General features: G+C 63.5%; 35 protein-coding genes (1 of these 35 running past the window's edge). 15 read left to right on the forward strand and 20 right to left on the reverse strand.

The genetic code is table 11. From position 1 onward, the window contains the following. Positions 1-1,464: chaperonin GroEL (gene groL / locus VGC56_RS11970; RefSeq protein ID WP_464125138.1), on the forward strand; the 1,464-nt coding region annotated here is incomplete at its 5' end. A 6-nt stretch (positions 1,465-1,470) separates the two neighbouring features. Here the strand turns inward: groL and VGC56_RS11975 are convergent. The 8 genes from VGC56_RS11975 to VGC56_RS12010 all read right to left on the reverse strand — a co-directional run bounded on the left by VGC56_RS11975 (position 1,471) and on the right by VGC56_RS12010 (position 11,513). Continuing rightward, entirely contained in the window at positions 1,471-2,706 is a 1,236-nt protein-coding gene (locus VGC56_RS11975) for a methyltransferase (RefSeq protein WP_464125139.1), read from the reverse strand. After that, positions 2,690-3,760, reverse strand: a complete 1,071-nt coding sequence (locus tag VGC56_RS11980) for an ABC transporter ATP-binding protein (protein WP_464125140.1) — start codon at positions 3,758-3,760, stop codon at positions 2,690-2,692. Before VGC56_RS11980 ends, VGC56_RS11975 begins: the two co-directional genes overlap by 17 nt. Then, the gene (locus tag VGC56_RS11985; protein WP_464125141.1) at positions 3,757-4,581 is read right to left on the reverse strand and encodes a carbohydrate ABC transporter permease; all 825 of its coding nucleotides are present in this window, start codon (positions 4,579-4,581) and stop codon (positions 3,757-3,759) included. The genes VGC56_RS11980 and VGC56_RS11985 overlap by 4 nt, the downstream gene beginning before the upstream one ends. After that, positions 4,581-5,504: a carbohydrate ABC transporter permease gene (locus VGC56_RS11990; RefSeq protein ID WP_464125142.1), complete on the reverse strand. Its 924-nt coding sequence runs from the start codon at positions 5,502-5,504 to the stop codon at positions 4,581-4,583. Before VGC56_RS11990 ends, VGC56_RS11985 begins: the two co-directional genes overlap by 1 nt. Positions 5,505-5,507: 3 nt before the next feature. Next, complete coding sequence (locus tag VGC56_RS11995; protein WP_464125143.1) at positions 5,508-6,854, reverse strand: ABC transporter substrate-binding protein; 1,347 nt, start codon at positions 6,852-6,854, stop codon at positions 5,508-5,510. Between the two features lie 38 nt (positions 6,855-6,892). Further along, positions 6,893-9,151, reverse strand: a complete 2,259-nt coding sequence (locus tag VGC56_RS12000) for a type 2 periplasmic-binding domain-containing protein (RefSeq protein ID WP_464125144.1) — start codon at positions 9,149-9,151, stop codon at positions 6,893-6,895. Positions 9,152-9,275: 124 nt separating this feature from the next. Next, positions 9,276-9,881, reverse strand: coding sequence for a hypothetical protein (locus VGC56_RS12005; protein ID WP_464125145.1), 606 nt, complete (start codon positions 9,879-9,881; stop codon positions 9,276-9,278). 78 nt (positions 9,882-9,959) lie between these two features. Further along, positions 9,960-11,513, reverse strand: a complete 1,554-nt coding sequence (locus VGC56_RS12010) for a hypothetical protein (RefSeq protein WP_464125146.1) — start codon at positions 11,511-11,513, stop codon at positions 9,960-9,962. A 743-nt stretch (positions 11,514-12,256) separates the two neighbouring features. Here VGC56_RS12010 and VGC56_RS12015 point away from each other — a divergent pair. The 9 genes from VGC56_RS12015 (at position 12,257) to VGC56_RS12055 (ending at position 31,328) form a co-directional block, all read left to right on the forward strand. Continuing rightward, on the forward strand, positions 12,257-16,291 hold the full coding sequence (locus VGC56_RS12015) for a hypothetical protein (protein WP_464125147.1): 4,035 nt from the start codon (positions 12,257-12,259) through the stop codon (positions 16,289-16,291). Continuing rightward, positions 16,288-19,095, forward strand: coding sequence for a hypothetical protein (locus VGC56_RS12020; protein WP_464125148.1), 2,808 nt, complete (start codon positions 16,288-16,290; stop codon positions 19,093-19,095). Before VGC56_RS12015 ends, VGC56_RS12020 begins: the two co-directional genes overlap by 4 nt. A 24-nt stretch (positions 19,096-19,119) precedes the next feature. Further along, complete coding sequence (locus VGC56_RS12025; protein WP_464125149.1) at positions 19,120-24,876, forward strand: LamG domain-containing protein; 5,757 nt, start codon at positions 19,120-19,122, stop codon at positions 24,874-24,876. Positions 24,877-25,279: 403 nt separating this feature from the next. Next, complete coding sequence (locus tag VGC56_RS12030) at positions 25,280-25,441, forward strand: hypothetical protein (RefSeq protein WP_464125150.1); 162 nt, start codon at positions 25,280-25,282, stop codon at positions 25,439-25,441. 56 nt (positions 25,442-25,497) lie between these two features. After that, positions 25,498-26,628 carry an MvdC/MvdD family ATP grasp protein gene (locus VGC56_RS12035; RefSeq protein WP_464125151.1) on the forward strand — a complete coding sequence of 377 codons (1,131 nt, stop codon included), beginning with the start codon at positions 25,498-25,500 and terminating at the stop codon, positions 26,626-26,628. 267 nt (positions 26,629-26,895) lie between these two features. Next, positions 26,896-28,134 (forward strand): hypothetical protein, encoded by a 1,239-nt coding sequence (locus VGC56_RS12040; RefSeq protein ID WP_464125152.1) that lies wholly within the window; start codon positions 26,896-26,898, stop codon positions 28,132-28,134. After that, on the forward strand, positions 28,131-30,260 hold the full coding sequence (locus VGC56_RS12045; protein WP_464125153.1) for a peptidase domain-containing ABC transporter: 2,130 nt from the start codon (positions 28,131-28,133) through the stop codon (positions 30,258-30,260). The genes VGC56_RS12040 and VGC56_RS12045 overlap by 4 nt, the downstream gene beginning before the upstream one ends. A 133-nt stretch (positions 30,261-30,393) precedes the next feature. Next, positions 30,394-30,912, forward strand: coding sequence for a hypothetical protein (locus VGC56_RS12050; protein WP_464125154.1), 519 nt, complete (start codon positions 30,394-30,396; stop codon positions 30,910-30,912). A gap of 233 nt (positions 30,913-31,145) precedes the next feature. Then, complete coding sequence (locus VGC56_RS12055; RefSeq protein WP_464125156.1) at positions 31,146-31,328, forward strand: hypothetical protein; 183 nt, start codon at positions 31,146-31,148, stop codon at positions 31,326-31,328. A gap of 24 nt (positions 31,329-31,352) precedes the next feature. Here VGC56_RS12055 and VGC56_RS12060 read toward each other — a convergent pair whose 3' ends face one another. After that, positions 31,353-31,682, reverse strand: a complete 330-nt coding sequence (locus tag VGC56_RS12060) for a MarR family transcriptional regulator (RefSeq protein WP_464125157.1) — start codon at positions 31,680-31,682, stop codon at positions 31,353-31,355. 734 nt (positions 31,683-32,416) lie between these two features. On the opposite strand from VGC56_RS12060, the gene VGC56_RS12065 reads away from it, so the two are divergent. The 5 genes from VGC56_RS12065 to VGC56_RS12085 all read left to right on the forward strand — a co-directional run bounded on the left by VGC56_RS12065 (position 32,417) and on the right by VGC56_RS12085 (position 41,643). Next, positions 32,417-32,692, forward strand: a complete 276-nt coding sequence (locus tag VGC56_RS12065; RefSeq protein WP_464125159.1) for a hypothetical protein — start codon at positions 32,417-32,419, stop codon at positions 32,690-32,692. A gap of 647 nt (positions 32,693-33,339) precedes the next feature. Further along, complete coding sequence (locus VGC56_RS12070; RefSeq protein WP_464125160.1) at positions 33,340-35,412, forward strand: hypothetical protein; 2,073 nt, start codon at positions 33,340-33,342, stop codon at positions 35,410-35,412. Positions 35,413-35,698: 286 nt separating this feature from the next. Further along, positions 35,699-36,613, forward strand: a complete 915-nt coding sequence (locus tag VGC56_RS12075) for a hypothetical protein (RefSeq protein ID WP_464125161.1) — start codon at positions 35,699-35,701, stop codon at positions 36,611-36,613. A gap of 671 nt (positions 36,614-37,284) precedes the next feature. Further along, positions 37,285-40,947: a galactose oxidase-like domain-containing protein gene (locus VGC56_RS12080; RefSeq protein ID WP_464125163.1), complete on the forward strand. Its 3,663-nt coding sequence runs from the start codon at positions 37,285-37,287 to the stop codon at positions 40,945-40,947. A gap of 276 nt (positions 40,948-41,223) precedes the next feature. Beyond that, entirely contained in the window at positions 41,224-41,643 is a 420-nt protein-coding gene (locus VGC56_RS12085) for a hypothetical protein (RefSeq protein WP_464125165.1), read from the forward strand. A 178-nt stretch (positions 41,644-41,821) separates the two neighbouring features. On the opposite strand, the gene VGC56_RS12090 is transcribed toward VGC56_RS12085, so the two are convergent. From VGC56_RS12090 to VGC56_RS12140, 11 genes are all read right to left on the reverse strand, one after another. Further along, the gene (locus tag VGC56_RS12090; protein WP_464125166.1) at positions 41,822-42,937 is read right to left on the reverse strand and encodes a glycosyl hydrolase family 18 protein; all 1,116 of its coding nucleotides are present in this window, start codon (positions 42,935-42,937) and stop codon (positions 41,822-41,824) included. 12 nt (positions 42,938-42,949) lie between these two features. Next, on the reverse strand, positions 42,950-44,338 hold the full coding sequence (gene qhpG / locus VGC56_RS12095; RefSeq protein WP_464125168.1) for a flavin-dependent monooxygenase QhpG: 1,389 nt from the start codon (positions 44,336-44,338) through the stop codon (positions 42,950-42,952). Continuing rightward, positions 44,338-45,666 (reverse strand): radical SAM protein, encoded by a 1,329-nt coding sequence (locus tag VGC56_RS12100; RefSeq protein WP_464125169.1) that lies wholly within the window; start codon positions 45,664-45,666, stop codon positions 44,338-44,340. The genes qhpG and VGC56_RS12100 overlap by 1 nt, the downstream gene beginning before the upstream one ends. Before the next feature lie 6 nt (positions 45,667-45,672). Further along, a complete protein-coding gene (locus tag VGC56_RS12105; protein ID WP_464125171.1) occupies positions 45,673-46,524 on the reverse strand; it encodes a hypothetical protein in 852 nt (283 codons plus the stop codon). Continuing rightward, on the reverse strand, positions 46,521-47,906 hold the full coding sequence (locus tag VGC56_RS12110) for a hypothetical protein (RefSeq protein ID WP_464125173.1): 1,386 nt from the start codon (positions 47,904-47,906) through the stop codon (positions 46,521-46,523). Before VGC56_RS12110 ends, VGC56_RS12105 begins: the two co-directional genes overlap by 4 nt. Further along, entirely contained in the window at positions 47,903-49,330 is a 1,428-nt protein-coding gene (locus VGC56_RS12115) for a ferritin-like domain-containing protein (protein ID WP_464125174.1), read from the reverse strand. Before VGC56_RS12115 ends, VGC56_RS12110 begins: the two co-directional genes overlap by 4 nt. Before the next feature lie 504 nt (positions 49,331-49,834). Then, positions 49,835-51,019, reverse strand: coding sequence for an FAD-dependent oxidoreductase (locus tag VGC56_RS12120; protein WP_464125176.1), 1,185 nt, complete (start codon positions 51,017-51,019; stop codon positions 49,835-49,837). A 121-nt stretch (positions 51,020-51,140) separates the two neighbouring features. After that, positions 51,141-53,006, reverse strand: a complete 1,866-nt coding sequence (locus VGC56_RS12125) for a flavin monoamine oxidase family protein (protein ID WP_464125178.1) — start codon at positions 53,004-53,006, stop codon at positions 51,141-51,143. 93 nt (positions 53,007-53,099) lie between these two features. Continuing rightward, positions 53,100-54,383: a heme-binding protein gene (locus tag VGC56_RS12130; protein ID WP_464125180.1), complete on the reverse strand. Its 1,284-nt coding sequence runs from the start codon at positions 54,381-54,383 to the stop codon at positions 53,100-53,102. 669 nt (positions 54,384-55,052) lie between these two features. After that, positions 55,053-57,173: a peptidase domain-containing ABC transporter gene (locus tag VGC56_RS12135; protein ID WP_464125182.1), complete on the reverse strand. Its 2,121-nt coding sequence runs from the start codon at positions 57,171-57,173 to the stop codon at positions 55,053-55,055. 5 nt (positions 57,174-57,178) lie between these two features. After that, on the reverse strand, positions 57,179-57,671 hold the final stretch of the coding sequence (locus VGC56_RS12140; RefSeq protein WP_464125184.1) for a secretion protein HlyD. 740 nt of this gene lie beyond the right edge of the window; 493 of the gene's 1,233 nt are visible here — the last part of the coding sequence; the start codon falls outside the window, past its right edge; its stop codon occupies positions 57,179-57,181.

Consider the following 57,671-nt stretch of genomic DNA (forward strand, 5'->3'; position numbering starts at 1 on the left):
CACGACAAGTTCGAGAATATGGGCGCGCAGATGCTGCGCTCGGTCGCGTCGCGGACGCACGACCATGCCGGCGACGGCACCACCACCGCCACCGTGCTTGCCCAGGCCATCGTGCGCGAAGGCGCGAAGTCGGTCGCGGCCGGCATGAACCCGATGGACCTGAAGCGCGGCATCGACCTGGCGGTGGAAGCCGTCGTCGCCGACCTCAAGAAGCGCTCCAAGCCGGTCAAGAACAACGCGGAAGTCGCCCAGGTCGGTACCATCTCGGCCAATGGCGATACCGTCGTCGGCGAGAAGATCGCCGAGGCGATGGAGAAGGTCGGCAAGGAAGGCGTGATCACCGTCGAGGAGGCCAAGGGCCTCGAGTTCGAGCTCGACGTCGTCGAGGGCATGCAGTTCGACCGCGGGTTCCTCAGCCCCTATTTCATCACCAATGCCGAGAAGATGCAGGTCGAGCTCGCCGACCCCTACATCCTCCTCCACGAGAGGAAGCTTTCGAACCTGCAGTCGATGCTTCCCATTCTCGAAGCCGTGGCCCAATCGGGCCGGCCGTTGCTGATCATCGCCGAGGACATCGAGGGCGAGGCTCTCGCCACGCTCGTCGTCAACAAGCTTCGCGGCGGTTTGAAGGTCGCGGCCGTCAAGGCGCCGGGCTTCGGCGATCGCCGCAAGGCGATGCTCGAGGACATCGCGATCCTGACGAATGGCGAGATGATCAGCGAGGATCTCGGCATCAAGCTCGAGAACGTCACGATCGGCATGCTCGGCCAGGCCAAGCGCGTCACGGTCGATAAGAACAACACCACCATCGTCGACGGTGCCGGCGCGCGTGAGAAGATCGAAGCGCGGGTGGGCGCGATCCGCCATCAGATCGAGAGCACCACGAGCGACTATGACAAGGAGAAGCTCCAGGAGCGCCTCGCCAAGCTCGCCGGCGGCGTTGCCGTGATCAAGGTCGGCGGCTCGTCCGAGGTCGAGGTGAAGGAGCGCAAGGACCGCGTCGAGGACGCCCTCCACGCCACCCGCGCCGCCGTGGAGGAAGGCATCCTGCCGGGCGGCGGCACCGCCCTCCTCTATGCCACGAAGACGCTCAAGGGCCTCAGCGGCCAGAACGACGACCAGACCCGCGGCATCGACATCGTCCGCCGCGCGCTGCAGTCGCCGATCCGCCAGATCGCCGAGAATGCTGGCCATGACGGTGCCGTCGTCGTCGGCAAGCTGCTCGAGGCCTACGACGAGACCCAGGGCTTCAACGCCCAGACCGAGGTCTACGAGAACCTCGTGACCGCCGGCGTCATCGATCCGACCAAGGTCGTGCGCACGGCGCTCCAGGACGCGGCCTCGGTCGCCGGTCTCCTCATCACCACCGAAGCGGCGGTGAGCGAGACGCCGGGAGACATGCCGGGCCGGGCCGGCATGTCTTCCGACGGCATGCGCGCCGCCGGCGGGAGAGCGGCTGCCTGAGCGCCTTCAGAGGACGCCCGCCGGCGTCGACGGGGTCCCGCCTCCCCCGTCTCTATCTCCGCCTTCGGCCCAGCGCGCCGAACGAGGGATGCCAGAGCTGCAACTGGCCCTGCGGGCTATTGCCCGGCGGCTGCTCAGAGCTTCCGTCCCGCCTCGCGTCATTATGCAGAGGACAGGTTCCAGCCAGCGGACACCCATGGCCGAGTATTCGTCGATGAAGCTCGCTGCTAGGTCATCCCGTCCGGGATTCAGATGCGCACAGGCTCCAGCGCTGATTTGGGCCTGATCACAGACGTCAACACGACCGAGCGAGATCAGCTCCAGCTCGATTCCTCGAGACGACAACGACCGCCGACAGAGCAGCAGTGGATCGGGCCGTCCCGGCGCTCGGAGCATGTCAAACCGAATGATCGCTCGACCCGCAGCCGCGAGATGCGAGGCAGACATTGCGAGTACTGCTCGCACCGCGTCGAGCCCGTCAGGCCCGCTTCCGACCCTGATCTGCGGATCGGGATAGCGTATCCCGGCTGGGACGATACGCCACGGCGGATTGGCGAGGATTACGTCGAAGAGGCCTTCCTTCGCAGTCATTCTCTCCCAGCTTTCATGGACGAGGCGCGCATGCCTGCCGTTGACGGCGAGGTTGACCCGGCTCAGCCAGATCGCGCGCGGATCGGTATCAACCGCCACCGTCTCGTCGCACATCCCGGCTAGGAGGTTCGCGAGAATGCCGGTCCCGCAGCCGAGATCCAGCCCCCGCGGCCTTCGGCCTAAGGGAGCGACTGCCGCCGCGAAGTCGTACGAGACGGTGCTGAGATAGGTTCGCTGGCTGATCAATCGGCCGCAGGCTGTTCGCAAGGGCCAGTCGGCGAGGAGAAATTGTCCTGGCGTGGCGAGCAGGCAGAGCGTGCTGCGCAGCGCGCCGTCCCGGCTCGTCAGGACGCCGTTCAACAACAGCCATTCGAGTGCGGCGTCGCTCAGAGCACGCTCCGCTTCCGAATGCCCGACCGCTTCACCGCGTACGAACAGCTCGGCAATCCCGCGAAGCGCGCCGCCCGCCTCTCCGGCGACACCTTGCGCCTTCTCGAACGAAGTCCAAGGATCGGTCGCGAAGGCTGGCCCGGCTGAAGCCTCAAACCAGTGGGCAAAGCCCGACCGTCGCAATGCCGCGAGAACGGCTGCGGCGCCGCCTGCAGTGCCGAGTCGGTTTCCGAGGGGAGCTACGTCAGCCAATTCGCCCACCACTAACGGTGTCGAACGCCATCAACCGCTCCTGCTGGATATGTATCCCCACGATGCTCCCCCCCGCTAGGTTTGGCGATCCCCGGACCCTGGCGGTCACGAAATGATCCCCGTTCAGGCAGACGATCGAATCCGGACCTATCGCCTCGACCCAGTCGACCTTCAGCGGGATGGCGCCGGATCGGCTCGGCTCGACGATTATGACGGCTTCCGGGCGGAAAGCCAGCGAAACACTGCTGGGCGCGCGATGCGCCGGCAGGAGCTCAGGTCGAGCTAGCGCCGCGTATTTCCCAAAAGAATTTAGGGCGTTATCGCCATTGGCCGCCGCGACGACGTTGCATCGCGGGATGCCGAAGAAGGTCGCAGCGAAGATCGTCCGTGGATCGCCGTACAATTCAGAAGGACTCCCCGCCTGCTCGATCCGCCCGTCCCGCATCAGAAGCACGCGATCTCCCAGCGCTAGCGCCTCCTCCTGATCATGGGTGACGAACAGCGACGTCACTCCGCGCTCTCGCTGCCATCTGTGGAACGATCTTCTAAGCTCGTGCCGGAGCTGCGCATCGAGGTTCGAGAAGCACTCGTCGGCCAGCAGCAGCGCCGCATCGTCACGCACGAGCGCGCGGGCGATAGCGACCCGCTGTTGCTGGCCTGCGCTGAGCTGGTGGGGACGGCGGTTCTCGAGTTCTATGAGTCCGACAAGACGGCACGTTTCGAGCACGCGCGTCTGAAGCCGATGCGCTGGTATCGCTCGTATCCGCAACGGATAGGCGATGTTCTCGAAGACGCTCAGGTGCGGATAGAGGCCTAGCCGGTCCATTACGAAAGCGAGCTTCCGCTCCCGGGTCGGTAGCCGGTCGACCGAGTAACCTCCAATCTCGACGTGCCCCCCATCCGGGGCGATTAGGCCGGCGATCACGTTCAGTAGGGAGGTTTTCCCGCAGCCAGAGGGGCCGACGAGACAAGCCAGCTCGCCATCGGCGACACGAAGCGAGCAGTCACGCAAGACCTGCGTCGGTCCGTAGCTGAGCGAAACGTCGCGCACGAGGAGGCTCACGCGAGCCTCGTCCCGTCATGAATAATGCCGCTCGTAAAGCCTCGTGCGAGGAAGCGGCGGACCATGAAGACGAGGCAGATCGGCGGCAGGCTTGCAATTAGAGCGACCGCGCAGAAATTACCCCATTGCGAGGTGGCTTGGGCGATGAAGCCGGGCAGCGCTGGTGTGATCGGCCGAGTCAGGGAACTGGAGAGCAACGACGACAGGAGATATTCATTCCAGGAAAAGAGAAATACGAACGCGGAAGCCGCCTGTAGCGCGGGCGCGTGCGCGGGTATGACGATGTCGAGCAGGGCGCCAAGCCAAGAGCGGCCGTCGATCTGCGCGGCAAGCTCGATCTCCCGCGGCGACTCGGCGACGGCGCTTTGCAGAAACCACACGACAAACGAGACATTGAATGCAGTCTGCGCGAGTATCACGGATAGATAGGATCCTCTGATATCGAGAAAAGTGAAGAGCGCAAACATAGGCAGGGAGAGGGCGATCGGCGGCGCCATCCGAGTCGAGAGGACGAGCAGGAAGAGCGTCCGGCTCCACGGCGTCACGAAGCGCGCAAAGAAGTAGGCCGACGGCGCGCCGATGATCAGGCTGAGCACCACCGTTCCGCCGCTGATGATCAGGCCGTTGATCAGCAGCTGAAGGATGCTTTGGCCGTTATACTCCCAGGCGAAGTTCTGGAACGTCAAGGCGAGGTGCAGCGTCGGCGGGCTCGCCGTTATGTCACCGCGGTCGCGGAAAGCCTGAAAGGTCATCCAGAGATAGGGGCCGACACCAGCGAATATCAGCCAGGCGGCGACCAAGCGCGCGAGGCGACCGCTCATCACCGGGCCGCCGCGCCTGACCGAAGCACCGAGAACAGCAGAGTGCACAGACCGTAGATTGCGATATACAGGATGACAGTGATCGCGGATCCGTAGGCAAGGTCGCCATGATCGAACGCCACGATCCAGGTGAACGGGCTTACGAGTTCGGTCGCAGACGCCGGACCGCCCCGCGTAAGCACGAAGATCTTATCGTATTCCTTGAACGAGTCCATGATACGTAAGAGGATGACGATCACGAACGTCGGCCGAAGCAGAGGCAGCGTTACCGTTCGAACCACCTGCAAGGTCGACGCGCCGTCCGCCTGAGCGGCCAAGTGCGGCTCGCGCGGCAGCTTGGCAAGCGCGGCGAGGAGGGCGATAACGAAGAAGGGCGTCCACTGCCAGATGTCGACCAGCACGACTGCCATGAACGCATAGTTGGGCGATCCGAGCACAGAGGCGTTGTCGCGCGTGAACATCGCCGAAAGATAGAAGCCGAGCGGCCCGTAGTCACCGTGAAGCAGCAGGCGCCAGATCATGCCGACCGTGATCGGAGCGATGATCAGCGGGAGAGCGATCAGCACCAAGGTGACGCTCGTGAGCCGCCGCCCGTGCCAGATCGCGAGCGCGAAGAGCAGGCCGAGCAGGAACTCCGGCGCTACCGTGACGAAGATGAAGAGGGCCTGCAACCGCAGGCTTGCGTGGAAGCGCTGATCGGACCAGGCCGCGGCATAGTTCGCCAGGCCGACGTACGAGCCGTCATGGCCCGGCAGGTTGAAGCTGAAGTCACTGAGGCTGAGCCACAGCATGATCGCGAACGGAATCACCGAGGCGGCCAGCATGAGCGCGACCAGCGGCGCCAGCGCCGCCAGCCCAAAGCGCCAGCCCGGGCCTGCGGCCCCCGGCACCGCGATGGTCTCTCTCGCAAGCAAGCGCCGCATCCCTCAAGCCTTGGGGGGGTAGCGGAGCTTGGCCTTGCCGCGGAGCACCTGGCCGATCTGGATCGCTATCGCGTCGAGCCCGTGCTCGGGCGAGGTCCGCCTCGTGACGATCTGCGAAAGGCCTCGTTGCATGATCTCGGTGATCTGCGAGGATTCCGGAATCGTTGGTTTCGGCACGCCGATCGGAATGCTTTGCAGGAATGTCGGTACATAAGGAATCCTCCTTACCCGCGGGTCCTGATACGTGGACTGAAGCGCCGAGGCGCCGCCGTGCAGAGTCTGCTGAATTTGAACGTTGCGACTCATCGCCCACTCGATGAACCTGTAGGCTTCCTTGGGATGAGGCGACTTCGTGGGAATGAGATAGGTCCAGCCCTCCAGCTGGCTGAACGGTGTGCCCGTCGCCGACGGGATCAGTGCGTAGCCCATCTTGCCAGCGACTTTCGACACGGACGGGTCCTCGAGCAGCGGCGTCTGGTCGTGCCAGAGAATGCCCATGAACACGCGCCCCTGCTGAAGGGACGCAAGAGCGTCGTCCCAGTTATAGTTAAGCGTCTCCCGCGGACTGTATTGAATCAGGCTGAGATACTGTTTGGTCGCCTGCACATTTTGGGGAGAGTTAACGACGATGTCTCCGTAGTCGCTGCCCTTCTTGGCGTCGAGAATGTTTCCTCCAAACGAGTATGCGAAATTCAGCCACTCGTACCACAGCGCGACGTGCTGCTGTCCCTGGATATAGGTACCATTCATTCCCCGCTCCGGGTGGTTGAAGAACTTTGCCAGGTCCATGTATTCCTGCCATGACCTCGGGGGAGCGAGCTCTCTTCCGAACTGCTGCCTGAAGGCAGCCTTCTCGGCCGGGTTCTCCATCATATCTTTGCGATAGCTGACGTACATCGTCAGGCTGGTGAACGGGTAACCGTAGAGCCGTCCCTTGTACCAGCCGATTTCGCGCCACCACCGGGGAAAGAGCTGGCTGGCCGGATCGAACGACGCATTGTGTAGAGAGGGGTCCGTGAGGAACCTGTCCAGCGGCTGGACCTGGCCCTTCTCGACCCTCTTGCCGAGGAGGCGGTGCGGCTCGAGAATGATATCGTAGGTGACCTGACCAGAACTCAGTTCCTGGTCTACCTCCGCGACGACCGCTTCATGGTCCTTTTGGACGATCTCGACCTTGAAGCCGGTCGATCTCTCGAATTCACCCTTGATCTTGTTCAGAGCGTCGAGCGGCGCATAGGCCTCGCCGATCAGGCGGATCGTCGTGGGCTGTCGCGAGTGCCAGACGGAATAAGCACCTATGCCAACGACGACGAGGACCAGCAAAACGAGAACAGTCCGATAGTTTCTCATGTCTGCCTCCCACTCGCGCGTTGGCGCGATGATCAAACTCAGCTCACGATAGATCTTACCTGCGTCTTTACGTTCCGCAGAGCATCGTTAATCGCGGCGTCGAGCTCCCCCCCCTCCCTCGGGTCAGCGATCAGAGAGGAGAGCATCTCGAAGACCAGGTTGTCGATGCGCTCGCGCGGCGAAGCCACCCAGCGGCCGCCCCAGATTGCATTCTTCATCGTCGTCAGGAAGACTTCGAACGAGGCCTCGCTCCGCAGCCGGGCCTCGGCGGACGGATCATCCGGGATGTATTGGCCCGACCTCAACCGCTCCGCCGGTAATCGCTCGAGTTCCTGGGCCACTGCCCAGCTGGACGGGCTCGGAAACCCGCGCCTGAGTAGGGTGCGCTGCCGGTCAGGCTCGAGAAACCATCTAGCGAATACCATCGCTTGTGCTGCGATCGTCTCCTCGCCCGGTTTCGCGGGGAAGGTCATGACCCATCCGTCGACGAGACAGCTGCGTTGCTGGCGCATATCCCTCGGGCCGCGCGCCAGCCTGATCGCGAGAGAGTTGCTCTCCAATGCCTTCGCATCGCCGTTGAGGCGGGTGGGAGAGACATCGCGCAGCACATCGCCCTCCCGCTCGAAGCGGAAACTGTCGGTCCACCCCATGTAAAGCGCGCACTCGGCGTTGCCGAAGCGTACGATCTGCTCGTCCATTGTCTTGCTGTGCCCACTCGCCTTGGCGAGCTCGATGAATTGCCGCGTCGCAAGCTTGGTCTCGTGGCGCTCGAAGCCCACGCCGTCCAAGTGCCCGTCCGAGAGAAGGAGATCGTATCCGCCAAGGCTGGTCACAAAATTCAGCCAGTCATAATAAAGGCCCGGGCCTTGCCCGACGATGCTGAAGATCCTTTCGACGTCGGCGCCGGCACGCCGATTGGCGTCGAGAAGCTCCATCAGGGCCGGCCAACTCCCTGGCATGAAAACCGAGCCGGACTCCTTCTGCCCCCGCTCGCGCCAGTAATTGGCGCAGTAACCCGCAAGGGGCGTCAGGTTGGCGCACATGACGCTGGCATTGACCGAGAAGGGAAGCGCCAACACCCGGCCGTCGACCGAGCAGCGCTTACGCCAGTTCTTGTAGTAGCTTTCAAGAAATTCCCAATCCAGCGCGGACGCCCCCTCCTCCCTTTCGAGAGGCACGCGGTGAAGCAGCTTCCCGCCGGCAAGCGCGCTCACCTCCTTCAGCCGGCTGTGCGGCACCATCAGCACGTCCGGCAGCTCAGAAAGATCGGGTCCCTCGCCAAGGAGGCGGGTCCAAGGGGCGTCAGCAGCTTCGGCTTGATAGCCGGTGATCTTGAAGCAGGTGGCGTCGGATGAGCCTTGGACGAGTTCGTCCAGCAGGTCGAAATGTACGTTCTCGACGGCAATGCGGACTGGTTCGGTCACGGACTGCGCCGGCACGACCGCGCCATCGAAACTCTGCGACTCCCGGATCACCAGCTTTGAGATGTCCGAGGCGAGTTTTCGGTAGCCTTGGGTAAGCAGTGAGTGGGGAAACTGGCCGGGGAAATAGGCTTCGCCGAAAGACGCTGCATCTGAATAATAAAGGAAATGTTCGACCCGCGCCGGCAACTGGTAGAGCGATTGCGATCCCTTCGCCTGTCGTTCTCCCAGCAGACCAGCGACATAGGTGAGCCGTTGCTCGAGCGCTCCAGGCCCAACCGTCGGCACCGGGCTTGCAACCAGGAATACCGGCACCTGCACGGGCTGCGCCCCGGACTCCGGCCCCAAGGCCTTATCGAGGATGGACAAGCTGCCGATGATGTTCTGATCGTTCAGACCGAAAAAGAGCACGAGTAGATGCGGAATGGAATAGGTGTAGACCGGAGAAAAGGGTCCGGCACCAGTCCGACCATCGATGAACAGAAAGTCGAGCTGATAGCGATCGATGAAGGCGTTCGCGATATCCCAGGTGATAGCTGTCGCTCCCAGGGAGGTCACGTTCGATCCAGCGAAGATGCTCGTGAATCTCTCGACCGTCTTCATGTATCCGATCGATTTCTGGACTGAGCCTTGCGCCGTCGGCATCAGAACCAAGTTGCCCGCTCCGGTCCCAGGCAGGGCGAAGACATGCGCGTCGAGGTCGTCGGGGCCGATCTCTGGCTGCTGTCCGACCAAGCTCGCGCGGCTATTGAACAGCTCCAGGAAGCCGGGTCGTTCATCGATCGCCGCGGACAACTCGCTCCGGCTGGGTTGCTGCTCGAGGTCGCGGCAAAGCGCCTCGTGCACAAGGCCTGGGGAGTCGATGTCGAGGTCCATGAGACCGACCCTGTATCCCATTTCGTCTGAGAGCAGTCTCGCCACATTCGAGAGGGCAAGAGTGCGGCCAGTGCCTCCCTTGAAGGCGTAGAAGGTGACTATGAGAGCCTGGTGCCGGTCCACGTCAACGGCCGCGTGCGGGATCGACGCCGATCGTGCCATTCATCCTAGGTGTGACACCGACTGCAATTGGGACTGCCGCTCGCCCGTGCTCGGTGAGCAGGTTCATGGTCGCTTTGCCCTTCCGATAGGACGCGACGAGACCCTGGAGCCGCAACAGCGGAAGGCGACGAGCGATGGTTTCGGCAGTCACGCCGATGCCCGGATGGTCCGCCAGCTCCCTCCCGGAGAGCGGCCCCGCTTGCTCGAGGACGTTGAGAATAAGAACGTCGGTAGGGTTGAGATTGAACCCTCCTTCACCCTGCATCTCCGGATGCTGCCGCTGCAGCGCTACGGCCAACAGCCTGACATAGCCACGCAGTTCGTCCGTCAGCGCGCGGTCGTCAAATACGTGGTCGGCGGCACCGTCTCGCGTGAGGATCTCCGTGAAGCAGGCTTCCACCGCCTCAAAGGTCTCGTGAAGATCGCGGCCGCTTCGGCTGGCGAGCACTGAGACGATCTGGTTGGCCAGGGCATTCAGCTCCGGCTCCGTTCGCCCGGCTTCCCCCGACTCAGCGGCCCCCCTGATGGCGCCGATCAGCTCGGCGACAAACTCCTTGCGCTGCAGCACTCGGCACTCCCTTTTACCCGACAATAGCTCGGCAAACAGCCATCGTCAATTGACCATCAATTGATAACTGAGCCCGTCTTAACGGGAGGTTGACACGGACGTGGGAGCCCACGCTTCAACGTCCCAATTGATCGCCGCCCAAGGCGCCGCATCCGCGAGTTTCACTTTCCAGAGGAAATAGCGAACATCCGACTCGTCGCCCGCAGCCCGCTCCCCAGCTGCCTCGCGGTCGTGCCGCCAATCGACGCAAAGAGCGGCTCCGCACTCCGATAAAGGCGGAAGCAGCCGCGCCGCGTTGGACCTATGTGTAAGAGCCAGGCTGTTGGACACCGCGACCCGGCATCGCCCGTCGCGCGCCGCCGCCTTACCGAAGCTGTGCATCCATCGATGTTCCTCAATCGAGCGGTCGAGGATCGGCGTGAAAACCCAGTCGAGTGCTAGGTTGGCCCTCAGGAAACGTCCCGGCTCGGAACGACTGAGATCCTCGCAGATCAACACGCAAAAGCGTCCCAGCTCTCCGAGCTCGAAAACGACAACTTCATCGCCCGGCCGAATCCTTTCGTAGAGGAGTTCGTCGTCGGACAGGTGGGAGACCACTCCGAGCTGGCGCCTCTGATCGGAGTTCAGGTTCCAGCGATGAAGCTTGCTCTGGCGACCGATCTCGACGCCGCGGGCATCATAGATCACGGCTTCATTCCGCGGCATTCCACCCTCTGCTTCGCGAGACGTCGTGCCGGCGACGACAAGCTCCAGTTCGCTTGCCTTGCCATGTCTGGAGATTGCGTCCCGCAGAGGAGCATGCGCCGAGGGATGCATGGTGGCTTCCGGGAATATGACGATGTGGGCGCCAGCCTCGGAGAGCGACCTGAGCGCCTCTCCCGCCTGCGCGCCCAAGTCGCGGGGGAACGCATCGTACCACCCGCGGCCGTCATCCAAGGACACCACGAGGTCGACGTCGTCGGCGTCGAGGGCCAGCGGGGCGAATCCGACCATCAGATTTCCTGCCGGAAACCCACGCGCGCGCCGCGGGACCGTCGGCACGATCCGATAGGTCAGCTTTACGTGGCGTTCGTCAATGCCGTTCAAGCAATCGTCCGGGTCCGTGGCGGGCACGGTCTCAGGAATGACGACGAGCCACTTGAACGTCTCGTAGAGAGGGCGAGTCTTGTCCGTTCCCAGAGGCATGCCCGCTGCGAAGTCGGGATCGGACCGACGCCCCGAAGCTGGAAGCTTGGGTATCACCTGACCGAGAGCGGGAACTAGATTGAAGCGGCCGGCGCTGCCGAGGAGATATTGAGCGCGAAGATGCTCAAGAGAGAATAGCTGATCGTCGAGGGCGAGCGTCCCCACGCCCTCGTACCACTCGTCGATGCCCTGCGCCACGAGCAGCCGTCGCATCCATATCCCCGATGGATCGCCGTCCCCTCGTATGAACTTCTGCAGGTCATCGAGGCCTTTGACCTGATCGTCCAACGCAAGTCGCGACTGAATGAGCCTGCGGCTGAAGCCGAGGGTCCGCTCGCGTGGCTCGGCGGCTTGCTCCGCTATGGCGCCTTCTGTTGCCTCATGATTTTCTGACAGATCTCGCCAGATCTCGGCAAACAAATCCGCGGCATTGTTGGAAATACGCAAGAGCCCCCTCCTTACGTCACCCGCTAGCTAGGCGCTTCGCGCATTCAAGTTCAATGGTTTTTTGGGGACAGCTTTTGGTTCTGTCCCTGCACTCTCGCTGACCGTTTTAGCGCCACTGAAAGAGGCCTGCTGCTTTCTCCAGCGCCCTGCGCCGCAATCTTCATACCACCGAGGCGATGCTGGCGGCCGGGTGGGAGGGTGCGTTTCCAAGGCGCGACTCATGAAGCTGACGATTTGTGGCTCGACGACGCAGTCGTCCGAGGTGCTGGGGACAAAAAACAGCTGATTCCCCACCGAGGCATTCGATTGTCAACGCCTGATTTCTAAAAGGCATAAAACCAAAATGGCGCGATTGAACGCCGGCTTTCATGCCGATGGGTCGACGGATCGTCACACTGAATTTCAAAGCACAGGTTGCTGGAGCTCACCCCCATGGCCTACCGGAGAAGCTCTTGCCACGTCCGCTTAGTGAAGCGGTGGCCAGCCCTCCTGTCCGAGCCCATGCTAACGTAAAACAGGATGATGTCCTCGGACGGTACCTTGCAATCGCTGTGAAGAGGATTACGGTCCACCAGTAGAAGTCATGGCTTCTGTAATTCTGTTCCTGCTTTCGTCGTCACGGAGTCCTGTGGGTTTCATGTAGGGCTTCGGTTCGGCTCGACCTAGCGATCGCTTTTTTCACGACCCGGTCGTCTCATGGTGTTCGTCCCGTTCTAATGATCTCCAGTGCGTGGGAACGCTGAATGGCTTTACAGGGTGAGAATCTCGCGATGGTCGGGCTCGGCGTGCTGGGTGACCAGCCGCCGCATCCGATCCAGCCGGTTCTTCCCAACGGAGTGCATTTGCGCTGGGCCTTTGATCCCGAGCTCGGCTTCCCCTGGCACGGCTACCACCTGTTCCGGCGGCCGCACCGGCCCGGCAAGCCGATCTGCATCGCTCAGCAATGGCGAACCTGGGCCCAGGAGCCTCCCGCCGCCCTCACGCAATCGCTCGCAGAGGGAGAAATCTCCAGCGACTCGCAGTTCTCCCTCGCGTCGGCTCCCGGCGGAGTCGCGGGGATCGACCTTCGCCACCGCACCTTTCTGCGCTTCGACCTGCCCAAGGCCCGGCCGGCGCGTTCATTCCAGCTCAGAATTGGATTCCCGGCCGACAAGCCGCTCAGGGACTCGGACACGGTTCCGGATCGGGAGGATCGGGCCTCGGGGCTTCGGGTCCCACCCGCCCCGGTCCTCGACCGGATCGTTCCCGATCCGAATGATCGCAAGGCGGGGCCTCGGACCCGGGCGGCCCCGGTTCTCGAGCAGATCCCTCCTGATCTGAAGGACGGAGAGGCGGAGCCTCGGACCCGCCGTGCCCCCGACGTTGAACAGGTCGAAGCGGCGATCTCGCACAACCCTTTCGCAAGCCCGAGGGCGGTGGCGTTCGACCGCGATACTCCGGTGGCGTTCGCCGATCTTGCCCCCGGCGCCGCGCCAACCGCGTTCGTGACCTTGGCGGCGGACCGGATGGACCGGATCGAGATCAGCGGCGGGTGGGCCGTGCTGACCGATCTGTGCTTCGTCCCCGTCGACCAGGACGCAGGTGAAGGCTGGGGCCAAATCCCGGGTTTCCCTTATCCGCTCTGCCTGCCGACGGCGGCGCCGGGTTATGCCTGCAAGGGCCACCCGACAACCGATGCCCAGGCCGAGAGCATGGCGCTGTCGCGGATCCGTTACGGCGCTCCGGCGCCATGGAGCGGCACCCGCATAACGCAGCTGCGCCAAGTGCTCGATTCGCTCGCGGCCAATCCGCCGTCGGCGGGCGGACAGGAGATGGCGGAGCGTTCGGGAAGCTACCACGACTCTCTGGGCGATCCCGACCAGCCGGTCATGCCCGACCAGCGGCCGCTCGACCTGGTGCTGATGGGCGCGATCAACCCGGCCATTGCGCAGATGGTCGGACTTTATTGGATCGACGATTCGCCCCGCGCCGGTCCCGGGTCCGCCTCGGCGGCGTCGGACCCGCGTCCAATCGCGGCCGCCCGGGAGGAGCCGAGGCTCGTCCGCGCGGACGCCGCGCCCGTCGCGGATGAGCAGCCGAGACGCGCCGGATCGCGTGTATCGACGCTCGCGGCCGAGGCCGGGCAGCTTGCGGCGGGCCTTCCTCGCGGCGGGCCTGCGCCGACGCCGGAATTCTTCACTGCCCCCGCGCCTCTCCCCCCGCCTTCTCCCCCTTACGACTATCTCTTGCTGGCCGATCATTCCGGCCGCTATCACGGCGAGCCGGCGGAGGCGCTGGTGGCGCTCGCCCAGCCACTCCCCGACGATGTCGACGTCTGGATCTGCTTCAACTTGCGCGAGCAGAAGGCGTCCCCCCTGCCGCCGCCTCAGGAGGTCGCCGTGTTCGCCCTTCCGGGAGGAGCGACCGACCCCGCTGTCATCGCCCAGGACCTGGTCAGCGCGGCGGGCCTGCGCTGGCGGATCGAGCAGACGGCGGAAGGGGACCTGCTCCCGGGTGCGGCGGTCGGCTATCATATCTGGAGGGCCCAGCTCGGACCAGCGGCCCCGGCCGCGCCGCCGCCGCTTTCCACTCACGCCCACCTGACCGCGAGCGGGATGGTCATGGTCGCCGCCCCCTCGCCGGCTCCTGGAGGGCAGGCGCGGCCGAGCGACTGGCCGCCTTGGCCGATGCACAAGATCGACGGGCGGCTGGCCGAGGGCTGGTATTCCTACCTCGTCAGCGGGATGGACATATTCGGGCGCATCGGCATCATGAGCGCACCGGCCGAGTGGCGGCAATGGGCGCCCGAGCCGGTGCCTCGGCCGTGGTATTATTCGGGCATCCCCTCGGACGCGCATATCCATCCGTTCGCCGTCCGCCTTTTGGTCAAAGCTCCGCCGCCCGTCGTCCCCGGGGTCGAGGCCTCCACCCTCGATCCGCTCGACCCCGATCTGGCCGGCGAGGCCCGATACGATTCGTGGAAGGCGCAGGGCTGGTGGAACGCGCTCTCAGCCGCCGACAAGCGCAAGCGCGCGGGCGTCAGGGTGCGCTGGCGCTGGGACCCGGAGCAGATGGCGCAGGCGCCGCGGACCAAGGAGTTCCGCATCTATCTCAGCTCCGGCGGTGAGCCGGTGGCGGACCACAACGATCCGCTCGCCTGGCCGCAGCGTGTCTACGCGATCGACGCGGCCACCCATTTCACGCCGGTGCTCGGCTCCAATCTGGTCCCGACCGGCGGCCGCCAATATGAGGTTCTTCTGCCCGAGAATGCCGCGGGCCAGGGCTTTGCCGGAGTCGCGCTGGAGCCGACCGACCTCGAGCCGATCGTCTACGCCCATGTCGCCGTCACGGCGGCCGACGACCGCACCCACAGCGCCGACCCTCCGAAATGGTCCGCCGGAGCGTGGGGCGGGCGCTTCGGCAACGAGGGCCGGATCGGCAACGCCGCCAAGATCTTCCGGGTGCTGCGCGCGCCGCCGCCCATGCCGCCCGTGATCGGCGCCGACGACAAGGTTTGGGCGACCCGCGCGGACTATCACGGCGTGTCGCGCTACACCGTTCACTGGGCGAAACCGGCGCCGGGGCAGAAGGTTCACATTTTCCGGGCTCTCGACGATGCCGTGTTCCGCGCCGATTGGGACCGCCGCCATGCCGGGGGTGCCGCGGCCTTCCAGACCGCCGACGCCGCCCCGTTCGGCTGGAACCCGGCGGAGGAGGCGGCGGTGGTCGCGGAGCTCGGGGCTCCGCTCGACTCGGTCGCGCCGCTCAGCTGGGACGACGATCCCGCCGTGCGCGCCGCCTACGAGGCGCTGTCCGAACGGGCACTGCGCGTGCTGGCGAGCTTCTCCGGCAATGACGACGCCTTCGTCCAGACCACCTTCGAGCCGCTCGATCCGGCCGATCCGGCCAATGCCGACCGCCCCGGCCCGGACCCCAATGCGCCCTACACGTCGAATTTCGCGTGGGGCGCGTATGTGGCAGAGATCGACGGCAAGGCCGCCAACCGCTATTTCTTCCGCGCCGCCTATGTGAACGCGGCCCACATCGTCGGCGCGCTCGGCCCGTCGAGCCCGGCCGTCTACCTCCCGAAGGTCGCGCCGCCGCGGGTGCCGGCGATCACGAAGGTGACCAGCGGCGAGCTCTCCATCACCCTCGAATGGGCGCACAACCGCGAACCCGACCTCGCCGAATACCGCGTCTACCGCGCCGAGGACGAAAGGCAGGCGCGGGATCCGCGGCTGATGGCGCGGGTGGCGACGATCGCGAAGGCGGACGTGGATATGACGAAGCCGGGGGTGGTGTGGACCGATACCGGCGGGTTGATCGGGGGGCGGACGTACCTCTATTGTCTGACTTCGGTGGACGGGGTCGCAAATGAATCGGCACTGGGCCCGGCGGCCGGAGCGATGGCGGTCGACGGTCGAATCCCCGATGTTCCCGTATGGGAGGGGCAGCGATGGCAGTTGATGGAGCCGCAGGACGGCACGACGTCCCCATGGCCCGCGGACGGAATCCTTCAACCCGGACTTGTGCCGGCGCTTGAGCTGACCTGGAGCATCACCCGCGAGGTCGAACGGTTCGAGCTGGAGCGCCGGCGGGCCGGAACGGGTCCGTTTGACCGAATGCCGACCCAGGCGGGAATTGTCGAGGAGAGCGGCACGTTCCGGTTCGTCGACACCAGCGCCGATCCTCGATTCAGCTGGGAGTATGTGGTCAGGGCGCAGGCGGGTTCCGGCCTGCAATCCGCGAGATCGCTTCCGCTGCGGGTGAGCCGCCCCCGTTTGGGGGGCGGGCAATGACCTCGTCAGGCTACAAGGTCACTGCCTACCTCCCGGTTATCCCGCCGCCGCCGGATCCCGCTTCCGGGACGGCCCACTACGCCGCGTTCGGGGCAAATCCGATCCTGTCACAGTCAGGCGTCGATGACGGCGTGATCATCGAAGGAATTCCGCTCGCGCACAGCCAGGTCTACGCGATGTTCGGCGGCTTTGTTTCCTTCGTGCCGGCGGGACAGCCGCTGCCCGTTTCGACCAATGTCGCGCCCGCCGGCGGCGCCGTTGCGATCACGATTTGGGCAGCGGACGTCGACGCCCAGCGTCGCTGCTTGGCGCCCGGGCTCCCCGCTCTCAGCACGGTGATCTACACCGGACTGAACCCGGCCACGGTGAAATCCGCGCTTCGTCCGCACGTCCAGGCGCTCACCGCAAAGCAACTCCTCACTTCCTACAAATCGGCCCATGGCGGTGCGGCGCCCGCGAGCGGCACCGATGCGGCGGAGGATCATCTCAACCGCGTCATATCGGGAAGTGCCTCGGTCTTCGTCGGCGGCGGCGCGATCCTGGGGAACGGCGGCCCCGTCAATTCGACCGACCCGGCTCAAGGTGCCCGACTCGAGCTGCGGCTGATCAGCGCACTCGAGCCGAACAGCTATGCGCCGCCCCTTCCGGTCCTCGCTGCGGCTCCTGCCTTCGACTCGACCGTCCCCAAGGAAAGCTGGCAGGAGCATCCGCTTACGCTTGCCGCCTTGGCCCTGCCTCGAGCCGCCGAATTCCATCTCCGCTTCAGCGTTTGGAACCCGCTCACCTCGACTTATGATCCTATCGCCAATGCGGCGGTGAGCGTCATCCACGACACCCAGACGGGGCCGGTGGCTTTAACCGGCGGTCTGATGGGAACGACTGACAGCAATGGCGTCGTGCACCTCAGCACGCCTGATCTCGACCAGGCCACCGGACCCATGCCGGCGCTTCACTTCGAGATCGACCTGCAATCCAGCAACCAGCATTACGATCCCGCGACCGGCCAGTTCGGCCCGTTTCCGATCTCGGCCTGGTCTACTAAAGGATGGCGGAGCGCGAACTATGTGGTCCCCGGCGACTTTCCGGCCTTCAGCGGCGGTCGAATGGGGAACGCCGCGGCTCCGGCGGAATTCCGAGTCGGCCTAGACTTCACCGTCAAGCTCGGCTGGACCGACCCGTGGACAGCACAATTTCTTCAGGCCCCTCCAGGCCTCGTCGTCGACCTGGTCATTAACGTAGAGGGCGGCCTTCAGCGCTTCACCACCCATGCCGATATCGACGGGGTAGCTGCCGGGGTCGTCTATCCGAGTTCGATGGCCGGGGACGCGGTCATAGCGCTCGTAGTCAAGACGGCGCTTTGCGATCCCACGGCTCCCGCTTCGATGCTTGCGACATTCCTCGCGCTGGAGGCACACGATCTTCCCGAGCTGATCCAAGGCTGGAATACTCCCCCCAGCGAAATTCAGTTTCCATTTTACGAAGGGAGCCGGCCCAGACCCATACGGCCGCCGCAGGGCCACATTTACACCCTGGACATGAAGACTCAGCCGCAGCTCGAGGGCGTGGACCGAGGCCTGTTCCTTGGCGAAGTCTACGTTCTCCAATGCTTCGCCGAATTGCTGGAATCTCTCCGGTGGCTGATCCCGAACACCAATATCGTGTGGAATGACGGCGAAGGAATGAAATTTGCGGTAAATTTCTCAGGCAATACCTCCTTCACCGCAGCGGACCTGACCGGCCCCACGAGAAGGGGCGGCACCGTCTATAATCCGGACCGGCTCAAGGCGCCGAGCAGACGCGTCACCATATTCCACGAGCTGGGTCACGCCTTGCTCGGCAATTACTGCGAATCCGTTTTCGACCAGAACGCCTGGCAGACGCACGGCTTCGAAAACCATGCCGCCCGGCTGATCACGAACGAACTGACCGCCTTTACCGAAGGATTTGCGGAATTCTTCGCCGCGATGTTTACGGCTCCCGAAGCGATCTTTCAGCTTTTTCCGCCGCCTGACGGATTTGCGGATGTGGGCACGCCCGGCTTCCACTGGAGCCGTCCATTCAACGGATATGATCCCTACGGGCAGCCCCTACCGGCCGAGTTGAACATGGACGTCGTATATTCCGGCGAATTTTCCGGTTTCGTTGCGCAATCCTTTGGCCCTCCGAGCGCCAACAAGGGCCTCGTGGTCGAAGGCGCGTTCGCCACCGCTCTCTATATGATCTTCAATGAGATGGTCGCCGGAGGCGACAACTCCAGTCCCCGAACGATCAAGAGGAGCAACGGGAACGGGTTGGTGGCTTCAGTCAATCCTTGGATCAACGCCGGTCTTGGGGCGAAGTTCGAGAGCATAATCTGGGATGCCTTGAACCCGTTCCTTCTCCCCAACACGCTCGAGGAGACCAGCCCCTACGTTCAGGAAATGCAGTCCAACCGTCCTTCGCTGGGTCATGAAACAAAATCGATCTGGAACAGGCTCAATATCTTGGTAACTGAGCCGGTGATTACATCAATAAAGTCTAACGGAAATCTGATTTATAGTTCAGGCGCGGTGACAGGATTGGTTCAGGCCGTGGATCTAATTAATATCACCGTCTATCTCGAAATCGCCGGATACGATTTCCCCAGCGACGCAAAACTAGGACTCATATCCTCCCCGGGGGATCTGCCTCTTGGCCGGGTGTCGGTCGATGGCTGGAATCTCATCACCGTCCGGCTGCTTCCGCTCCAGGTGGGAACCTACGACCTTTTTCTCGATACAGCATGGGGACGAAAAGTGTTTCCGGGCGCACTGGTGATCGCATGACGCAACGTCGGCAGGAGCGCTGAAATGGGCTTCGCTTTCGCTCCCCTCAGCAAAACGCTTCCTTCTTGGCCGAGTGCGTTCGGAGAGCCGGGCGGCCTGCTCGACGAGATCGGCGTCACCGGCCTCGAGTCCTTCTCCGACGAGACGTCGTTGCGCTTCATCGGCAAGCTGGCTTGGCTCGAGGAGATCGAGCTGAAGCTGCCTGGCCTCGACGCCGCCAGCATCGCGCTTCTGAGCGCCGGCTCGTTCACGGAAGTTGACTTCGAGCTGCAGGCCCTACCGGCGTTCAAGCTCATTCTCCCCAACCTCAATGCGACGTTGCGCCTTCGCTCGCCCATCTTGAGGCGGGTGAAGCTACAGAGCGGTAAATGGAACCCCGATCTGGACACGGGCGGCGCCGCCAGGCCTGTCGAAATCGGGCTGAACGGAGTCGCCGCCAGTATCACCGGCGAGGGAGACATTTCCGTTTCCACGGCGGGGATGGGCCTGAGCCTCAGTTCGTTTGAGATCGGCACGACCGGCCTGATCGTCGATGCGACCAACGCCGGCCTCCATCTAAACGCCGCCGACCCGCCGCCGCCGGGCGCCCAGCCGGGCTTCAAAGGCGTGTCGATAGCCCAGGCGAGCCTGCACCTCACCGCAAGCCTTGCCGGGGGCGCCGCGCCGGACACGGTGACGCTCACGGATGTCCTGATCGGCTCCTCCGGCTTCAGCGGCCGGGTCGCGGCGACATGGGCGCCGAACAACCAGTCGAAATTGTTCGGGATGGACTGCGAGCTGATCGAGCTGGCGATTGATTTCCGCCAGAACGCTCCGGTCGGCGGCGGGATCAAGGCGCGGATCAAGCTCCCCTTCTTCGACAAGCCGGTCGACGTCGAGATCGGCTACACCGCCGACGGCGCCCTCACCGTCGGACTCGGCGCGGCCAATGGCGGCCTCGCCACGCTGAGCATCCAGAACGTCCTCGACCTCGAGCTCGACGCGCTCAAGTTCACCGTCGACGATGGCGTCCTCACCGTCGGCCTCAGCGGAATGATCATTCCCAGACTTCAGGCGCTCAAGGTCCCCCCCATCCGGGTCGACAATCTCACCATCGACTCCAAGGGCAACGTCAACTTGCCCGGCGGCTGGCTCGAGCTGCCGTCGCAATACGCGCTCGATTTCCACAGTTTCAAGATCTCGATCACCAAGTTCGGCATGGGGCGCGAGCCGGACGGGCGCAAATGGATCGGCTTTTCCGGAGGCATCAAGCTGGTCGACGGCCTCCCCGCAGGAGTTTCGGTCGACGGCCTCAGGATCAGCTGCAAGGAGGACTGGAGCGACCCGAAGGTGTCGCTGCAGGGCGTCGGCGTCGAGCTCGAGATCAAGGACGTGCTCTACTTCAAGGGCGCTGTCGCCTATCGCGAGCCGAACCCCGGCGAGAGCCGCTTCGACGGCTCGATCAAGCTCGAGCTCAAGTCGCTGAAGTTCAAGCTCGACGGCGAGTTCGTCGTCGGCAACACCCAGACCTACCGCTACATGGCGCTCTATATCGGCGTGGACCTGCCGACCGGCCTGCCGCTGCTCAGCACCGGCCTCGCCGTGTTCGGGATGGAGGGCCTGTTCGCGCTGCGCATGGCGCCCAACAAGAAGCCAACCGAACCCTGGTATGCGCTCAGCCCGGCGCACTGCTGGTACAAGGACCATGGCAGCATCGGAGTCCTGCCGTTCGCCGACAAGTGGGACCCGGTGCCGGTCGGCAAGGCGTTCGGCGCCGGATTCACCTTCGGCACCCTCTCCGACAACGGTCATACGTTCAGCGCCCGCGCCCTGTTCGTCGGAATCTTCCCCGGCCCGATCTTCATGATCGACGGCGCCGCCAACCTGCTCAAGGACCGTTCCAAGCTCGGCGACGATCCGCTGTTCCGGTCGCTCGCCATCTATGACGGCAAGGCCGGCAGCCTGCTGGTCGGGCTCGATATCAGTTACAAATATGACGCGACCGGCAAGCTGATCAAATTGTCGGCCGGGACCGAGGCCTATTACGAATTCGCCAACCCCAAGGCATGGCGGATCAACCTCGGGCTCAAGACTCCGACCGAGCAGCGCATCCAAGCGCGATTGTTCTCGATGTTCGACGCCAACGCCTATCTCATGCTCAACGCCCGCCAGGTCGCGATGGGCTGCTGGGTTGGCTACGACAAAAAATGGAAGTTCGGCCCGCTCGGCGTCGCTTTGTCGGCGTGGATGGAAAGCAACGTCGTCGTCAGCTTCAAGCCGATGCAATTCTACGGCGACATGGCTCTTCACGGCGGGGTCGAGCTCAACGCCTTCGGCTTCGGCTTCAACCTTACCGTCGACGCCCGGGTCGAGGCGGAGATATTCCATCCCAAGCATCTGCTCGCCGAGCTCGACGTCACCCTCAACCTGCCGGCGCCGTTACCCAAGAAGAAGCGCCGGCTGACCGCCCATTGCCGGATCGAATACGGACCCACTCCGGACCCCCCGCCGATCCCGGTCGCGCTGAAGGGCGTGTCTATCGAACATCTGAAGGTCAGCACCACCTGGCCGCTGCGGTCCGCGCCGGAGGAGCTTCTGCAGCCGGTCTATGACGACGGTCAGGGGTTCCTTCTGGACTCGCCTGTAGGGGACATGAACGCGCTTCCGACCGGCCCGATCCCGGTGGTGCCGCTGGATTGCCGCCCGTCCCTCCATTTCACCCGCGACGTCCACGACGAAGCGAAAGTCGGAGCGGTGGTGCAGCTGCCCGATCCTGAGTGGGAGTGGATCGGCGACCCGGAGAAGAAACAGGGATCGGCCCGTATCCGCTACGCCCTAACGTCGGTCCTGCTCGACAAACGGACTCCGTCGGGCTGGCAAACGGTGGCCGGCAAGGGCGAGGGCGTGTCGGGCCTTCCCCCCTTGTTCGGGACCTGGGGGCCGGCGGCGGCTCCGGGCGGCCCGGGAGTCGCCCAGAACCGGCTGACCTTGTGGTCGAAATGCGGTTTCGACAGCTTCCGCAACACCGGCCTCGATTATGCGGACTGGTTCGCGGGCGAGTTCGGGGGCCTGAACGGCTACCCCTGCGTTCCGACGCCGAGCGAGATGTGCCTCGACTTCCGGAACGTGCCGCTGGGCGCGCGCGATTCCCCCTTCACGCATCCGGACCATCCCGGTGTGACCTTCAGCTGCCCGCAGCCGGGGCCGGCGCTGCCGCCGCGGCATATGATCGTTCGCCAGGTGTCTGACTGGGGTGAACGCACGCTCTGCTCGAACTTACGCGACAGCATCGACATCAGCTTCGCAAAGGGCGTCGGACAGCTCCGGATCCGTATCCTCTATTATGCAAATATGGCCCCTCCGGAGGTGACGGCGACGGGTCGGGGTGGATCGCGGGTGCCGCCGAGCTCGGAGGAGAGCCTGACGCCGGCCGAGGGAATGCATGTGCTGATCATCCGCTTCGATTCCGGCTCGGTCCGCGCAGTGCATATCGGCCCCGGCCTCTTCTGCCTTGCCGAACTGTGCGGCTCGTTCGGACCAGGAACCGCCCAGATCGAAGCAACCAGCCACAACCAGACGGCGATCGGGCTGTGGTCCGACGAGGGCAAGGTTCTCGAACCCTACACGATCTACCGGCTGCGCATCGCCACGCGCATGACGGTCACCGACTTCAAGCATGGCGGGACCGTCAACGGCGACCATGACGCTGTCCAGGCCGCCTTCTTCCGGACCGAAGGCCCGCCCAGCCTCGTCACGCTGAGCACGCCGCTCGACCCGCCCAACGCCAGCGCCGACAGAGCGCTCGACGATCTCGGCCTCTACGTCGCCCAGACCGCCCCCCCCACCGTGCCGCCGCGCGGCCAGCCGCCCATCCTGCCGCGGCCGGTCTATCGCGCCTATGACGTCGGCGTCGATTTCAACGAGGATTATGTCGACCTGATGTACCGCCTGGCAGGCCGAGACCTTGCCCTCATTCTCTACGATCGCAACAACAAGCCGGTCCGCGAGCGCAACGGCTCGGTCGCGGTCGCGGAGAACCCCTGGGGAGTAGCCGAGGCGCTCGGCCTGACCGAGACGGAAACTCGCTGGCTTGCGCTGATCGACGGAAGCAGCTGCGTTCCGGATGTGGACCGCACCCAAATTCCCAAGGATCTTACCCTGGCCGCCCCCGCGGAGGTGCTGGCACCCGACACCCTCTACCAAGCCCGTCTCACCCCCCTGCTTCTGCACGAGGATTTCGCCCGGATCGAATCGGGAACAGGTCGCTGGAACATCCATGATTTCGCCTCGACCGGCGGGCCCTCCGCCTGGTCGATCGCCCACAGCACCAATCCGGCAGCATCGAACCTGGCCCAGACCGGCGGCATCGGCACCGCCGGCGGCGGCGCGGCGAGCTTGGGTACCGCGGCGGTGCTGGGGCCGGACCCGAGAGCCCCGGCGGAGGGACCGGCTTCCTGGACCGACTACCGACTATCGGCCTGGCTCCAGTCCCAGACCGGCGGCTCCGTCGGGCTCGCCTTCCGCTGGGCCGGCCCAGGCGATTTCCACCTGTTCGCGATGGATGGGGCGGCAGGGCGCCGGCTGTATCGGGTGGCGGGAGGGGTCGTGACCTTGCTAGCTCAGGACCCGATGCTCTTCGCCCAGAACCGGTCCTATCAGGCCGTGATCGAGGCGATCGGCGGCACGATCAGGATCTGGGTCGAAGGTGAGTCCGTCTTCGACGTCGAGGACCCGGCGGCGCCGACCTCGGGCACCGTCGCCCTCCATTGTTCTGGGACTTCCACCGCCTTTTTCTCGGACGTTCGGGTTCACGACCTCTCCAAGGCGGCGAAGTCGGCTTACGGCTTCAGCTTCACGACATCACGCTTCGTCAACTTCCTCCACCATGTGCACAGCCACGACGACGACGCTTGGCCGGGGCCCTGCACACTGTCCGCTCCAGACTTTAGCGCGGTGGCGGGCACGGCCGTGCCGGCCCTGGGGACGCCGGTCGGCGACGATGAGGCGCGGGCCTTCGAAGCCCTCGCTGAAAACCTCCTCGGGCCGCGGGCCCGCCAGGAAGCCCCGCGGACCGAGACCTATCGGGTCGAGGCCGCGGAAGGGGAAGTCCTCGGCTTATTCGTCCGCAGCCCTGAGCCCTTCGACTTCTCGCGGCTCTCGCTCACCCTGCTCCAGGTCGCCAACGACGCGCCGGCCTCGATCGCGCCGGCGAAGGTCAAGCTGATCGGAGCGATCCTTGGCGCCACTACGCCCGCAGACGAGCAGGTCACCTTGCTGGTGCGGGAGACCACCAATCTTACGGGCTGGCGGCTACAGAAGCGCGACCCCGCTGTCGCAGATTCGGCGCCGTGGGAGACTATCTTCGAATTCGGCACGGAAGGAGAAATGAGAGACGCGACGTTAGTCAGGATCCACTCCGGCAACGCGGCCGGCGGTCCTGGAGACAATGCCCGGCGCCTCGAGCGGTACCGGGCCCCGACCAACGATCCGGGCGACCTCAAGCTCGCCGGCGATCAGGCCGACCTCCAACTCGTGGACCGCGACGGACGCGTCGAGCACCGCCGTTGTTTCTTCCGCGATGCGCTCTACGCGCCGATTGGGGTGAAATTCCTGCGGAAGGCGGACGGCACGGCACTGGCGTTGCTTCCGACCGCCCCACTACCGCCCGGCGCCCTGCGGCTCGCCTTTGTCTACCGAAAGGACAATCGGATCGCCCTGCCGGGGAGCATCGTCCTCACCGAAGCCGGCGACCGCGCGCCGGAAGCGGTAGCAATCGACATACCTACACTGTCACCCATTTAGTCGTCGGAACTCGTGCTTGGCGGAGTCGCCAGGATGCAGGGAGTGCCGGTACTGAAAACCGCGGCCAGCCATCCGAAAGCCGCAGAAATCACGCCCAATCAAGAATTTAGTACGCTGGTGACGACACCCGGCTCCGTATCTTGCGCATTGTCTGCCGAGCCAGGGGACGGCGCAATCCGTGTCGCTAAGCAGACCTGCGGAGTGCCAGCGAAAAGGTGGAGCGCCCCACCTCCTCGGCGAGCGAGGCTCAAGTTCCAAAAGGTTCAAAACACAACTGACCTCCCGACAATGCACCTCGGCCGCGGCAACAAAAAGGTTCATTCTCGACAGATAGGCTGTGCGCGGCTCCAGCGCTTAGCAAGTATCGCGCTGCCGGAATGAACCGGCACAAAGGAGAGCCATCATGGCCAATGAAAAGAAGGGCGTTCCCTTCGGACGTGCGATCGCTCGGGAGCTGACCGCGCAGGAGATGGATCAGGTTGCGGGTGGTGACACCTCCTGGACCCTCACCCATTGCATCCGGTCGATCACCGAAGATTGCGGCGACGGGTCCCAGACCGACTGACCTCTTACCGAGCTCCCTCCGGCGCTGTCCGGGGGGGGCCAAGGCCAGGTTTGACGATGAGCGTACTTATTCTCTCCCAATATGGCGACGTCCATGCAGAGGCGGTCCACTGGGCTCTAAACGAGCGCGGCATTCCGGTCCGCCGGTGGACCGTATCCGACTTTCCGGCACGGCAGCGCGTCACCGCTTCCCTGTCTTCGAACCGCGAACTCCAACTCGAGATCCTGGACGATGCTCGATCTGGCGCCCTTGTCGATGGGCGCCTCCGCGATCCGTCTGCAGTATGGAACCGTCGCCTCGGGAAACCCAGCCTCCACGCCGAGTTAGATCCCGATTACGCACCGTTCGTCCGCGAAGAATGCCGTCGCTTTATCCAGTCGGTCCCCCACATCGTGGCTCCCGACGCAAAATGGATCAACGAGCCTGCAGCTGCCCGGCTTTACGAAGGCAAGCTTCCTCAACTCATGCAGGCGCGGAGAGCCGGGCTCGCCATTCCTGATACCATAGTTACCAACGATCCGGAGAAAGTGCGCGCACTCTGCGATCGCTACGGCGCCATCATCTACAAGGCTTTCCTTGTGCCTTCCTGGAACTTTGGCGACGAGGCCGGACGCAAGCTCGCCGTCACCTTCACAACCAAGCTGACGCGGGAGACACTGGACCAACACCTGCCCAGCGTCAGCTTTGCGCCGGGCATTTTCCAGCCACTCATCCCGAAGAAATCGGAACTTCGCGTCGTGGTCCTCGGCGGTCGACTGATCGCCGCGCGCCTCGATTCGCAGAGCGCCTCCGATACCGCCATCGACTGGCGGGCCGGGGAGTCCAGATTCGCCATCGAGAAGGTCCGGCTGCCGGAGCACGTGGAGAAGGGCATCCTGCAATTCATGAAGGCCTGCGGCCTATGCTTTGGATGTATAGACCTGATCGAGACACCATCAGGGTCGCACGTCTTCTTGGAAGTTAATCAGATGGGACAGTTCCTCTGGCTCGACGAGGCTAACGACGAGTTGGATACTTTCCAAGAATTTTGCTCCTTCCTGAGCAGCGCCGCCGGTTTACCGACCGTTCCAGAGGAATTTCCAGACTACAGGGATTACCGCGCCAGCACATCTTTTGAGCAATTCGCACAGGTGCTTGATCCGGAGGAGCTCTACTACCAGAACCAACAGACCTATGTCCTGGCCTGACGACAGCCACTTTGAGGGTGGGCCGTCCCGGCGCGGCGCTTCCGTCCCTTCCTTTGCGGCCAGCGCAGTGGAGGTTGCGGCATCCGGATTCCGCCTTGCCGCTCCCGCCGTCTTGGAAGCCCGTCTCGCCGCTTGCCGCGCCTGCCCGGACTCGACCGGCGCGCTGATCACCTGCGCGCGTTGCGGCTGTCTCATGACTGTGAAAGCTCGTTTCGAGCAGGTGCGCTGCCCTCGCTCGGCCCGCGGCGAAAGCGTGGAGGGCTGGTGATGGGCGACTCGCGCGCCTACCCGCCGCCGCCGGGGTCCACGGCAGGCGGGCGCGGCGAGCGGCCGCTCGAGGAGCTCCGTATTGCGCCGCCAATATCCGTGCGGGTCGTGTCCATCGTCTCTGCGGCGTGTGTTGGGGTTCTCCTGACCGCCGCTGCCGTCGTCGACGTATCCCAAACCCGAACCGTGGCGGGAGCCGTCACGACTGGCGGCGCGACGATCGCCGTGGTCCCGTCACGCGCGGGTATGATGAAGAAACTGTTCGTTCGAGAAGGTAGCGTGGTCAGCGCCGGTGCTCCGCTTGTAGAACTGGACATCCCGACGTCGCGCGAAAACGGACTTTACGGGAACGAAATGGTCGAGGCCGCGTACCATGCTGAAGAAGCTTCGATGAGCGAGCAGATCGCGCGGCAGAGGGGGCAGATTGCCCTTGCCGCCGAAAAGGCCAGCTCCAGCCGCCAAGCCTTGCTGGTGCAGCGGCGCGAGCTGGGTCTACGCATCATCGCGCAAGAGGGCTTGGCAAAAAAGGCGCGCGAGCGGGAAGCGACATTCGAGCCCTTCCTTGCCCGCGGATTCGTCTCGCGCCACGAGTATGATTTGCGGCATCAGGAATCCGTCTCTCAAATGCAAGAGGTTGCCAGGCTTCGCGGGGAACTGGCGGCACTGGACGGGAATCTGGGAGAAGTCGCCGCACAGGAGCGAGAGACAAGGAACCGGGCGGAGCTGACGGTGGGAGAAACGCAGAGCCGGTTGCGCGCTCTCGCTCAGGACCATCTTAAAGACACGACCAGCCAAACGCTCGCGATGCGCTCCCCTGCGAAGGGAGTCGTCACGGCTATCCAATATCGCCCGGGCGAGTTCGTCGACGGCCGCCATCCGGTCCTCTTCGTGTTTCCGAAGGACGAGCCGCTGGAAGCCCAACTCGTCGTGCCGAATGAGAACGCCGCCACTCTTCGGGTGGGGCAGGTCCTCAAGGTCGAGGCCGTCGCGTTTCCGGCAAGCGAATTTGGCTATCTTCGTGGCGAAATCGTCTGGATTTCCGGCTCCGCGATTCAGCCTCAGGACGTCGCCACGCCGTATGAGGGCAAGACACCCGTCTTCCTCGTACGGCTCCGGCTCTCGCGAGGGAGCCTCGAACGCTCCGCCGTGATCCGCAGCGGTATGCGGCTTCGGGCTTCAATCATTGTGAAGAGGACCAGCTTTCTGCGCTTTCTGTTGCCCGAAAGTGAGGGCTCATGACGACGATCGACCCATTTACCCTGCTGTCGCGTCGGCGAGTTCGAACCATACGTCAGGCGGAGACGGCAGAATGCGGCTTGGCATGCCTCGCGATGGTCGCCAATTTCCATGGCCACGAATGGACTCTTCCTTCGCTTCGCATGGCGCATCCAATCTCCGGGCGCGGCGCCACTATTCGGGTCTTGGTCGCGGTCGCGGCAGAGATGGGCTTCGATGCCGCCGCCGGTTGTATCGATGCAGCTGATGTCGGGAAACTCGAGCTGCCGGCCATCATCCACCTCGACAACAAGCACTTCGTCGTCGTCGAGCGCACCGATCGCAAGGGCGGCGCCCATGTTCACGATCCCGCCCTCGGCGCCTATCGGATTTCCCGAGCAGGTCTGGAGAAGCGGTTCTCTGGATACGTCATCCAGATGTCGGCCCTCGACGGATTTGCCCGACCGGCGGCCCAACCGCAACTCAGCCTGCGTAATTTCTGGTTCTCGGCCCATGGACTGAAGCGCACCCTTGCCCAAGTCGCCGTGATGTCTCTGGTCATCCAACTTCTCCTTCTGACGCTGCCACTCTTCATCAAGTTCGCGGTCGATGGCATTCCGGCCGCCGACAACAGGATGTTGCTGGCTGCGATGGCGGGCTTTCTTGGACTGGCGCTATTCCACTTCTTCATGAGCTGGTTTCGGGACCTATTCCTGTTGTGGGTAGGCACATCGTTCAGCTTTGAGCTTGTCACGAAGCTCTTCCGCCACCTCGTGCATCTTGAGCTTAGCTGGTTCGAACGGCGTTCCGTCGGAGACGTGGTGTCCAAGTTCCAGTCGACACAACCCATCTCTGACCTTCTTACAAAAACGTTCATCGCCACCCTTCTCGACGGAATCATGGCATGCCTGACGCTCGTGGTGACCTATCTCTACGGGGGCGCCATCGTGCTTATACCCGTTGGCGCCGTCCTCATCACAATCCTCGTCCGGCTGGCTGCACTGCCGGCAATGAAGGCTCGGAGTCTGGATTCAATTCAGCTGAGCGCTCTCGAGAGCTCGACCTTCATGGAGACGGCTAGAGGCATAGCGACGCTTAAGGCGTTTGGCGAGGAAACCAATCGGGCTCGGATCTGGAGGGGCCAGAAGGCGGCGGCAAACAATGCCCTCATCCGCTTCCTTTCGTTGAAGGTCGTTCTCGACGATCTGATCGCCTTCACGACCAATGCGGAGCGAGTGATATTCATCTTCGCCGGCGTCGTGCTCGTACAGAAGGGGGTGCTGACTCTGGGTCTTCTCTTCGCGCTCCAGGCTTACAAAACTCAGTTCGTCGAGGCACTCGAGCGGTTCACGATGGCCATCGTCGACTACCGGATGCTGGACGTGCATCTCGGCAGGCTCTCGGACGTGGCCCTGACGGAAAGCAAAACCTATCCTGTCACTTCATCTCTGCGCGACGTACGCGGTGAGATACAGCTGCAGAATGTTGGGTTCTCCTACGACCGCTTTCAAAAGCCCGTGCTCGATGGGGTCAACCTGCGGGTCGGCGCTGGCGAGACCGTGGCCATCACAGGTCCTTCGGGAGGGGGCAAGTCGACGCTGGTCAAAATCGTGCTCGGCCTGCTGGAGCCGACCACGGGTGGATTGTCGATCGACGGCAACATCATGGATCGCGCCGCATTTGCGCAGATCCGGCCTTTCCTCGCCTCGGTGCTCCAGGACGACGTGCTCTACGGCGGAAGCCTCGCGCAGAACATCACCTTCTTCGATGAAGCGATGGACGAGGACCGCCTGCGCGAGGCCGCGCGCGCAGCCGCGGTACTGAGTGAAATCGAGGCGATGCCGCTGAAATTCAACACGCTCGTGGGAGACATGGGCTCAACTTTGTCCGGAGGACAGAAACAACGAGTGTTGCTGGCCCGGGCGCTGTACAGATCACCCAGACTATTGATCATGGATGAAGGAACTGCGCACCTCGATGCTTTGACCGAGCGAATGGTCAATGAAAGCATCAGATCGCTCAAGATCACGCGCCTGATCATAGCACACCGGTACGAGACTGTTGCCAGCGCGGATCGCGTCTTCTTTCTCTCGAACGGACAGCTCGAGGAGGTTTGTCATGAGGATTTTTCCCGCCGTCTCACGGCCTAGCCTCGGCGCTGGAGCCTTCGGGCTTGCCCTGATCGCCACCTTCACGGCGCATGCCGCAGTCGCTCCGCGACACCAGGCTCGGGAAACTGCGCGGCCGTCTAGGAAGTGCCCCCGCAGCACGATTCCCCCAACGGTGCTTTCCCTCAACTTCGCCGAATTTGATCAGAGTTCCGGAGGATGGCGCATCCTAGCTGATTGGGGCTGCTATCGGGGCGCGGCCGCCGTAATCCGCCGCTACGTCGCTGCTGGGGGCGCGGCGCTTACACCGCCTGAGCGCGCGATCCTCTACTTCCACTTGGCGCAAATGCTCGCCAGCACCGGCGACCGCACCGCCGCACTCTCCGCACTGGGCCTATCGCAGCGCGCATCCGCCCAGCAGTCCAAGCGCTTTGCCTCCTGGGACGTCTACGTCCAAGGCACGATAGCCTTTCTGAGACAGGATCGCCGCAGCCTCATCGACGCCATCACAGGACTGGAAAAGACGGCGGCGGGACAGGCTGGGACCGCAAAATTGGTGACCGAGCTGAACCTCGCGACCTTGAGAGGCCTGCGTGATTGTTTCGTGAAAGATTACTCAGTCGCATATTCCTCCGAGTGCGCCGTCGCCCGACCGCACGTGTCACTGCCGCCGGCGAGAGGAACTCAGCCCTGACCGGCCGGCAGCATCGCGACGCGCGGGCACCGGCGGACGAGTTCCGGGGTGCGCGCAGGCAGACCGCGGACCGCCCCGCCTTCAAGCCCGGTGCCAGGAGCCTAGTCGTCGCTACTCTGTCTGGCTGCCGCGGTTGCGCAGCTCTGCGAGCCCTGCTCGAGAACGCCGACCTCGGTGCCCTCGACATCTCCCTCTTCGTCTATGACGCCGCGGATGCCCACTCGCACACAATCATGAGCTGGCTGGGCCCACGGGAGTTTCCGTCGGCCTATCTGTTCCTTGGCGAGACGCTCATTGGGGGCTGGGCAGGTTTCGCGGGCGACCCGCACTCGGCCGAGGCTCTAGCCGAGCTCAGCACTTATCTGCAAACGGCCTATGCACTCGGCGGGATGGAAAATCCGGAGCAAGCCCTATAACCGTTCGGCTCAGGTGGCACCCGATCAGCTCCAGCGGGCCATCACAACCCTCCCCTCCAAAAGGGCCGCCTCGACCCGGGCTGCCCCTGGATCCGAGAGGCAGATGAACACTCGCCTTCGATCGTTTGGATCCGGCTCGCGCAGCACGGTACCGTCCGATTCGAGCTTCCTTATCCATCGCAGAGCGGTGCTGGTCGGAACGTTCGCGGCCGCACATACGCTGGAAACGCATACCAGCCTCTGCTCCTTGCGTGCGAGGAACAGGTCCAACATCATATCCCACGCGGGTTCGAAAAAATGATCTGCGCTAAAAAAATTCAGCCGTGCCCGGCGGGCCTTGATCAGGGCGCTCACATACTCAGCCGTAACTGACGCTAAGGCGGCGCCAGGCTGCTCAGTCTCCTCAAGCGAAAAAGCGATACGCGTCAGTTCATGGCTGAGCTGGTACAGCCGCCGGCACTCTGGCACCAAAGAGCCTGAAAGTCCCACGTAGAGCCTCCTGCCCGCGAGCCCCACTCGCGCACCTCTCAGAGGTATCTGCAACTTGAGCGTAACGAAAGGACTTTTTCGCCTAATTTCAGACTGATGTTCGTGCGTGAGCAATCAATGCGTAGCCACATCCTGCGGGGGCGGTGGCGCAGGAAGGCCCTCCGCTGCCTGGGGCGAATCCTGAAAGCGACAGCGTGCGGGTGGCGGTTGGGGACTGCGGCCTCGCGGCCGCCTTGCCGGAGGACCACGCACCCACCGGCGCCTGAGTTGTAGATGGATTTCCCACGGACTGTCTCCCCTCAAGCCACTACGTCGGGGGAATAAGTCAGCGGGAGACCATTGGCGCAGCAATGCCGCACCGCTCTACCACGTAATACTGCCCCTGGAGCCAAAGTTCCTTGAAGGCCGTAGCCATGTCAAAAACGATTCATTCGCTTGTCGCCAATTTTTCCTGCTTTACCTCTCATTAATAGGCATTTAGGCCGGCCCGCATATGCAGATGCAATAGATCCAATCGCGCCGATTAGCGCCGTAACGATCCCGGCTTTAACGGCCTTGCTCAGCCACAGATTTTGTGGGCACTTTAGGAGATACGACTGATGCGGGATAGAGACGGACTCGGTGGGTTGCCGGTGCGCGAGGCCTTCATCAGCGCAACCGCCGGCGGGTTTGAGGTGAGGTTCGGGCCCTACTCGCCAGAGCGCGTCGGGGCATTCCTCAAAAGGCTGGTGGAGGAGCACGACGGGGAATATACCTTCGTTGTGACTCTCGCCTGCGACCCGATCGACGATCCCGTGCCCCACCTGCGCGAGTTCACCTGCCAGGTCGAAAGCTTGGCTACCGACCCACCCGTCGGATCGGAGAAGTCTCACTGAGTCAGCTCCCACCTATCGGGTCACCCAACCCTAATTGTACCGCCAGAGAGTTCGCGATGAACCGGAATCCGCGGAGCGAGGCGCGGCCCCGGTACCGATAGCATCTCTTCAGTCGCGCATATGATTGATTACCGGCCCATATCGTTGAGTTGGCAGCAAATCGCTGAGTGGATATCGACGCCGTAGCCTCGGAGCACGTCCAGACCCGCTCCAACCCCGTCGCCGGCCGCTGGCTTTCTAGACAACAGCGCCCACGTGCGCACTTGGCACGGCTGCTGCGAGGCTTGATGACGTTCGGGGGTTCACGCCTGCGCTTCGGAGGCCTCACCAAGCAGTTGCCGAGCAACGTGCAAGGACTTGTCCAGTCGCCTGAGGCCGGGACATCAGCCCGCGAATCACCCCGCCGGTCGAGTCGCAAGGGGCTGCAAAAAATTCGCTCTAAAAGCTGTCGCCGGGGAAAGAAAAATTTTTCCGGCTCCCGCACGTTCAAACCCCTGAGGGGTACTTAGATTTGAACGTGTACGTACGTAATTTGTTCTTGCAACACATTTTCGACGAAGCGATAATACAACACGCCGAACTGATGCGACTTCAGCTCGTCCGGCTGTGAAGTTTGTTGTGAAGTGGTTGTGAGAATGAATGCGAAGTTGAAGGTTTCGATCGGTACTGGTGATCTCTTGATCGATAAGAGTTGCCTATCTGATCCAGTTTTCCTGGCTGTCACCGAGCGGCGTAAAAAAGACCTTGTGGTCCGCTGCCTTCGGACTGGCCTCGAGCGACTGATGAGCCGCGCAGAGTTGATCGAGCTGCGTGAGAAGAGAGCTCTTGAGGTGCGGCGAGTGAACTGGCGCAAGCTGCCGCACGAGTGGCTGCGGATGATTGCCGTCGGCTCGGACGGCTGGCCTGAGGAGCTGCGGCTGACGGCGCAGATGCGCGAGCGGTACTGCCTGAGGGTAATCCATCTGGTCGAGCGGGAAGTTCCGCTCACCAAGGCCTGCCGCCGCGCGGCTCGGTCGGTTTTTCAAAGGCATGAGGGCGAATGGCGCGAGCGCCTCATCCATCTTCGTGGAAAGGCCGAAGCGGCCTCTGCGACGCCGCGGGCCAAGCCTGCCCCTGTCGCTCTTGCCCCTGAGCCGATCGTTCTTGCCCCCCCGGGCGAGAGCACGCTCTTCAACTGGTTCACGAGGTACGTCGCTTCCGGCCGGGACATCAGCGTTCTTATCGACCGGGTCCACGACCGCGGCAACCGCGTGCCGCGCAAAGAGAATAAGAGGCATCTGGAGACTGAGGGCGGGGGTGCGCTTTGCGTCTACGGCGCAATGTTTTCGGCCGGCAGGGAAATTTATCTGAAGATTCCCGCGGCCAACAAAAAGGCTGCGTACGAGGCGTTCCTCACGACGTGCAAGCGGATCGGCGCGGAGCCTGTTTGCCGTCAGACATTCTATCGCTTCCTGGAGGCGAACTTCACGGCCTTCCAGCACTACGAGGCGGCGTGGGGCAAGAAGGAAGCCTATTACCGTTTTGGCTTCTTCAACAGGCGGGAGCTGCCGGAAAAGCTGCTTGAGCAGGTGGAGGTCGATCACACGTTGCTCAACATCTGGCTCGAGGACGAACGCGGCAACTTGAGGCGTCCGTGGCTGACGCTCTTCATCGACCGGGCGAGCCGCTGCGTCCTGGGATTCCACCTGACCTTCGATTCGCCTTCCTATGCGAGCGTGCAGCGGGCGCTTCGTCATTCACTGGTCGCAAAGGATGTAGCCCATTTCGGCGTTCGGCATGAGTGGCCCTGCCACGGGCCGTTCGAAATGGTCTTCTCGGACCGCGGTTCCGAGTTGCGGTGTGCGTCTTTCAGAGCCGCACTCGAGTTGCTGGGGACGCTGCTGATCAGCCTGCCGGGCGGATGCCCGCACCCCCGAGGCACGATCGAGCGCTTCTTCCAGACTGTGAAAGAAGCGCTGCTCGCCCTTCCTGGGGCATTTTCTTCGACCGCCGAATATCCTTCTGATTTCAAGCCGAAGCGCGGGCGGTCACTCGCCTGGTTCGAGGCATGGCTCACGAAGTGGATTGTCGACGACTACCACCAGAGGTCCCACTCGACGCTGAAATGCTCCCCGGACGCGCGCTGGCGGTTGCTGGCGGCCCAGCAGGAGATGCGCGCGTTGCCGGAGAACGTTCGCCTTGAGCGCCTTCTTGCGTACAGCTTCACGCGCAGGGCTCGGCACGGCGCCATCCACAGGGGCAGCAAGGTCTACTGGTCAGCGGAGCTTACCAGCGCGATCAAGCGCGCGGGCCACCTGAAACGGTGGGAGGTGCGCTTCAGCCCTGACAGCCCGAAGGTCGCCGAGGTCCTCGACGACACAGGCCCGTGCCCTTTGTGGATCCCGGTCAAGGTGATGAAGGCGGCCTCCGCGAAGGTTGCAGCCAAGCTGATTGCGGAGGCGAGGGCTGCCGAGAAGGGGCTGAGCCAGGAGTATCGGGATAGCTTTACCGATGCGACTGCGCCGTCGCCTCGCACCGACACCCGCGCCGAGGAAGAACAGTCCTTGCCGCCCATCAGCGACGGCCGGCTTAATTCGGAGCCCCCCGTGCCGTCTGCGCCTGGACGCCAGTTCCAGTTCCAGTCCCAGCCGCAGCCCCAGCCCGAGCCTTCTGCGACTCCCGCTGAGGAGGAGCGTGACTCATCCTGGCTCGAGGACCTCGTGTTCCAGGCCGCTGCCTGAGCCATTAAAATTGAAGCCCAAAGAGATTCCAATCATGACGACGTCCTCCAACACGCCCGCTGTCGGTCCCCTTCCCTTCCCGTCTTTGTCATCCCTGATGCCGCCGGCGGAACTCACGACCCGGATTACCCGGCTAGAGTCGGCACGAATCCTTCACCCTGCCTTTTACCACGCGCTTAGCAGCATAGCGGATCTGTGGGCGTTCTCACCGTCCAGGCTGCCCTCCCCTTGCCCCAAAGCCAAGGCGAAGCTTCTCTATGGCCCCCGTGGTGCAGGGGTAAGCGCAGTGATCGCAGCCTTCGTGGATTGCCTGTCCACCCAGGAGGGGGAGGACGGTGCCCCGTCGCAGATCCTCAGAGTCTCTCTCGCGGCGCCGTCGATGTCCAATAACCGGTCGAAATCGGCGCTTCGGCAGCCGTCCGACCCGACTAGCTCGATCAATGGCGTCACCGAGGAGGTCGACCTTATCTGCTCAACAGCGCAAATGCATAACGTCCGCCTCCTGATCCTTGAGGAGGCCGAGGTGCTCATGGACTCGAGTGACCCTCAAGCGGTGGCCGAGTTCCTGGAGCGTCTCCTGCACGGACTTCCCTGCAATCTTCTCATCTCCGGCAAGTGCCCGATCTCAATCCTGGCCGAGTTCGCGCCGATCGCCTCCAGGATCGAGGGAGTGATTCCGATGCTGCCATACGATTGGCAAGCCAGTGAAGGGCGCGCTGAGTTTATGCGCCTTTTGCAGGATATCGAAAATTTGCTGGATCTGCCCCAGCCCTCCCGTTTCGCCGCCGCGGACTTTGCCCGACGGCTGTACGCCGCGAGTGGCGGGCTTCTTGGTCCCCTCGTCGATTACGTCAGCCTCGGGATGAAACTGGCGGCTCGCCGGGACTGGCCCGCAATAGACGTATCGCTGATGGCCGAAGCCTACGCGTTGCGCCACTATGTACCAGCCACTCCGCCGGTGGTTGACCTTGAAGCGAGCTGTCCGCGCGAGGAGGGACAATCACTCGCTTCTCTCCGCGAGCGGGTCATGAGGCCCCAGCTGGACGCACAGGCGAACCCTTTCGCCTGCACGCCTGAGCGGCTGACCCTGCTGTGCGCTCAGGTCCGTCGAAAGGCTGAACGGTCTAGCCGCGCGCCTGCATTCTCCCCCCGCCCCCGCGCGCGGCCCAGCTTCGTCCAGCAGCAGCTTACGATGCTCTAACGAGCCGGGGAGTAACGGGCGCGGCTCCTGGAGCGCAAGAGGCGCGCAAAGTGGGGCAACCCGTTGATCGCGCGCTCAACGATATGGCCACCATCTGGGTGGGCTAGAGCCTCAGAGCGCCACACAAAGTCACCCAATGTTATGCCCGATTGAAGAGGTGCGACCCTCGGCCAAGGGGGAACGGCGGACGTAAGGGTGCTCGTCAACAATGTCAGGTTGTTTCTGTCGCGGGTGTTCCGGTGAATTCGTCCGGCGATGGAATGTCCACCATCCTTACCGATGGCTCGTTCGATCACGCCTTTGAAAATTATACCAAAGCGGTGGAGCAGCGACCGGCCCGCGGGTGAGCTCCTCCGGGCGCTCTGCGCTTCCTCTTGAGACGGATCGCTCGCGGGCGCATCGAGATTTCGTCGAAAGTTGTCACGCCGAACCTCTCAAGGCCTCCTGCCGAGCCTGTCTTAGCGCGAGGACACTGACCGCAACCGGTTTTCTTTTCGTACCTTTCGCGCGCGAAGGCTACTCGCCGTCCTAACTGTCTACTCTTCGCTATCCGGAGTAGAATGGCACCCGACTCGGGAAAAGCTTGGGGGGGCACAATGGCACATGCTTGGCAGCCTGCGTTTGATCCGCAGGCGGGGAGCGCGGACAATCTCAAGTCTCACGCTGTTCATATGGCGCTCTTGCCACACGGCGCGCTCGGCTCCGTCATTTACTTCTCCGGGAATCGTTGGGACGGCACAAACCACAACACCGGCAACGTCGATCATAGCGCCTTACTCGACTATGCCTCCCGCACGGCAACGCCGGCCGGCTCACCCACCGGGCCGAGCGGACTCAATCCAAATCACTTCTACGATCTCTTCTGTTCGGGCCATGCCTTGCTGGCCGACGGGCGCCTCCTTATCGGCGGCGGCACGAGTATCATGGGGATTCCGGCCGGTTCGAACCCGCATGAAGGTCACTGGGGCGGATTGCGAGAAGCCTTTGCCTTCGATCCCAATGCGGCTTCTCCCTGGAGGGCCCTCGGCCTCATGAACCCGCAACCCGGCAGCGATGTCGGCGGAGGGCGCTGGTATCCAAGTCTGGTAACGCTTGCGGATGGCTCGGTGTTGGCGCTCTGCGGACACCCTCGCGTCTATCCGCCCTCCTTCGATGAAGCGGCGATCAGCGACTATCCTGCGAGCGAAGACGACGATCGCCACAACAACTCGACTCCTGACCGCTATAGTCCCTCGTCGGACAGTTGGGCGCAGCTGAACGTACCAGCCGGCCTGGGCGAGAGCTTTCTTCATGATTACGAGGTGTTCTACCCGCGCGTGCACGTCCTGCCCGGTGGCAAGCTCCTCATCGTCCAGCCGCTCTTCACCTCGCCGGATAACGGGTCGATCGATGACACGGGCGCGCTTGCGGGGAAGTCGCTCGTCTACGACCCGGAGTCGCAGACCGTGACGGCGTCATTTCCAGGTCCTCAGCTTGTGGACGGCTGGTATCTCGATGCGACGACCGCCGCGCAACCGACGTCATCGGTGCTTCTGCCGTTGCTCCCGGAGACAGGCTATCAGGTCGACATCCTGCTGTGCGGTGGCGTTCAGGCCCTGCGGGCGACCTTCCCGGCGGGCTCGGAGGCCGGTGCATCCTGGGTGCCGACGGCGGCACGCTCCGCCTTCTTCCTGCAGGGCGCGACCCACGTCGTTCCCCCTCGCTCCCACGCGATGGCGGTTCTCCTTCCGACTGGCGACGTCTTCGTCAGCGGGGGCCTGAACGTCTGGAACAATACCACCGCGTCGGCCGACTACGACCAGACCTTCGGCGTTCGGGTGCCGGAAATCTTTTCGCCTACCACCGGTCAGTGGACGGCGCTGACGGATACGCCCGCGGCGATCACGCGCGGCTATCATTCGAACGCACTGCTGATGCTCGACGGGCGGGTCCTGACCGCAGGATCGGAGATCAACGGGGTGTTCGGTGCCGGGAGCGCCGAGTTCCGGATGGAGGTTTTCGAGCCCGACTATATCAGCGCGCCGCATCGCCCCTCCATCACGAGCGCGCCGCCCTCCGCCTCGTACGGCGAAAGCTTCGTCGTCGCCTACGCAATCGCGGCGGGCAGCCCCTTCCCGGATATTTCCCGGGTCGCGGCCATCCGGTTTGGCGGAGCGACCCATGCCTTCAACTATGATCAGCGTTATGTTGGGCTGGAATTTACGCAGACTCAGGCCGGGAACCTCGAGGTGCTTGCGCCGCCCGATCCTTCGATCGCGCCGCCTGGCTATTACATGCTCTGGCTGCTCGACAGCGGCGGCGTCCCCTGCAGCCAGGCTGCAACCATCAGGTTCGGACAGCAGACCGTCTCGCTCGACTTCGACCGGTCGGTGTTCAGCATCTACGACGTCGAGCTCACCGAGGATCCGGCAACGCACCAGGCCGTCTATCACCGAGCCATCTATGCGGTATTCGACGGCTTCATCCCCAATGAGGTCATGGGCCTTACGCCGACGCTTGCCATCTCGGGGACGGGCGTTACCGCCAGCCTCTCCGCGGGACCCCCACCCAATCCGGCGCTTGAGCTGTCCGACAGCCCCCAGCTCATTCAGCGGACGGTCTTCGCCTTCGATGTGCAGTTCGATGGCACGGCCGCCTTCACCGGAATGGCCGGGGACGATTTGCGGACGCTCACCGTCACGCTTGCCTCCGGACCCTGGAGCGCGACGGGCACGATCGAGCTCGTCATGGAACCCAGCCCGTTCATCCTCGATGGCGAGCCATCCTATCTGAGCGACGACCTCCGCGTGTTCCGGGTGATCGAGGGCAACTCGCCTACCTGGCTCCCGGGCCATGTTTGGACGGGTCCGACGGATTATATCACAACGTTGGTCCAGAACTTGAACACGAGCGCGACCCTTGGCTCGACGATGTTCGGCACCATCTCGCCGCTGGAAGCCTCCTCCGCCCTCCTCCTCGCTCCCACCACGGACGGGACAGCAACCGGTCCTCGCGTGCATAATTTCGCGGTCGCGCGAGTGCGCCTGAGGAGTGCAGCCGTCCCGACCGACGGGGTCCGCGTCATGTTCCGGCTCTTCCGTACTATGACTCCGTCGCTCGTGTTCGACACCGCAACGATTTTCCGGCGGCACACCACAGGGCTCGATGCGATTGCCCTGCTGGGGACGCAGGGCGCCGAGCTGATGTCGATCCCGTTCTTCGCGCACGGCCGCGTCACTCCGAGCCAGAACATGATCCTGCAGCAGGATCCGCCGAACCGGCGCGACATGCCCGCGGCGCCAGCCGAGGAAATCGCCTATTTCGGCTGCTGGCTGGATATAAACCAGCCGGACGACCATCGCTTCCCCGCCAATCCCGGAAATGCCACCAGCTTTGCGGGCGTGCCGGCGGGCGACCTTCGCAGCATCCAGGAGCTCGTCGCCGGCACGCACCAGTGTCTGGTGGCCGAGGTTCACTACAAGCTGGATGCAGCTGCGCCGGATCTGCCGCGGCCGGGGGACACGCCCGCGACATCGGACAAGCTGGCCCAGCGCAACCTGGCGCTCGTCTGGTCCGCCAATCCCGGGCGGCCAGAGACGCGGACGGTACAACATAGTTTCGAGATCGCCGCACCAGCGGTGGCGACGCCCACCTTCGCGACGCAGGGAAGGCTGCCACCGAGGCGCCAAGGCCTTTGTCTCTGGTGGGACAGCCTCCCGGCCGGCTCGGTCGTGGACACCTACCTGCCCGGCATCGCGGCAGCCGATATTCTCGCGCTCGTTCCCGCAGCGCATGCGCAGACGTGGCAAGCCGTCGACGGCAATACTCTCCGTTGCCAGGTCGCGGGCGAATACGCATTCCTGCCACTGCCGACGGCTCGGGCGGCCCACCGTGTGTCGGGGCTCCTCACGGCGCGGCTACCGGCAGGCGTTCGCCATGGCGAGCGCCACAAGATCGTCGCTCGGCAGTTCGCGCCGACGGGTAAGCTTCTCGGCTCGTTCGAGGTACGCATCGAGATCAATCGAGATCACGGCTGGCTCCTCGCGCGCGACAAGGATGAGTATGCGATACTTCAGCACAGCCTCTCCAGGCTGCCGGCGGGCGATCCCTGGACCAAGGTCCTGATGCGCATTGTCGCGCAGCTGCGCGAACGGATCGCCGCCTTCGGCGCCGACCCCGACAGCGTTCGTGCCTCGCCTTGGGGCGCCGGGCCGCACGGGTTGCTCGACTCGCCACCAAACCAGGGCGGATCTCCGCAAGCCGGGAAAAAGAAGTCCTATTGGTGGGTGTTACTCTTAATTTTTGTCCTTCTGATCCTGATGATTGTCCTATTTTTTTGGTCGGGCTTGTTATGAGGGGGGCGACGCCCTGAGCGTGCTAAGTGGTGTTTGGAGCGGTGGACAAACTTTCTGTTCCTGCCTGAGCACTGGAGGCCGAGGTCACCCGCCGCAGTAGTGATCTTTTTGGCTGCGCAAGGCGGGTCGACGCGTCACGACAGAGTCATGAACCTTTCGTATGGCACTCCCTCGTGTAGGCCCCCGCCGCGTTCACGCGCCGATTGGGCTTCGCGGGCAGGAAGCGCTGCTCTCAGTGGATTTTGCTGGCTCGTTCCAGCCTTTATTGAACCTTCCATGTCTCACGAGTTTCAAGAAAAGTTCGTCGCCTTCATCGATATCTTGGGGTTCAAGGCGATGGTGGAGGCGGCGGAGCGCGGGGAGCGGCGCACCGTGGCCGAGGTGCGGGAGATCCTCGACCAACTCGCCGGCGCCGGGAAGGCCGCCTCCATCCGCACGCATGGCCCGACCACTTGCCCGTGCAGCCCAAGGGTGCGGCAGGATCTAGCCTTCGAGGTGACTCAGATATCCGATGCCGTCTTTGGGACCGACCCAGCCGGTTCTTTCCCGCACGCCATCCCGTTGAAGTCGAAGGCCGCATGGTTCGTGCTGAATGAGGTGAACGTAAGGCCCTCCTTGTTCAGATCGATGATCAAGGGGGTCCTTTTTTTGCGTGAAGCCCGCCGAAAAGGTTGCTCAACGGATTATCGAGCGTGACGCGGAGACCTGTGTAGGTCACGACTTCTCTCCGTCGCCCGTTTAGGGAACATCGACACGGCCTGGCGCCGCACGTCGATCCTGGAGAGTACGCTCAGCCAACCGTCGTTCCGGCCGGATGTTTGAAGCGCAGCCTTACCGGTGGAGCTCGTCCCTTGTGGCCAAAGGCGCTTCGTCGTCATTCAGCGCCGGTCGCCTCCGCCTGATCGATGGCCGTCATCGCGGCAGCGCCTTGAAGCGGCAGCCACTGATGGAAGCAGCGCGAATCACTGATGGTCTGCTGACCCCACAGGACATTGGAGATGTCGCTCAGCGCCTCTCCCGAGTCCGTCCCCACGTCGAAGATCATTATGCCTCCAAATCCATTGCTTCGGATGAAGGTGGCAAGCACCTCTGCTGCGCTCTTATCGTAATTATCAAGGGTGACCCCCGCAGCAAGCTGCGCCTTCACCATGCCGTCGCGGAGATATGGATCGAGGCGCGATGCGCCGTCGCCACCATAACTCATCTCCCAGCCGAAGCTGAGATTCTCCGCCAGCGTGTGGCCGTTCCAACTCGCCTGGAAGAATTGTGAGTCTTGCCACAGGGCTTTCGAGACTATCTTGCCCGGCAACGCCTGTCGAAGAAGGGTGGTTACCCACCCGAGGGAATCAGCAACCGGCGTCCCGGCTGAATACTCGTCGTCGATGTCAATGCCGTCGAGACCATAGGTTTCGACGCACTCGACCACTTGGGAGACGAAATTCCTGACGTCGACCTCGTTGCTGAACTCGGACCATCCCGTAGAGGCGTGATCGTTGAGGATGCTCAGCAGGACGACGATGCCCTTCGACTGGAGCGCCTGTATATCGCCGCTGGCGAGTGCCGCCGAGACGCTGTCGTTGAAGGTTAGCTTCGCGCCCCCGTCTACGTGATTCCAGCCGATATTGGCGGCGAAAATGCAGGCGATGTCGAAAAATTCTCGGCCATCGGCGAGTGTGTAGCAACCGACATTGACCAGCCTTTGGTCGTTCGCCTGGACGTAGGCGGTGGCGAAAAAGTCCTTGGTGTAGAGGTCGCAGCCCGGAAGCACTCCAGGTGCCGGAGATCCAGCGAAAAACAGGACGTCGCCGGCTTGGAATGAGCCTTGGCCGGGAACTGTCGCCGCCGTTCGGAAGTAGAGGAAAAAATCCACTCTTGGATCGATTGTGGCGGCGCGCTGAGCGGCCTGCCAGTCCAGGGTACTTGTCCGCCACAGCAAGCCGCTCCAATCCGTCTGATTGTTGCCGGTATCGACGCTCGTCTGGTAAGGCATGCTTTTCCCTTTCTAAGGGGCTGTGTCGGAGGACGGCGTTGCACTTCGGCTCAGGATGCCGAGTTCAATGAGCCGCTTTAGTGAGTGGTAGGGCGCCGGGATGGCTAGGCGCTTAGCGAGATCGGCGGCGCTGGCGGGCAGGTGGCGGCTGAGGAAGGGTGCCAGCTCGATCCCACCGAGGAAGGCAATTGGCCGCCCGTCCGCCGGAGGAACGATACCCGGCCTCGCCTCGATGAATGTGGGCCCGATCGTCGCCACCGCCTCGAACCGGGCCTCGGCGGAAAGGACAAGTTTCTCCGCCGGCGCCAACGGCCTCATTGGACCGGTCGGGCCCTCAGGTTGCGCGCTGGCCGATCGCACTTCCCAAAACGAACTGCCTAAGCCGCTCCGATTCTCAGCGTAGACGGCACCGGCCCAGGCAAGGTGCCTCCGGAACGTCCGTTTTTGCTCGGAGCGATAGAAATCGAGCGCCAGCGCTGCATTCCCTGGCCGGCGTAGGAGTGTGTTGGCGACGATGGCGCCGGTGAGAGCGGTGGCGATCGCCTTTTGAACTCCGGATGCTGAGAGAGGGTCTAGGGCGAAGGCCGCCTCGCCGATCCTGAGCCAGTCGGCGCCGGCGACCTCGTCCCCTTCATAGGCGCTCGAGTCGCAGAGGCGCACCGGGCCCAGCATCCATGCTCCGTCGCGGCCCAGCAGTCCGGCCGCCTTCAGGTCGGCGCGGTAGCTTCCTTCAATGTCTCCGCGCCGCCGGCGAAGCCCTTCCTTGTCGAGGAACAGCATGATGGAGCAGCCGAGGCCCGGAACGGGCGCCGCCCAGATCCAATGGTCGGCGCCGGCCACGACCGCGGGCCGGGTCGGGGCCCGGCCGCACCAATAAGCGTGAAGGGCAAACGTGGCGGAACTCCGCACGCGGCGGCGGCCCAGAAACCCTGACCGGCCGGAGGCGTCGATCAGGAAGCCGCAGTCGACGATCTTCCGGCCCCCGTCGACGTCGGCTTCGACGCGCCACCCGGAGCGGGTGCGTATACACGATCGCGCCCGGGCCGGCTGAACCACGATCGCTCCGCGCCGCTCGGCTTCGATCAGCAGCGCTGAATCAAACCGCCCTCGGTCGACGGTGACCGCATCCCAATGCGCGGGCCGCACCTCCCAACCCCCGCCCCACCGGATTAGTGACGAGTCGAACCGCAATGCGCCGACCCGACCGAGCAGGCCGCCCGAGCCGAGACTGCCGAGCTGCGCCGCGACCCCGGGGCTGAGCGCCTCGCCGACATGTACACGCGGGAATCGCTCTCGTTCGAGGAGCACGACCCGATGGCCGAGATCAGCAAGCCGCATGGCGGCGCAAGCGCCCGCGGGGCCGCCGCCAACGATCCCGATATCGGCGTTGATTTCGGCCATCAGAGCACGCGGTCGAGCAGGCGGTCTCGAGACAGCCTGCCGTAAACCTTGATCGAATGGTGCAGCCAGCCTCGAATGAAGTCGCAAGCCGGACGGCCTCGGCTGAGCGTCTCGTGATGGCAGCCGCCGCCGCACAAATACCTCGCCCAGCAGCCGCTGCAGGGTTGCTGCCGATCAACGTGCCGTCCGGCCAGCCAGGCGCTCTGGCGCTCGCGGTCAACTCCGCGAACCAGATCACCCATCGCTCCCGCCTCATCTCCGACGAAGCGATGGCAGGCGGCGAGATCTCCGTCCGCTGAGACGCCGAGATACCCAGCGCCCGCGCCGCACGGATAGGGGCGATGGGTCCCCTTGTGAATCTCGCGAAGCGCGTTGAGAAGGTTCGCGAACGGATAACGCCGCCCCGCCCGAAGATGTTCTTCGAAGGCGTCGGCGCAGGAGACCATCTCGGCCAGCATGAGCGCGAGATCGCGCGCCTCCATTTCGTGGCGCTCCGACGGCGCGCTCAGCATCGGCGAGAAGCCGACGCTGTGGAAGCCGAGGGCCACGAAGGCGTCCAAGGTTTCGCGCAACGCCAAGTTGGCAGGGGTCACGGTCACCCGCGCCGAGACCTGCATCCGGCGCTGCGTCTCTAGCAGTGGCTTCGCGCGCTCGACAATGCGGTCGTAGCTGGACGCGCCGGTCTTGAATGGCCGAAGCCGGTCATGGGCCGTTCCGATTCCGTCGAGGCTCAGGGTGACGGCAAAGCCGTGCTCCTCGAAAAAGGCAGCGTCGTCGGCGCGGAGCAGGGTGCCGTTGGTCGTAATGGAAAAGGTCAGCCTGACGCCACGGCCGGCGGCGCGCTCTGCGGCGTAGACTGTCGTGCGGCGGAGCGCCTCGCGGGCGACGAGGGGCTCGCCCCCGAGGAAGGCCAAGTTGGCGCGCTCGCCGGGCTTCGTCTCCTCCAACAGGAGATCGACTGCGGCACGGGCGGTCTCCTCCGTCATGCTCTTGGCGGGCTGCCCGAACTCGCCGCCCTGAGCGTAGCAATAGGTGCAGCCGAGGTTGCATTTCTGAGCGATAGCGAGGGAAAGGGCGCGGACCGCGAAGCGGCGCGGGGGCTCCGCGGAAATCGCCCCTCGGCCTTCGAGCCCGTATTCCGTCATCAGCGCCCGAAGCGATCCGCCGGTGGGATCGGCGAAGGCCTCGCGAACCGCCTCGGCGATGTCGGAGTCGATGTCGAACAGCCGGCTTCCGTCCACCAGGAAGAGTTGTGCGCCGTCTTCGCGATCGAGCAGATGCGCGTCGGCCAAGCGCGGGCGGGCCGCCCTGAACAGGACTTCCGCCACGCCCACTCAGTCGCCCTCGCGGCGATCGCGCCGGTCCTGCGCGTCGGTGCCCCCGATGATGAAGCGCAGATGGCCTTGCCAGTCCTTGAACAGGTCGTCGTAGGACCACAGGCGCGGGTCCTTCCGGTCGTCTGGGACGTAGGTGCTGGTAGGCTCCTTGGTGAGCCACTGCTCACCGGCCGTGACGCCCTCCGGCGTGTCGGTGACGTTCACATAATCGGGGCGGCTCGCTGCCCAGTAATAGCAGGCGCATTCGCGGTAATCGTTCTGCCAGGGCGAGCACAGGCCCTCACTGAACTCACCCGGATCGGCGAGTGCTGGGTTGAGCACGGCGGTAAGCTCGTCCGTCGCATTATGGGCGAAGAAGTGCCGCATCTGGAGCTCGACCTTCATCAAGCCATCGGTGCTGGCTGGAGGCACAATTTCCTCGGTAGCGTCGGGCGGGCCAAACCAAGCTGTGACCTTGTGGCCCTGGCTGTACCAGAGCCGCGCGAGATTGTTCGACCATTCCATGAACGACACGCCGTTCGGGTTGGCCCCGGTCGAGATCGGCCCGTCCGGTAGCCCCGGATTCTGCACTCCGGTGGTGACGACTGCGGTCGCGCGCAGTGCGTCCCCGTCATCGATCAGGAGCAGGCGCCGCGTCTGGAGATGAAGGAACGGCTCCTGCGCCTTCACCACATAATTGTTGTGCTCGCTGAGCTCGACGCCGACGAACATCCGACGCCACGCCGTGCGGAAATCGAATTCCAGCCCCGGGAAGCAGTTTGAGATCGCGGAGAGAGGGCGCGCATTCGCCGGGTTGCCGCGGCCGCGATAGCTGAGCTGCGCTGCCAGATTGGCCGGCTCGATGATCATTCGCTCCTCCTGCCGTCGGCCTCAGTGAACAGAGTTCCTATACAGCCCGAAGCGACGGTCGCGATCTGCCGGCGCGTCAGCACCAGGTGGCGACCGTCGGCTCCGCGCATCATTCCGGGCATCTTGCGACGCCCAAGGTCGGTGAGGTCGCCGACTTCCTCCGGCTTGCGCAACGTGTCCGCGAACCAGGCGCCGGTGCCGCTGCGGACCGCCGCGAGGATTGCCTGGTGGAGGGCAAGAACCGCGTGCTGATCCACGATGCTGGGCGCCATGATCGGCGCGTAATAACGGCCGAAATCGTTCGAATCCTGCCGCACCATGGTGCTCGCGGCATTGATCCGGCCCTCAAGCGTGTTGCCGTTCATCGCCGCGGTGTTGAGCAGCCGCACCGTCTCGACCGCGCGGCGGACGATCTCCTCGACCTCCTCGATGGTCGCCGGCTTGTCGTGGTCGGGGCCGTGAAGCCATTGGTCGAGATCGTCATGGACGGTGCGGATCGGGATCGCGTCCGGGGCGAAGGTCGGCGGGCCAGCGCCGATCCGCGCCTGCGCCTCAAGCGTCTTTCCCTGCACGTCCAGCCGGGCCGAGACGATCCCGTCGCACTCGTCGTCCAGGTAACCCCAACTGATCTGGTTGCCCTGCGCATCCGACCAGCCGGCATAGATTGCCCCAGGCTCAGTCTGCAGCGGCGCGAGCGTATTGCCGTCCGTGAACCCCACCCAGCCCTTGTCCGGATCATAGACGATCTGCTCGTCGTTGAGGAGAATCGGGTCCGGCTCTTCTGCGTCGGCTGCGGTGTTGCGGGTCGTCTGGGCTCCGTAAACAAGACCGGCGGCGGGCGTGTAGCGCAGCCGTATCTCGGGAAATCCCGCGTTCGGCTTCACATATTGGACATGCCCGAGCGGCAGCCGCTTGCCGCGCCGGAAATTGTCGCACGTCCCCTCGAGGGCGGTGCGCCGATGGTCTTGGAGCGTCACTTGCGCAAAAATCCTGTCAGCCGGGTTCCCGGTGCGCCGCGCGATCTTCACGTTGCCGACGTGGATCGTCCAGCGCACGTCGGCGGGCGTCAGACCGTGCGCTTCAAGCAGCTCGGTGGTTAGCGGCTCGAGCACGTCGGCCGCGGTACGAGCCCACAATTCCAGGAACGGCGCTACCGGTCGGACCTTGGAGCCGTCGCGGAATCGGACCTCCTCGGGCACATACGCTTCGACGATCTCGCCGCTGTGGGGATCCAGCCGCAGGGTCTCAGCGGGGACAATGCGGCGATAGCCGAGCGGCTCGTGCGGGTGGGTCTCCAGATCGTAACTTTCGAGCGGGGTGGCCGAGGCGCCGAGGCGGGCGATCGCGATCGGCGGCAATATCCGCAGCTCTAGGATGCTCATGCCCATCCTCCCATGCGGGTGCGCCGGCCGCCAGCGCCCTCCACCAACTCGTCGAGCGCGACCCGCCGTCGGGCGTCGATGGCCGCCATCGAGTCTAGGTAAGCTTTCTCCTCGGTCGAAGCGTGCGGCCGCAGGCGCTCGACCAAGATCTTGGCGGCGCCGATTAGGTCGACGTGGAGGCGCCACGCATCGGCACGCGCAGCTGGAAGCGCTAACGAATAAGGCATTTCGAACGGTGGGCCGGCGCGAGGTCCGTCGGCTTCGTCGGCGGGCTTCGTCACCAGCAGGTTAGAGACCGCGCGCAGATTGTACATCTCCGCGAACGTCGCTTGGAGGACGAGGCCCCGCGCCTCGGAGTCGGGGTGCTGGCCGGAGCCGTCCGAAAGCTGGAAGCTGTGAGCGAGATAAGTGAGCAGCATCCGGTAGCGCAGGTTGAGCAGATGGGCCCAGTGCCGGGTCTGCCCATCGGCAATGTAGGTGAGGCCCTCGAGGCCGCGAACGGTCGTCGGGTTCGGGCAAAGCCTGCGTACCGCAGGCCAACTGCCCTCTTTCGGAAATGCCTTCCACAGCTCGAAGAAGCGCCGGAAGTGCGAATGCTGGCCGGTCGCTGTGTCGCGGTCCGGTGCCTCGCCCTGCGCCGCGACCGCCTTCAGAGCATCGACAGCGCTGGCGCGCGAGTACGCCCGCTGCACAATCAAATCTGGAGTTTCGTCGCCGGGGCTGGCGGCGCCGCGGGCTCCGTCGCGATACCCGCGTCCCCATTCGTCCCACGACGCCTGGTAGGGCAGCGTAGAGGCCTGGAACGCGCTCTCCGGGACCAGGTCAGGATCGGAGAGCAGCTGGATCATGAGTTCGTAGAGCTTCCCGACCCGGTTCGGCTTCGCCGGCTGCCCGGCTTCGGCGAGCGCGGTGATCTCCTTGCGATACGGCTCGGCATCGGCCGGCCATTGCTCGGGGGATTCGACGTAGACGTAGCGAGCCAGCGAGGCGGCGCTCAGCCGCTCGAGCGAAAACGCGAACGGTGCGAAATCGACGTCCCAGGGAAAGTCCTCGCGCTCGAAGTTGAGCGGCGCCCCGAGCAGTCGCAGCACGTTCTGCACCGTCACGAAGTGGGCCATCTCCTCCTTCGCGATCCCGAGCAGCACGGTCTGCCACTCCCGGACCGTGTCGCGGTGCGCTTCCGGCACGTGCGGGCCGCCGAGCGAGTAGGCCGCGAAAAGATATTCGACAAGCAGCGCATGCTCGACCTCCGCCGCAACGTGCAGCAGGTAGATGGCATAGTCGCGCGGGACAAACCCTGCCGGAATGGTCACGGCCGCACCGGCACCAGGCTCAATCGCCGCCTTCAGCAGAACGGCGCGCGGGGCGGAATCCGCGTCGTCCGCGATCATCCCCGACAGCTTATGAGCGACGCGCCTGCGCATGCATGCCTCCCCAACGGCGTAGCGAACGACCCAAGTCGGCGGCCACAAAATCGACCGACTCGCCTGCGCGCTTCGAGCACAAGCTGCTTCCCCCGACCTCGATCGTCAACTGCTTCAAAGAATCGTGAGCAGTCGAGACCTCTAATTCGCTGCATCGATGGCCGAGGCGGCTAGGGCGCTTCGCTGCACAGCACCTCGGCATCTGTCGAAGAGATGGGGAGTGTGCCTATCAGAGTGAACGCTCCGTCTTAGTGCGACGATGGAGCGATGGCGCTAGGTGTCCTGAAACAGCTCCGCTTATCTCTCCCAGCGACGGCCGAAGCGTGTCGATGTAGCCGTGCCTAGCCTGGTCGAGCGCCCGCGGTATCTTTTCTTTTCGCGGTCTTGCAGCGTCGGTAGGATGTCCAGCTGGGCGTATCCGTGGCATTCCCATCTTCGAGGATGGGGTCATTAGCGGGAAACTTACCGAGGTTGGCGGGCGGTTCAGTGACGAAGGTCGCCCCTTTAGAGGGGAGCGAAGATCTTGTCGCCCATCCTGAACTCGGAAATATCATAATCGGTGCGCCCGTGCAGGGTCAGGTCGGAAAGGATCCTACCGATCAACGGCACGAACTTCCCGGCCCAGCCGGTTGCGTAGATTACAATGTTGGTGTGGTTGTGTACGTACGGCGGCGCGAAATCGATAATCAGCTCCTTGTTCTGTTCTTCACTCAGAGCGACAAAGCATGTCGTCGCGAAATGCGGCTTGGGATCCAGGCCTCGCATGTGGCGCCTGACCCACTCGGAGGTATATCGCAGTTCGTCGACGTTCGGAACCGAGGTCCGCTGTGAGGGCTCGGTGAGCGGCTTCATCACGAAATCCGGCGCAGTTCTGATATAGCCGGGGCGGTCCCAGCTCACTTCAGGGAAGCCGTAGAACTGGTTGCCGTTTGTGTGGACCGGGTTCTGGAAGACGAACCACGTCGGATATGTGACGTTTGGATCAGTCTTCTTGAAATAGCACGATGACATGTTCCAGTAGATAAGCTTGGTTTCGAAGCCGAGCAGGCGGACCACTTCGTCGATATAGGGCCCGGGCGTCAGCACCAACTTTTCGCATGTATATGTACCGTGACGGGTGCTCACCTCGAACGTCTTGCCGCGTTGGCGAATGCCGACGACGCGCGAGTCCTCCTTCAGCGTCACATGGGGAGAGGCCTGGCTTGCCTGGAGGAGAGTCTCGATCGTTGCCTTGAGATCAATGCTGGCTCCGTTCGGCTGGAATAGCCCGACATAGGTGGATGGCAAGTCGCGGAAATTGAAACGCTCCTCGATGTCCCTGGCTTTCAGGGTGGTGAACTTCACCTTCTTTGCCTGGAGGGCGGTTTCCGCCGCGCCGATGTTCCCCTCGGTCGAATGGACGGTGGGGTCGCCGAACCAAAGGGTGCCTACGAATTCCCGCAGAGGCTTGTCGGTCTCCTCCTGGAGCGCATCCCACAAGGGAGTGGCCTTGAGCGCCATCTCCACCATGTAAGGTTCGGGGTACGGAATACGAAACTGCCTAGAGACGCCGGCAGAGCTCCCCAGCTCGTTGAGAAACGTAAAGCGTTCCAAAACAAGCGTCTTGGCCTTGTTCCCGGCGAGATTGTAAGCCGTTGCCAATCCAATCGCGCCGCCGCCGATGACTATCACGTCGAAGGTATCAATCATGCGGCGAAGCTCCTATTCACGAACGCTGAGCATCCATTAGAAACAAGTCTCGGCTAACCGGGCGCAGCCTCACCCCAATCACCGGATGTGGAGCTCACGAGTCGATTCACACATCAGGGCACTAGCCGCGATGGGCTCTGTTCGGCCGCATCGCGCGGCGATCCGCGGCTGTGGCCTTGAGGGTCGCTTCGAGAGGCCCTGCCTCACCCATTCCGGCCGTGCAGATCAGGGTGTAGTCCGTGCTCGCAAACGGCGCCAGGCCGAGGAAGTCCTGCAGGACCGATTCCGCGACGCACAGCGCGCCTTCGACCCATGCCTGGTCGAACGAGTAGCAGGAGCCCACGATGTAGGTCTTGCGATCGGGGTTCTGCAGGATCTTGGCGTAGGGTGCGCGAATATGGTCCATCGCCTTGCAGATATTGTAGTGCGCAGACCAGCCGTGATAGCCGGCGCCATAGGGATCCTGCCCCCAATCCTGGAAATACAGGGCGGCGGGGGTCGGAATCTGGTCGGTGTGCATCCCGTGCAACTCGGCAAGCTGCTTCATGAGGATCGCCGCCAAGGGCGAATCCACCGGCACTGCGGTGGGTCCGACGAGAGGCTGCCGGACCGTCGGCGGCGGCACCGGGTAATCGCCGGAAATCTCCAGTTCGCGCCAGAAGCCCGAATAGTTCATGTCGTCGTAGCTGGCGAGGAGAACGTAGGGCCCTCCTTCCGTACCCGGTCCCTCCGGTATGTTGTTGCCGAAATAATAGACCATCCTGAGCGGCAGGTCCGTTATCGAAGGACCGCCGACGCCTTGGCTGTCGGGCGCTCCGGCGGGCACGGTCAGCCGGGGCGGGTAGACGCACTCCGGGCTCGTCCACCAAGCTTCGTCGAAGACCATCACCACCTTGATCGCCGGCTGGTCGATGGAGGAGTCGAGCCAGTACCGGACGGCGGGCTCGTTCAGCATGTAGCTTTGGGGGCAGGCGTCGGCCACCAGCTCCAGCGACCGCTTCGGCATGGCCAGGAACAGCTGGTCGGCAGATACGGTCTGAGTTCCGCCACCGCCTTCGAAGGTGCAGACTGTCTGGCCCTCGTCGCCCTCCGACAGGCTGGTGAGCTGCTGACCGTAGAATATGCCGGAATCGGGGAAGGTGGCCGCGAGTGTCTTGATCTGGTCCGCGAGGGTCTCGAACAGGATGCTGTATCCGCCATCAAGGCGCTTGTAGAACGTGCTCGAGCCGTAATCGTTGTTGGCCTGCATCGCGTCCGCCGCGTTCCAGTTGATGACGTTCGAGGTGTAGCCGGTGCCATCCGCGCTATAGTCGAAGCCTTCGTCCCCGAACTTGTCGTAGAGAAGGTTCCAGTAGCCGATATCGCGGATCGGCGTTCCCGAGGGGAAGGCGACGCCGGCTGCCTGGCTCGTCACCGCTCCCGACGCATAGTATTTGCACCAGTTGGTTCGATCGGCATTGCTCGTGGTGAGATTGGGCGCAAAGAGCGCGGCGATCGACCCGAGAAGGTTGTCCGCCGTGTATGGCGTGGGGACTTGCTGCGACTGGACGAAGTTTAGGAATTGACCGTTGAACCCGTATGGCAGCGCCTGGAGCGACTGCATGGTGGTCAGCGTGTTCTCATACACGTGCCGGCCGCGAAGGTAATAGAGCCGGTAAGGCGATTCGTCGAAGTCGACAACCTTGTGGGCAAGCCCCAGCGCGTCGATCGTCGTCTGGACGAGAACATGGCCCTGAACGATCGAGTCGGGGAAGTTCTTGTCCACCGCAAAGCGCATTCCTCCGAACTCGGAATAGAGGCCGTTCGGTTTCGTGTTCGGAGGATACAAGCCGTCCGGGAACGTGTACGTATAGATGCGCCCTCCCGGCCGCTCCGACCATTCGTAGAGCTGAACCGAGTCGTCGCTGGCGAGGGTTCCGCTGCTCAGCAGCCGGTAGGCGGTATAGAGTCCGGCGGCGCCTGCGCCGACGATCACGTATCGTGTCATGCATGGATTCCCTGCTCGGTCAGGCGCTCACGCCTGGACGTGTGATATCCGACTCGCACCAGCGGCCGCAAAAAGGTCCTTCCCCTCCGAACGCTAGTGCACGTCCTTCCAGATCGATGAGGGCGGCACGATTGGCGTCGTGGAATGGAGGGTAGCCACTGACACGTGCGGCCAGCTCAGCGGACCGAAATTAAGCAGGACCACCTGCGAATATTGGATTTGGGTCGAGTGGACGGTGATCGTGATCGGCTTCGGGATCGGGAATGGCGGGTGGATAAGGAAACTCTGAGCAGGGATGCCGAGCTGCGGGTTGGGCGCCGTTGGAACGACCAGCGGCGGCTGCCCCTCGCGGAAGACCGGGATCGTGATCTTGTGCTCCACCGTCTCGATCCAGAAGGTGGACTTCGCGCCAGCGAACATCTTGGGCGGCGCACCGGCCTGGTGGGCGGGAATGTTGGCATTCGCGGTCAGGAAGGCGATGTTTGCATTGCCACCGCCCTGCGAAGGGATGGACAGGACCGGCGGGACCTCCGGTGCGCTCGCCACCTCGATGGTAATTGTGTGGACGATATTCTGGTGAGCGATGGCGTTTCGCAGGAAGCTATTCGGGTCGTCCAGCAGTGCCTGCGTCATTTGACCGCTGGCGATGAACGGCCCGAGATCCTGGGGAATCCGGAAGGTGTGGGGGTCGCCGGCAGTCTGGCTCGGGAAGCGGAAGGGCGCGCCGTTCGCCGTAAAAAAAGGCGTAGGATCGACCGGCGGGATGTTCGGCGGTCCGGCCGTGCTGGTGCTGCTTCCCTGGAGGTTGACGGTCGTCCCGTGCGGTATCGATGCCATCCTGACGACGGTGACGCCCACCGGGGGTATGGTGCTCGCGGGCACCTGGAGCCAGACTCCCGGCTCGAAATGGATACCGACGGGGGTCCCTTGTGTAACGTCGTTGACGGCTTGGACGTAGGGAACACCGTTCAAAAAGAGATCCGCTTGGTTGCCGAAGCCGCGGTTTGGAATGTTGCCCAGCGTTCCTTGCGTGAAGGACAGCGTCTCCTCTGTCAGGTTGAGCTCCAGGATATTGTCGCTTGGGCCGTTGGCTGGAGCAGGCAGGTGCGTCGGGGTGGCGGTTCCGTTGGGCCTGAAAATGAGGTTGAAGCCCCGGCCAGCGAAAGTGCCCCGGAAGGCATCCAGCGGCCCCACCGGCGCCGGAAAACTTAACGCGGCCCGCAGCCGCTCTTCCGGAATCGCCCGCACCTCGTCCCAGTGAAAGCCGGGCGCAAGCTCGATTTGGGCGCCGCGCTGTAGGGCGACGGTCGGGCGCAGGAGCTCCTGAATGCGAGGATTGTTCAGCAGCTTTTCTTGATCGTTGCTAGTGTCGCTCATCGTCGTACACCTCCCTGATCGTGCTCCTGGAGAGAGTGTGGCAGTATCAGGCCGTCGAGCGGCTTGAGCACAATCAGCCAGGCAAAGGTACTTGAGAACGCTACAATCGAGCCAATTAACCCGAGGCGTGCATCCATCTGCACCCGTTTGCCCCGACGACTCGTTGGTACCACGCAGATTTAGTTTTCTCAACTCCCGGGATGTGGCATCGCAATGGTTGCGACGACCGCATGGGTTGATCGGGGCGCCAACAACCTGACCTCGGAGTATCTCGATTTTCCTCGAGCTTTCTCCTTATCTGCAGTGTTCCTAGAGGTTCTTGCGGTGTCTGGCCGAACAATGGTCAGCAAAGCATTACCCCCTCAACGATGACCCTGGAACTGGTAATTATTAATGCCGAAACGGACATAATTTGAGCGCCGTTTTGATCAGTGCCGATTGAGCGGGCAGCTGGCGAGCCGATGGACCTCAAGCCTCTAGCCGCTCTCCCGGCTTCGCCGCTGCCTTGTTGCCAAGCGCTCCAGTCGGCGCACTGCCGAGGCGCTCTTTGGCCTGCCCGTCGCCTGCTCGACGACCGAGTGCCGGCAGCGGCCGATTCGGTTTGGGGCGCTACTTCAAAGCGCGTTAACCTATTTCCACATCAACGACCTCCGGGTTTTACCACGCCGTTCAGCCGCTTTGACCCCCTGGGGCCGCTGTGATCGCCTCGATTCGCCCGTTTTCGAGGCGGAAGACTCGGCTCGCGGCCGAGATCGTCTCGGTCCGGTGGGCGATTACGATACGCGTGATGCCGAGCGCGGAGATGGCAGCGTTGACGTCAGCTTCGTGAGACGGGTCGAGGTGGGACGTGGCCTCGTCCATCAGGAGAAGCCGCGGACGTCGGTAGAGAGCACGAGCAAGGAGGACTCGCTGCTTTTGGCCGCCGGAGAGGGTAGATCCCATGTCCCCTACCAAGGTCTCGTATGCCATCGGCATGGCCGCGATATCATCATGGATGGCAGCCGCGCGTGCGGACTCAATGACGCGATCAAGATCCGGCGCATCGTCAAAAAGCGCAATATTCTCCGCGAGGCTGCCGGCGAAGAGGCTGTCCTCCTGAAGCACGGCGCCCACCTGATTGTGGAAACTCTTGTATCCGAAGCGCGAGAGGGGAATTCCGTCGACGAGAATGTCCCCCGCACTGGGCTCCACCAATCCAAGGATCACCTTTGCCAGGGTCGACTTGCCGCAACCCGACGGCCCGGTGATGGCGATGTGTTCGCCCGGCTCGATGGTGAGGCTGGCACGGTCGAGTACGATCGGATCCACCGGGCTGTAGCGGTAAACGATCTCTCGAAGCTCGATCTGACCGACGAGGCGGGTCTCCGCCGTTGCGCTCGGACCGAAGCTTACGTCCTCCGGGACAGCCGCAATGTCCGACAGTCGACGAAGATGGAGCCCAAGCATGCCGAAGGTTACCGATTGATCGACGAGGGCCGCCGCCTTCGTGAGGAACTGCAGCTTGTATGCCATGAATGCGAACATCATTCCGAGGCTGAAGCCTCCGTGGATGACAAGGCGTGCCGCCAGCCATGTCGACAGGATCGCTTCCACCGCGAACACGAGGAGCTGTGCGAATTGCTGCCAGTTTCCGACTCGGAGAAGCTCGGCACCTGCGTTCGTCGCATCTGCAAAGAAGGATTGCCACACGCCGAGACGAAGCATCTCGCGGTTCGAAAGCCGCAGCGTCGTAATTCCCCGCAGGGTTTCGATCATGACGCTCTGCGCTTTGCCAGCGGTGACGATTGCCGCTTCCTGTGCTCGGTGCTGGGCTGGCCAAGTGACCAGCCTCGTTGCCGCGTAGAGGAAGAGTGAAGCCAAGGCGATCAGAGCCAGCGCGCCACTGTAGAGGAACATGACCACAAGCGTGAACAGCGCGAGGCTGCCGTCGACGAGAGCGGACACAGGGCCGGCGGTCAGCGCCTGCTGGACCGGCTGGACGGACTGAAAGCGCGATAGAACATCGCCGACGTGTCTTTTGTCGAACCAATCCACCGGGAGGCGGAACAGACGCCTCGCTATATTCACCGACAGCGCGAATGCCAGCTGCGTGCCGGAAGCCAACAGGACGAAAGAACGAAGCAGGCTGGCTGTGGCGTAGAAGACAGCGAATAGGCCGAACCCGGCCGCCAGCACGGCAAGCAAGTCAAGGTCGAGGGCCGGCAGAGCAGTGTCGATGGCGACCTGCATGTAATAGGGCGAAGCTATCACATACGCTTGTAATACAAGGCTGAGGAGAACCAACTGCAGGAGCCCCCGTTTGAGGCCGGTCATGCTGGACCACAGCTGCGACAGCCGGAGGCGCTGCTTCGCCCGGGTCGGCTCGAACCCTTCGGTGAGACGAAACTCAAGCGCGACGCCGGTGAAATGGTCGGACATTTCCTCTTTTCCGACCCAGCGAGTTCCACGGTCCGGATCATGGATGAGGGCGCGCTTCCCGTTGAAGCGTTCGAGCACGACGTAGTGGCTGAGATTCCAGTGGAGCATCGCCGGAAGGTCGAGATGGGGCAGATCGTCGAGGGGCACCTTCACGGCGCGAACGGCGAAGCCCAGGGCGTCGGCTGTCGCCATGAGCGACCGAAGGGCCGTACCGCGAAGGGACGGGGGGAATCGCTGTCGCAGCGACGCAAGATCCACGTCGTATCCATGGAAATTGCTGATCATGGCGATGCTGGCGAGGCCGCACTCGGCGATCTCCGTTTGCCGCACCAGCCGCACCCGTGACCGCTTCCACAAGCCCAGATCGAGCATTGTGCTCACCGCCTGCTCACTGCAAGGAGCGGTTCAAACAGCCATTCGAGCAGGGATTCGCGGCGGGTGACGATGCGGGCTGAAATCCGCATACCCGCAATGAGCGGCCGCAATCTTCCGAATGCCCTGACCTTGGGGTTCCGGATCGACGCTTGGACTATATAGCCCGCTTCCGTTCCGCCAGCCTCCTTCTGCCGGGTTACGGGCGCTGCGGAAATTACCTCCACCTGCCCGTTCAAAGTGCCGAATTGCTGAAAAGGAAAGGCATCGACCGACAGGATGACAGTCTGCCCCTTTTCCAGAAATCCCGAGGCATAGGTCGGCACGAAGAGTTCGGCTCTCAACCCGCCTCCTTCGGGCAGCAGAGCCATGATCGGCTGGTCCGGCCGCGCCGGTTGGCCTTCGCGGCCGCTGACGCCGGTAACGGTTCCGTTGGCAGGCGACGTCAGTACGTAAGTGCCAAAGGCATTGGAGGAGACGCGACGCTCCGCAATCGCT

Origin of the sequence: Allosphingosinicella sp., assembly GCF_036403745.1 — a bacterium.
Classification (GTDB): domain Bacteria; phylum Pseudomonadota; class Alphaproteobacteria; order Sphingomonadales; family Sphingomonadaceae; genus Allosphingosinicella.

Bases quoted from the DNA above. Each gene is read 5' to 3' on its own strand.
- VGC56_RS12110 (WP_464125173.1), bottom strand. From the start codon at position 47,906: ATGAGCATCCTAGAGCTGCGGATATTGCCGCCGATCGCGATCGCCCGC.
- VGC56_RS12055 (WP_464125156.1), top strand. From the start codon at position 31,146: ATGAGCTGGCTGGGCCCACGGGAGTTTCCGTCGGCCTATCTGTTCCTT.
- VGC56_RS11990 (WP_464125142.1), bottom strand. From the start codon at position 5,504: ATGCGGCGCTTGCTTGCGAGAGAGACCATCGCGGTGCCGGGGGCCGCA.
- VGC56_RS12040 (WP_464125152.1), top strand. From the start codon at position 26,896: ATGGGCGACTCGCGCGCCTACCCGCCGCCGCCGGGGTCCACGGCAGGC.
- VGC56_RS12115 (WP_464125174.1), bottom strand. From the start codon at position 49,330: ATGCGCAGGCGCGTCGCTCATAAGCTGTCGGGGATGATCGCGGACGAC.
- VGC56_RS12025 (WP_464125149.1), top strand. From the start codon at position 19,120: ATGGGCTTCGCTTTCGCTCCCCTCAGCAAAACGCTTCCTTCTTGGCCG.
- VGC56_RS12120 (WP_464125176.1), bottom strand. From the start codon at position 51,019: ATGATTGATACCTTCGACGTGATAGTCATCGGCGGCGGCGCGATTGGA.
- VGC56_RS12030 (WP_464125150.1), top strand. From the start codon at position 25,280: ATGGCCAATGAAAAGAAGGGCGTTCCCTTCGGACGTGCGATCGCTCGG.
- VGC56_RS12125 (WP_464125178.1), bottom strand. From the start codon at position 53,006: ATGACACGATACGTGATCGTCGGCGCAGGCGCCGCCGGACTCTATACC.
- VGC56_RS12135 (WP_464125182.1), bottom strand. From the start codon at position 57,173: ATGCTCGATCTGGGCTTGTGGAAGCGGTCACGGGTGCGGCTGGTGCGG.
- VGC56_RS11995 (WP_464125143.1), bottom strand. From the start codon at position 6,854: ATGAGAAACTATCGGACTGTTCTCGTTTTGCTGGTCCTCGTCGTCGTT.
- VGC56_RS12000 (WP_464125144.1), bottom strand. From the start codon at position 9,151: ATGGACCTCGACATCGACTCCCCAGGCCTTGTGCACGAGGCGCTTTGC.
- VGC56_RS12090 (WP_464125166.1), bottom strand. From the start codon at position 42,937: ATGCCTTACCAGACGAGCGTCGATACCGGCAACAATCAGACGGATTGG.
- VGC56_RS11985 (WP_464125141.1), bottom strand. From the start codon at position 4,581: ATGAGCGGTCGCCTCGCGCGCTTGGTCGCCGCCTGGCTGATATTCGCT.
- VGC56_RS12105 (WP_464125171.1), bottom strand. From the start codon at position 46,524: ATGATCATCGAGCCGGCCAATCTGGCAGCGCAGCTCAGCTATCGCGGC.
- VGC56_RS12045 (WP_464125153.1), top strand. From the start codon at position 28,131: ATGACGACGATCGACCCATTTACCCTGCTGTCGCGTCGGCGAGTTCGA.
- VGC56_RS12080 (WP_464125163.1), top strand. From the start codon at position 37,285: ATGGCGCTCTTGCCACACGGCGCGCTCGGCTCCGTCATTTACTTCTCC.
- VGC56_RS12085 (WP_464125165.1), top strand. From the start codon at position 41,224: ATGTCTCACGAGTTTCAAGAAAAGTTCGTCGCCTTCATCGATATCTTG.
- VGC56_RS12035 (WP_464125151.1), top strand. From the start codon at position 25,498: ATGAGCGTACTTATTCTCTCCCAATATGGCGACGTCCATGCAGAGGCG.
- VGC56_RS12130 (WP_464125180.1), bottom strand. From the start codon at position 54,383: ATGAGCGACACTAGCAACGATCAAGAAAAGCTGCTGAACAATCCTCGC.
- VGC56_RS12015 (WP_464125147.1), top strand. From the start codon at position 12,257: ATGGCTTTACAGGGTGAGAATCTCGCGATGGTCGGGCTCGGCGTGCTG.
- VGC56_RS12020 (WP_464125148.1), top strand. From the start codon at position 16,288: ATGACCTCGTCAGGCTACAAGGTCACTGCCTACCTCCCGGTTATCCCG.
- qhpG (WP_464125168.1), bottom strand. From the start codon at position 44,338: ATGGCCGAAATCAACGCCGATATCGGGATCGTTGGCGGCGGCCCCGCG.
- VGC56_RS12065 (WP_464125159.1), top strand. From the start codon at position 32,417: ATGCGGGATAGAGACGGACTCGGTGGGTTGCCGGTGCGCGAGGCCTTC.